Consider the following 57,509-nt stretch of genomic DNA (forward strand, 5'->3'; position numbering starts at 1 on the left):
CGGTTCACTGAGTTTCGAGACGCCGATGCTCTGGGCCTTCGGATTCCTGGTCACGTTCGTGTTCGGCGGCCTCACCGGCGTCATGCTCGCCTCGCCGCCGCTGGACTTCCCGACCTCCGACACCTATTTCGTCGTGGCGCACTTCCACTACGTCATCTTCGGCACCGTCGTCTTCGCGATGTTCGCCGGCTTCCACTTCTGGTGGCCGAAGTTCACGGGCAGGATGCTCGACGAGCGGCTCGGCAAGATGACCTTCTGGACACTGTTCGTCGGCTTCCACGGCACCTTCCTGGTCCAGCACTGGCTGGGCGTGAACGGAATGCAGCGCCGGATTCCGGACTATCTGGCGGTGGAAGGGCTCACGACGCTGAACTCGCTGTCGTCCGTGTTCTCGTTCGTGCTCGGCGCGTCGCTGCTGCCGTTCTTCTACAACATCTGGAAGACCGCCAAGTACGGCAGGAAGGTCGAAGCCGACGACCCGTGGGGCTACGGCCGCTCGCTGGAGTGGGCGACGTCCTGCCCACCGCCGCGGCACAACTTCCGCGCTCTGCCGAGGATCCGGTCCGAATCCCCGGCGTTCGACCTGCATCACCCTCCGGAGCGGCAGAAGGAGCTGACCACTCTGTGAGCCTCACCGACAAATACCTCACCGACAAGTTCCTCAATGACATCGAGGGGCATCTGCTGCTCGCCGCGACACACGAGGAGGGCCGCACGGCAGCCGCCCGGTTCAGCGCTCCGCTGCACTGGATGACGGACGCCCAGCGGGGCGAGGTGGAGCGGCGGTTCGAGGCGGAGTACCTCGCACTCGCCCGCGTCTCCTGGCAGCACACCGCGGAGCGTGCCGGGAGACTGCGGGACGAGTACGAGACGACCTACCGTGACCTGCGGCGCCGGCTGCTGGCCGGCTGGCTGCTGACATGCGCCGTGGCCCTCGGCGTCCTGGTCGTGTGCCTCGCCTAGGCCGGCGCTAGCTCACCGTCCACTTCTGGTTGGCCTGGCCGTTGCAGGTCCACAGCACCAGTTTGGTGCCGTTGGCCGTGCCCGCTCCGTACGCGTCGAGACAGAGCCCGGCATTGACGTTGGTGAGGGTGCCGTCGCTGTTCAGGTTCCACTTCTGGTTGTTCTGGCCGTTGCAGTCCCAGATGACGACACGGGTGCCGTTGGTGGTGCCGAGGTTGTAGGCGTCGAGGCACTTGTTGCCGTACACCACGAGTTCCTTGCGAGTGCTGTGGTACTGCCACACCTGGTTCTGGCCGCCGTTGCAGTCCCACAGCTGGGCGTCGGTGCCGTTGGCGATGGTGTTGTCGTCGATGTCCACGCAGCGGCCGGACCCGGTGCCGGTGATCAGGGTGCCGTTCCTGCCCGGCAGCGGCCGGACGACGATGCCTTCGAGGGTGGGGGCGCCGGCGAAGGCGATCGTGTTGGCGTTCCCCTTGGCGAGGGAGACGTTGACGGAGATGTTGCCCGCGGTGGCTCCGGTCGGCGGGAAGGAGACCTTGGTCGGGGTCTGGCCGTTGACCGTGAGTGTGGCTGTGCGGGCCATGGAGGTGTTGTTGGTGTAGGAGACCTCGACCGTCTTCAGTCCGGCGCTCCCGGCGACCACGCCGGAGAAGCTCGACGCGCCGCTGTAGGTGCTCGCGGACTGTTCGGTGCCGCCGGTGACGGTGAGCAGCGCGGATCCGCCCGCGGGCACGCCGGTGGTGAAGCTCGTGCCGGTGGTGGCGACGTTCTGCCGGGCCCACAGGTCACGCACGGTGGCGGAGGCATCGGTCAGACCGAGGTCGGACCAGCGCACGGTCATGTCCTGGGTGACCGAGGTGCGGTTGAGCAGGACGACGGCACGGTTGCCGCTGCCGGCGAGGACCTTGCCGTACACCTGGAGACCGGTGGTGTCCTCGGCGACCTCGACGCCCTGGAGGCCGCGCGGGTCCTGGTCGACGGCGATGACCTCGGGGTTGGTCAGGATGCCCGTCGTCTCGGCGGTGAGGGTGGTGAGGTCGACTCCGGCGAGCAGCGGGGCGCCGGAGATCGCCCACAGGTTCATGTGGCTGCGGTTCTGGGCGGCGGTCAGGCCGGTCATACCGACGACCATCATGTCGGGGTCGTTGTAGTAGCCGGTGTGCTGGGCCGTGGGGTGGATGTTGCGGTCGAAGGCGGTCAGGACGTTGCCGTACGACGGTGTGCCGCCGTGGAAGAAGATGTCCGTGTTCGTCCGCCACATCGGACCCATGCCGGGGGCCCAGTTCCACGGGTTGTCGTAGCCCCAGTTGCACAGGGAGAGCGCGAGCGGGCGGCCGGTGGCGGCGGTCGCGCCGGCCACGGCGTCGCTGATCGCCCGGTAGGTCGTCCTCGGGTCGAGGCCCTCGGCGTCGCCGCCGCACCAGTCGACCTTCACGAAGTCGAAGCCCCAGCGCGAGAACTGGAGCATGTCCTGCTCGTAGTGGCCCTCGCTGCCCGAGCCGGGGGCGGCCGGACGGCCGGTGGGGAAGTAGTAGCCGCAGCCGTCCTTGCCGGCGTCGGTGTAGATGCCGGCCTTCAGGCCCTTGCTGTGGATGTAGTCGGCGATGGCCTTCATCCCGCCCGGCCACTCCGTCTCGTCGACGGTGATGTTGCCGGCGCCGTCACGGGTGCCCTGCCACCAGCCCTCGTCGATGTTGATGTACTCGTAGCCCGCCTCGGGCAGCCCCGCCGCCACGAACGCGTCGACCTGTCGCTTGATCACGCCGTGGTCGACCTTCGCGGCGAAAGCGTTCCAGGAGGCCCAGCCCATGGGGGCGGCGGGCACCGGAATCTGCCGGGCCGTCGTCGCCGCGCGGGCCGGTGCGGGTGCGGCGAAGAGCAGCGCGGCCGTCGCGGCGAGCGCGAGCACCAGGAGGCGGATAGCGGCGGATCTGAAGTGACGGGCGAGGTCGGTGGGGGGTGGGGGGTACATGCGGCTCCTTCAGGCAGGAAAGCAAGGGACGGCAAGGAAAGATGGGTTCGTAATATCGAACAGAATTCGGAACACCGAACGCGTGGCGCTGAAATTAGGGCCGCACGAGGGGGCAAGTCAACGGATCAGACGGACTTGAAGTCGCCCGTTCGCGCGTCCAGTTGGCGCTCGCGAGGGCCCGCGCCGCCATACTGGCCGGGTGAGGGTGGCGATCATGACGGCGGGCTCCCGGGGCGATGTGGCTCCCTACACCGGACTCGGGCACGCCCTGTACCGGGCCGGGCACGAGGTGACCCTGGTGACGCACGGCTGCTTCGAGCGGCTGGTCGCGGACTCGGGCGTACGGTTCCATCCACTGCCCTTGGACCCCCGCGCGGAGCTGGAGTCCGAGCGCGGGCGGAGCCTGCACCGCAGCGGCACCGGCCTGGGCAAGCTCGTGCGCGTGGTGGGTCTGGCACGGAGCCTGGCCGGATCCCTGACGCACGACATGCTGGCCGCCGCGCGGTCGAGCGACGCCCTGCTCCTGGCCCCGTCCACCGCACCGCTCGGACGCGTCATCGCCGAGGGCCTGTCCCTGCCGAGCATCGAGCTGCCACTCCAACCGCTCGCGCCGACCCGGGAGTTCGCACCGGCCATGCTCGGTGGTGGCTCCTGGGGGAGCCTGCCGAACCGGGTCGGCGGACATGCCGTGAACCTGGCCATCGAGCGCGTCTTCTCCGCGGCCGTCCCCGACGCACGGGCACGGCTCGGCCTGCCCCGCGACAAGGTCCGCGGCGCTCGACGAGGCCGGCCCACCGGCGCCGTGCTCCACGGCTTCAGCCCCCTGGTGGTGCCCAAACCGCACGACTGGGGCCCGCACCTGCGCGTGACGGGGTACTGGTGGCCCTACGACGGTCCGTCTCAACTGCCGTCCGGGCTGCGGGACTTCCTCGACGCGGGCCCACCGCCGGTCTTCGTGGGCCTGGGCAGCGCGACCGTCCCCGATCCGGCGGGCCTGAGCGAGAGGGTGGTGCGTGCGGTGCGTGCGGCCGGGTTGCGGGCGGTGATCCAGCGGGGCTGGGGCGGTCTGGGCGCCGCCGGGGACGACGTCCTGACCATCGACGAGGTGCCGCACTCCGCGCTGTTCCCGCGGATGGCGGCCGTGGTCCACCACTGCGGCGCGGGCACGACCGCCGCCGGGCTGCGCGCCGGGGTGCCGGCGGTGCCCGTGCCGATCCAGTTCGACGAGGCTTTCTGGGGCGCCCGCCTGGTCTCGCTGGGTGTCGCGCCGCGCGTTCTGGGGCTGCGGAGGTTCACGGCCGACGCGCTGGCAGCGACCCTACGGCAGGCGACCGGAGACCCGTCCTACGGCCACCGCGCCCGCGCCCTGGCCGACGGCCTGCGTGCCGAGGACGGCACGGCTCCCGTGCTGGCGGCGGTGCACCGGCTCGGCGGCTGAAGCCCGCCGGGCGAGCGAACGTTCCGCGGCCCGACCGTCGGCCGTCAGGGCCCGGTGAACCGGGGTTCCACCGGCTGGAGGATGCCGAGCAGGATGCGGACGAGTTCGTCGACGACCTCGTCCAGGGTCGCGTCCACCCACCCCGCGCTCCAGTCGTGCAGCAGGCCGTTGACGCTGCCGATGAACGCCGTCACGGCCACCCGGTAGTCGCGCGGCGCCGCCTCCCCACGGGCCACCGCGCCCGCCACCTCCGCACAGACGAGGTCGATCCAGCGGGCGCGGCGCGCGAGGCGCTGTTCCTCCAGTCGGGGGCTGACGCCGATGATCTCGACGAAGGTGATGCGGATGCGGCGCCGGTCGGAGGTGACGTTCGCGGCATAGGCGCGGAAGATCACGGTGGCGCGTTCGGCGAGCGGCAGGTCCTCCGCCTCGGCGGCCGCGCCCAGGACGGCCTCCTCCGCCCACCCGTTGACCTGGAGGTGGAGGGCGGCCAGCACATCCTCCAGGGTGCGGAACTCCTCGTAGAACTGACGCGTCGACAGTCCGGCGGCCTCGCTGAGCGCGGCTACGGTCGTCCCCCGGAAGCCGGGGCCGCCGCCGAAGAGTTGCAGTGCCGCGTCGAGGAAGCGCCGTCGCCGCTCGGCCTGTCGCTCCTCGGCCGACTTGCCGCCGTAGCGGCCGGTGGGCGCCTTGGTCCTGCCCGCCACACTGTCCTCCCGCCGCTTCGCCGTCCCGACGATCAATTTTGTCGTGTACGCAGTCTTGTGGAGAAGGGCACCCCCTCCTTACTTTTCAGTAAGTTGACTCTGAAAGCACTTGTGTTCAGATTCGACGCTCTGCTTCGGCATGCCCCACTCATGACGCCCGCCCCCTTTCAGAGGAAGAGAGAGCAGTCATGCCTGCCATCAGAACCAGGCACCTGTGCTCCGTAGCCGCCGCCCTCGCCCTGACCGTCTCCGCCTCCGCGACCGTCGCCACGGCCGCCGACTCCTCCGCCGCCGCCCTGCGCGAGGTGTTGTTCGTCGGCAACAACTGGGACGGCACCGCCGACGTCATCAAGTCGTCCGGCGACTTCGCGAAGATCGGCCGTATCAACGTCATCCCCGACAAGGACCAGCGGATGGCGGAGATCAACGCGAACCCGATCAAGTGGATCTACTTCATGGCGATCCGCAACAGCGTCGGCGAGGGCCACGACCAGTTCGTCGACGACATGTACTCGACGCCGGACGGAACGTCGGTCGTCGTCTCGCGTCCCAGCTTCGCCGACGTGGTGTCCCTCGATCTGGCCACGGGTCAGGTCAACTGGCGCTTCCCGGTGTCCGGTTACCGCGCCGACCACATGGCGGTCTCCCCCGACGGCAAGCGGGTGGCCGTGTCGGCCTCGACCTCCAACACCGTGCACGTCCTGGACATCGACAGCGGCCGGGAGCTGGGCAGGTTCGGCACCGGCGACAAGCCGCACGAGAACGTCTTCACCCAGGACGGCAAGTACATCTACAACATGGCGATCGGCGACGTGAACACGCAGACCGACGCCCCCTGGCTGGACTGGACGAAGGGCGACCGGCGCATCACGGTCGTCGACGCGAACACGTACCAGCAGGTCAAGGTCATCGACATGCGTCCGAAGCTGGACGCGATCGGCCTGAGGGACTACTCCGACGCGGTGCGGCCCGCCGTGTTCTCGCCGGACGAGTCGAAGCTGTACTTCCAGGTGTCGTTCTTCAACGGATTCTTCGAGTACGACCTGGCCACCGACCGGATCACCCGGACCAAGACCCTGCCGAAGAACCCGGCGACCAGCGACGACCGCACCACGTTCGTCAACGACTCGCGCCACCACGGCATTTCGATGAGCCCGGACGGCAGCAAGCTGTGCGTCGCGGGAACGATGGACGACTACGCCACCGTCGTCAACCGCACGACGCTCCAGGAGGGCCCGCTCGTCACCGCCTCCAAGCCCTACTGGGCCACGGTCAGCGGTGACGGCAAGTCCTGTGTGGTCTCCGAGAGCGGCACCGACCAGGTCACGGCCATCGACTTCGCCACCGGGCAGAAGCAGGTGTCGGTCCCGGTCGGCGACCATCCGCAGCGGGTCCGGCTGGGCCATGTGCAGAGCGGCTGGACGAGTCCTTCGGCGGGCTGATCGGCCCAGGGCCTTCAGCACCGCGCCCACCCCGTCCTCGGTCGCCATGTGCCGCGCGGCGACCGAGGCGGCACATGGCGTACGCCTGCTGCCGTACGGCCCGGCCGAGCGCGTCCGAGAGCCGGTGCGGGGTGCGCGAGGCGCAGGGGACCGGTTCGGTGCCGGCGCCGGCGCCGGCGCCGATCGAGGCGAGCCGTCAGTCCCGCCCAGAACGGCCGGTCGGCCGTCACGGGCACCGGCACCGAGGGCGTCCCGGCGCGGGGCGCTGCCGCCGTGTGCCCGCCCCGGCGTGGTGCACCACCGCGGCCGCCCTGGGGAACAGCAGGGCGTGCGGCAGGTCGCCGACGGTCAGGACGTCGTCGGCGTCGACGGCGAGTCCGGCACGGCCGGCTGGAGGCGCCCGATCTCCTCGGTCAACCGCCCCGCCCGGGACCGGAGCTGCGTCAAGCGGCGTTCTTCATCCGGCCTTCTGCGCGGCCCAGGCGGAGAGTTCGGACCGTGCGGCGTTCAGCAGTGCGGCCGAGGGAGCGGTCGCTCCGTTCGTCACCAGCGCGTAGTGCAGGACCCCGGAGTCGGTGTCGGTGAGCAGCAACCGGCGGCTGCCCGTGCCGCCCGGTTCCGCGGCCACGCCGACCGGGGTGGCCGAGTGGTAGGACGGGGGCGCGTGTGCCGTGCCCAGGTCGGAGACCACGGTGGTGGACGCGGTCGGGAAGGACGCCGGCAGGTGCAGTTCGGTCGGTGCCGTGCCGCTGTTCGAGCGCCAGAGCAGCAGCCCGTACTGGCCCGATCCCACCAACTGCGCCACGTTCGGCAGTGAGCTGGGCACCGGATTCCAGGTCAGGGTCGTCGAGCCGTCCCGGGAGCGGTCCTCGTAGGTGAAGGCGACCGTCGTGCCGGAGGTGGCGCTCGGGTAGATCCGGTCGAGCAGCCGGGAGTCCTGCCGCAGCACCGGCGTACCCTCGTCGTCGAGGCGTACGGCCGAGAGGTCCTCGCCGTTCCAGGCGTCGCCGGCGGTCTGCACCTTGTCCGGGTTGTCGTTCATCAGCTCGTGGTGGCGGCCGTTGTAGATGTCCCACTGCCACTGGGAGCCGGAGAGGACGGGACCGGAACCCGCCGGGTTCGACCACCAACTCGCGCCCTTCACACGGGAGTCGAGGGCCTGGTACATCGCCTTGTGGACCGTCGGCGCCTTGTCGGAGACGGATCCGGTCAGCGGGTGTCCGAACTCGCTGATGATCGCGGTCGTCCCGGTGGCGGAGGCGCGGTCGCGGACGGTCGCGAAGTCACCCGCGTACTGGCCGTCCGCTGCCTTGCCCCACATGAAGATGCCGGAGATGGCCTTCTGGTCGTAGAAGTGGGTGTTGAAGACATAGCGCGGGCCGAGAGTGCCCGCGTCGAGCAGTCCGCCCTCCTGCTTCTGGAAGTCGAGGTTGGCGTTCCAGAAGAGGTTCGGCTCGGCGAAGAGCGGCTTGTCCTGCCAGCCGGCCGCGTCCATACGGGCACGGAACTTCTCGTAGAACGGCCAGAGCACGTCGCGCTCCCAGGTACGGCTGGTCTGACCGGAGTCGTAGCCCCCGGCGTGCGGCTCGTTCCACGGGTCGAACCCGACGACGCCCGCGAACCGGTCGGCGGTGAGGTTCTGCCTGATGTGCGCCATCGTCTTCTGAGCGGTGTCGAGGAAGGCGTCCTGGAGGCCGTACTCGTTGTGCCAGAAGTCGTACGTCGACTGCTTCACGGCTTCGTTCGAGGTGATGTTCTGGCCCCAGAACGGGCAGATCCCGCAGTACTCGTCGGGGTAGTCACCGAGGTCGACGGCCCATCTGGGGGCGCCGTCGCCCGTGTACCAGCTGTCCGTGTCGAACAGCCAGCGGGAGTAGAGGTCCTGGTGGAAGTCGGGGTACACGCGGATCCCGGCGTCCAGGAAGGCACGCATCTGGTCGGTGGCCTTCGCGAGGTAGGCGGTGTCGACCTGGCCGCGCACGGGCTCCGCATAGGCCCAGGAGAGCAGGAAGCGCACCGAGTTGCCGCCGCCGAGGGCGCGCAGCGCGGTCGCGGACTTCTTCGCGTCGGCGGTCGACGCGAAGGGCAGACCGTTGTTCTCCTTCAGTTTCGTCTCGCCGGAGACGTTGTAGCCGCGCAGCACGACCTCGCGGCCGTTGCCGTCGACGAAGCGGCCGCCGCGCACGGTGAGGGGCGTTTCGTCGAACCAGAGGGAGTCGGGGAGGGGGACGGCGGTGGCGGGGGTGGGGCCCGCCACCGACAGGGATCCGAAGAGGACGACCAGGACAACCAGCAGACGCGTCCGAATGTTCGGCATGTCCACTACAGTCCGGTGATATCAGGACACCGTCAATACTTCTGACTCACGAGTAAGTTGGTGCCCTGTCAGCTCAGTTGCCCACTCTGCGCGTCAGGTTCAACAGGTACTCCTTCCGGTTCAGCGGGTTGAGGTCGGTGCGGCGGCGCTCCGGGAGGGTGCCGCGCGGGGCGGGTGCGTAGTGGTCGAAGGCGCTCTCCAGCTCGCCCTCCCCCCGGGTCAGCCCCGGCAACTGCTGCTCCAGTTCGTGCACGTGGGCCGCGGGTACCGTCCCCTCCAGTCGGCAGTCGGCACCCCGGGTCTCGGTGGTCTGCGGTGTGGCGCGCAGCCTGGCCAGCACCGGCAGCAGCGCGGCCAGGGTGTCGCTCGGGGCCTCCAGACGGAAGTGGTGCAAAGGCTCGTGCACCCGGGTGCCGGCCCGGCGCAGCGCCTCCATCAGGACCAGCGGGGTCACGCCCCGGAAGTCGTAACCGGTGCTGGACATGCTCTTGTCGAAGCCCTGGTGGGCATGGCTCTGCCGGGGCGAGTAGCCGGAGTGGGTCATGGTGACCGTGCAGTCGGGGACCTGCCAGCCGTGCAGGCCCTGGCCGAGGGCCTCGCGGACGGTGTCCTCGACGGCCTTGAAGAAGGCGTACGGCATGGAGCCCAGCTCCACTTCCAGCCGGAACTCCACGCCGGACCCGGCCTGCGCCGGGTCGACGCGCAGGCCGACCGTGGCGAGGAAGGGGTTGCCGTCCTTCTTGTTGAACTCCACCGCCGCGCCCGAGCCGACAGGCCGTTCGATGCACAGCGGTGTCGTCTCGCGGAAGGTGACGTCGAGGCCGAAGTCGTCGGCCAGGGTGGCCTGGATGACCTCCTTCTGCACCTCCCCGTAGAGGGACACGAAGGTCTCCTGGCGGACCTCGTCGTGGCGCAGGTCGATCAGCGGGTCCTGCTCGGCCAGTCGGGTGAGCGCCCGGTGCAGGGCCCGCCGGTCCACGCCGTCGGCCGGCGCGACGATCGTCTCCAGGGTGGGCGGGGAGAAGAAGTGCCCGTACGCCTTGCGGGGTTCGCCGATGGCGTCGCCGATCCTGATGTCGGCCAGGCCCCACAGCTTGGCGATCCGGCCCGCCGGGACCTGGTCGTCCCTGACGTCCGTGCCCCGGTCGAAGACGCTGATGGCGGTGATGCGGCCGTCAGCGCGGGTGTCGCCGAGGTCGGACGTGGCGCGGCTGGGCACCGGCTCCACGCCGTCGCCCGGCTCGGCCGACATGCCTGGCTCGGCCGACATGCCTGGCTCGCCGAAGCGGATCCGGTCCCGGGTGCGCAGCGTCCCCGAGAACATCCGCGCGTACGCGACCTTCTCCCCCGCCGGGCCGCGGTCCACCTTGAAGACGGTGCCGGAGACCGGGCCGTCCCGGTCGCCGCCCGCGGCGGGCAGCAGTTCCCTGATGCCGTCGGTCAGCGCGTCCACGCCGGCGCCTGTGACGGCGGAGCCGAAGTGCACCGGGTGGACGAGTGCCTGCCGGGTCCGGACGGCGAGGGCGGTACGGAGCCGGTCGTCGGTGACCTCGTCCTCGACGTACGCGGTCAGCAGAGCGTCGTCGAGGCCGGCCAGGACGTCGAGCGCGGCCGTGCCGAGGCCGGGCAGGAAGCGTGCGCCGCGCGTGCCGAGGGCCGTGGCCGTGCCCATCGGGACGACGGCAGCGGTGAGCCGTTCGGAGACGGACCGCAGGACGGCGTCGTACCGGGCACCGCGTCGGTCGATCTTGTTGACGAACACGAGCGTGGGGATGCGCAGGCGTTGCAGCGTGCGCATCAGGACGCGGGTCTGCGGCTGGACGCCCTCGACGGCCGACACGACCAGCACGGCACCGTCGAGGACCCCGAGCACCCGCTCCACCTCGGCGATGAAGTCCGGGTGGCCGGGGGTGTCGATGAGGTTGACGGTCACGTCGTCCAGCGCGAACGACACCACCGCGGACTTGATGGTGATGCCGCGCTGCCGCTCCAGCGCGAGGGAGTCGGTCCGGGTGCTCCCGGCGTCGACGCTGCCGATCTCGTCGATCACGCCGGCCGAGTGCAGCAGGCGCTCGGTCAGGCTGGTCTTACCGGCGTCGACATGGGCGAGAATTCCGAGGTTGAGCAAGTGCACGAAGCGTCATGTCCTTTGACGAGGGGGTGATTCCTGCCTGGGGGGACATGCACGCAGTTCGCATGTGTGCTCCTGGTCTTCCGACGACGGGTCCGTGCAGTGCAGCAGACCCGGCGGCGCGGCGGCAACGGATTTAACGCGGCACCGCGAGCCCGACGACCGCGTGCCCCTCCCCCGTGACCTGCGTTTCCTCGCGAGCCCGGCGGGCACCCGGCGGGCACAGCTGCCGATCGCGGCCCGCTCGCGACCACCCCATCGGCCCCGCGGCGAAGGGACACGCCATGAACCACCGAACGCGCTCCGACGCACACCACCGCGCGCAGACCCACCACACGGGTGCGACCCTGCTGGGCGTCTATCTCAACGACCACCTGGCGGGTGCCACCGGCGGGACCCAGCGGGCCCGCCACATGACACGGTCGCACCGGGGTACGGACCTCGCGGCGGCGATGGAGCCGATCTCCGCCGGGATCACCGAGGACCGGGCCGTCCTGATCGAGATCATGGAGCGGCTCGACATCCCGGTGCGGCACTACAAGATCTACGCCGGGCGGGTGGCCGAACGCGCGGGACGGCTGAAGAGCAACGGCCGGCTCGTACGGCGTTCCCCGCTGAGCCCGCTGCTGGAGCTGGAGGCGCTGCGGGTGGGCGTCGAGGGCAAGGCGGCCCTCTGGCAGACGCTGCGCGACCTCGCCGACGACGAGGAGCGCCTCGACCCGGACCTCCTCGACGGGCTCCTCGAACGGGCCCGCCACCAGCAGGCCACGCTGGAGGAACTGCGCCGCCGCCAGATCGGACCGGCGCTCCGGACGACGTGAGCGGCGCTCCGGACGGCATGAGCGGCGCCCTGCCTCGGTACGACCGGCCCCGGACCCTGAGGCGGTGCGGGGCCGGTCGTACGGCGGGTTCCGCGGGTGACAGTCAGTGGACCCTGAGGCGGTGCGGGGCCGGTCGTACGGCAGGTTCCGCGGGTGACAGTCGGTGTCAGTCCGAACCCCCGCCGCCGAACGAACCGCTCCTGCCCTCGTTCCAGCGGCGCCGCCCCTTCAACGAGCTGCGCCGGGAGGGCATGTTGCCGTGGCCGGGCAGCTCGTGCGGGGTCAGCCGGTGATCGCTCCTGGGCACCGCGTCGGGCTCCCGGCGCTCGCGGACCTCCCGGACCGGCCCGCCGTCGGGCAGCCGCGGCTGCTCCTCGGCCCGCGGCGGAGCGGATTCCCGGCGCCTGACCCGGATGCCCAGCACGAATGCGCCGAGAAGCAGACCCACGACGACCAGACCGGCGACGACCAGACCGATGCCCAGCGCGCCCTCGGCGGCGATGTCCGTCCATGCGATGTCCATGGCGCCCGAGTACCCCTGGCGCCACACGTGAACCTGGGCGTCCGCGCGACCCGCCGGGACGACCGGCCCTCGGATCCCCCTTCGGCGCACATGAACTTCGCCGCCGCAAGGTCGATACTGCTGGGAGCAGCGCGCCGCGCCCGGACGAGCGCCTGGGCCCCGCGTGTGACTTCGCGGGCAGCTGACCACTCGTCATCGAGGCCATGGCGCCGAGACCGTCCGTCGAGCTCACGAGGAGTACCCGCGACCATGCGTGAGATTCTCCCGGTGATCGGTGGCTGGTACGCGGCCCGGGTGCCGTTCGGGCTCGCCACCGTGGTTGCCACGAGCCGCAGCGCGCCGCGCGATCCGGGTGCCGCGATGGCGGTGGGTCCGGACGACGAGGTCGTGGGCAGTGTGTCGGGCGGGTGCGTGGAAGGCGCCGTGTTCGAGCTCGCGCGCGAGGTGGTGGCGAGCGGCGAGGCCCGGCTGGAAACGTTCGGGTACAGCGACGAGGACGCGTTCGCGGTCGGACTGACCTGTGGCGGCGAGATCACCCTGCTGGTGCGCCCCGTGACGCCGGAGAGCGACCCGGCGTTCGGCGAGGTCGCCGCCTCGGTCGCGGCGGGCCGTCCGGTGACCGTGGTGACGGTGACGGACGGGCCGGCGCCGCGCGGTGCGACGCTCGCCGTGTGGCCCGACCGGGCGGCGGGCACCCTGGGCGCGCCCGGCCTGGACGTGGCGGTGAGCGCCGACGCGCGCGGCGAGCTGGCCCTCGGAGCCACGGGCCTGAGGCACTACGGCCCGCACGGCGAGCGACGCGAGGACGCGGTCACCGTCTTCCTTCACTCGTTCGCGCCGCCGCCCCGCATGCTGGTCTTCGGCGCGATCGACTACGCGGCCGCGGTCGCCAGGATCGGCGACTTCCTGGGCTACCGGGTCACGGTGTGCGACGCGCGCGCCGTCTTCGCCACGCCGCAGCGCTTCCCGCAAGGCGTGGAGGTGGTCGTGGACTGGCCGCACCGCTACCTCGGCGGCACCGACACCGACGACCGCACGGTGATCTGCGTGCTCACCCACGACCCGAAGTTCGACGTGCCCCTGCTCCAGGAGGCGCTGCGGCGCCCGGCGGCGTACATCGGGGCGATGGGCAGCCGCCGTACCCACGACGACCGGATGCAGCGGCTGGCCGAAGCCGGCCTCGGTGAGCGGGAGTTGGCGCGGCTGCGTTCACCGGTCGGGCTCGACCTCGGGGCCCGTACGCCCGAGGAGGTCGCGGTGTCCGTCGCCGCCGAGATCGTCGCGCTGCGCTGGGGCGGCAGCGGTACCCCGCTGACGGCGACCGTGGGGGCCATCCACCCGCGCGCGGCGGACGGCGCCGCACCCGGTGGGCGCGGCGGCGATCGACGGGAGAACAGGCCGGATCGAAATGTGTAAGGCGGGTCCGAAAGGGTAGTCGCGGCACAACGGAGGCATCTCGTGCCCCCGAACACAGCCTCTGAGCGGGAAGGAGGTCCATGACAGCGCACTTGCAGCGCCCGGGCCGCTTCCCCGCACAAGGAGCGGCCCGGATCTTGTGCGGGCCCCTCCTCCGTTGATGCCGGCCGTCAGCGCGGCGGCAGCCGGTGCAGCTCCACATCCGTGAGGCCGTTCTCGGCCACGGTCGCGGTCATGTACGTGCAGTGCGGCTGCCGGCGGCGGTCCGTCGGGGAGCCGGGATTCAGCAGACGCAGGCCCGTGGCGGTGGTGGTGTCCCAGGGGATGTGACTGTGCCCGAAGACCAGGACGTCGAGGTCGGGGAAGCGGGCCGCGCAGCGTGCCTCCCTGCCCTGGGCGGAACCCGTCTCGTGGACGACACCGAACCGCAGGCCGCCCAGCTCGACGTACGCCGTCTCGGGGAGCCTCGCCCGCAGGTCGGGCCCGTCGTTGTTGCCGTAGACCCCGACGAGCCGGGCGCTGCGGCTCTCCAGCAGATCGAGCGTGGCCGCATCCACCCAGTCCCCGGCGTGGAACACCACGTCGGCGCCCGGCAGTTCGGCGAGCAGCGGCTCGGGCAGGGCCTTGGCGCGCTTGGGGAGATGGGTGTCGGACATCAGCAGCAGACGCACTGCGCCAGGCTACTCGCGGGGCGAGACGGGTCAGGACAGCGATCTGGCGTGCGGGGCGGAACGGGCCGTGACAGAGTTGGCATCTGGCCACGAGCGCCGAAATCGGACGCAAACGCCCAGCGACCCGACTGCATCGACTCCCTGCTCCGCCAGTAACTGCCGCCGGCCGAATACGAAGTGATCTTCGTCGACGACGGCTCCATCGACGACACACCCGCCCGGCTCGACGCCCTCGCCGCCGCGGAACCCCGGGTCACCGTCCTTCACCAGGAGAATTCCGGCTGTTCGGGCAAGCCCCGCAACGTCGGCATCGACTCCGCCCGGGGCGAGTACGTTCTTCCAGTAGCCCTCGATGACCGTGCAGCGCACGTCGGCGCGGGCGGGTTTGTTTGGCACGGGCGGTCATTCTGACGGGGTCGGTTCGCTTGTGCGTTACCTCGGAGCCGTCCCGTATTCACCGGAATTCGGGGTTCGGTCGCTTGCCGCGATCTCGCTCCACACCTGTTTTCCGCCACTGACGGGCACTGTCCCCCACGCCGCCGACATGGCCTCGACCAGCAGGATTCCGCGCCCGCCGGTGGCCTCCCAGCTCAGGCTGGTCGGCTTGACGGGAGTGCGGGGCGAGGCGTCGGCGACCGCGACGCGCACGCGGTGGTTGACGAGCGTCAGGTCGAGGCGGACGCGGCCGTCCGTGTGCACGAGGGCGTTGGTGACGAGTTCGGACACGACGAGCAGCACGGTGTCCATCGTCCGCTGCGGCACTCCCCAGGCCCGCAGGGTACGGCGGGTGAAGCGACGGGCGTGGCCGACGGCCTCCGGGACGCGCCAGACGGTCCAGCTCTCGCGCAGGGGCCGTACGGCCATGCCGTCGTAGCGCAGCAGGAGCAGCGCGATGTCGTCGTTGCGGCGGGCGCCGACCAGCAGGGCGTCGGCGACCAGGCCGAGGTGGGCGGGGTCGGAGCGGGCGAGTTCACGGGCGAGCCGGTCCATGCCGGTGTCGATGTCGTCCTCGGCGGACTCGACGAGGCCGTCGGTGGTCAGGGCGACGATGGTGCCGGGGGTCAGCCCCAGCGGGCTCATCGGGAAGTCGGCCTGCCGCATGACGCCGAGCGGCGGGCCGCCCTCCGCCTCGGCGATCTCCGTCCCGCCGTCCGGCCGGCGCAGGACCGGCGGGAGGTGTCCGGCGCGCACGCACCAGCCGGTGCCCTCCTCCAGGTCGACGTCGACGTAGCAGCAGGTGGCGAAGAGGTCGGTCTCCATGTCCATCAGGAGGCGGTTGGCGTGGTGGACGACGACGTCCGGCGGGTGTCCTTCGGCGGCGTAGGCGCGCAGTGCGGTGCGCATCTGGCCCATGAGGGTGGCGGCGGCCGCGCTGTGGCCCTGGACGTCGCCGATGACGAGGGCGACGTGGTTGTCGGGCAGCGGGATCACGTCGTACCAGTCGCCGCCGACTTCCAGTCCGGCCGTGGTGGGCAGATAGCGGGCGACGGCCTCCGCGCCGGGCAGCCGGGGCAGGCGGCGCGGCAGCAGCTGGCGCTGGAGCATGCCGACGAGCTCGTGCTCGGCGTCGAAGGCGTGGGCGCGCATCAGTGCCTGGCCTGCGAGGCCGGCCGAGGCCGTGAGCAGGGCGCGTTCGTCGGGGCCGAACTCGTGCGGGGTGTCCCAGCCGATGAGGCAGGCGCCGGCCATCCGGCCCCCGGCGGGCAGCGGCAGGACGGCCAGCCCGCCGGGGCCGACGTCGGCGAGGGCGGGTTCCAGCGGGGTTCCGGCCGGCCAGATCCGGGCGCGGCCCTCACGCAGCGCGGCGGCGAGGGTGGGCATGGCGCGCACGGGCGCGTCCGGCCATTCGGTACGCCACTCCAGCCGCCACAACTCCGGCCAGGACTCGGGTTCGGGCGGGTCCAGGACGGTCACGACGAGTCGGTCGTGCTCCAGCTCGGCGAGGGCGATGCGGTCGGCGCGCAGCGGCTTGCGCAGGGCGGTGACGACGGCGTGGCTGACGTCACGGACGGTGCCGGCGGTGGCCAGGGCGGCGGCGAGGCGCTGGACGCGGGCCACGTCGGTGACCTCGGGGCGCAGGGTGGAGGCGTCGGCGACGGTGCCGACGAGGCGGGCGGGCCGGCCCTCGCCGCCGGGCAGGAGACGGCCGCGGAGCCTGAGCCATCTGGGCGGGCCGGCGGGCTGGAGGACCCGGAACTCCAGCTCGCGGTCGCCGATGGACATGTGGTCCGCTTCGACGACCGACATCAGTGACGGCAGGTCCTCGGGGACGGTCAGGCCCAGCAGGGTCTCGACCCTGCCGTCGAACTGCCGCGGTCCGATGCCGAACAGCCCGAGGAGGCCGTCGCCGACCTCGACCCGGCCGGTGTCCATGGCCAGACTGAACGCGTTGACCGGCAGCTCGCCCCCTTCGGCGGCCGCGGCCGGGGCGGGGTAGGCGACGGCCTCGGCGACCAGCTCCAGGCACACGCGGTCCTCGGCGTCGAAGCCGCCGGGCCGCTCGCTCACGGCGAGCAGGCAGCCGCCGTCGCCCTCGGCGGGCAGGACGGCCAGGGAGAAGTCCCGTGACGGCGCCCGCCGGGATTCCGCGCGTTCGGCGAGCTGCTCCGGGCCGAGCCACACGGCACGGTCGGTGCGCCGGGCCTCGGCGAGCGGGGAGCGGCCGGTCGGGGTGTAGCCGTCGCGAAGGCCGTACACGGTGCGGGGTACACCGGCGCTCTCGACGAGGCAGAGCAGCTCGCCGTCCTCACTCGGTGTGTACACCGCGGCCAGGGTCGCTCCGGCGAAGACGAGCGCCTGCTCCAGCACCCGCCGGAGCCGCTCGGGGGAGTCCGGCTCGACGGAAAGCGCCTTCAGGGCCTCCTCGGCGCGCAGACTTCTCGTCCTGCGCCCCGCGGTGCCCTCAGTGACCACGTCCGCCATTACAGCGCTTATGAGCCACCTGCGCAGCCCCTGTGTGCGTTCCGTGCAGCCAGGATGCGTGCGGCGCTCGAAAGGAGCCGAACATGACTTCACGCATGCGTTCCGCACGGTGATGTCGTGACAGCCGTGACTGTCCGTGGCCGCCGGCCCGCTGGAAGGCTCGGTGCCGGGCCTGCGGAGGGGGGCGTATGGACAAGCGCTACGAGGTGTACGCGCTGGCGGACCGGCACTTCTACGAGACGCCGGACCGGCTGTCCGCACAGGGCCAGGGGGCCGCGCCGCTGTACGGGGCGGCACGGCTTGCGGCACCCGCGGGCTGGAAGTCCGCGCGGATCGGCGACTGGCTGACCCTGGCGCCGCTCGGCCCGGACGGGACTCCCCTGCCGGACCGCGCCCAGGGCTGGAAGATCCATGTCTCGGCGACCCTCGCGAACGCCGAGCGGATCGCGGGAATCGTCTGGGACTACTGCGTGCCGCGGGGCATCGCCTTCAAGTTCGTGCCGGGCCCTCACCTGGTGCATCTGCGCAACGCCAAGTACGCGGGCCGGGACTCCAGCGGCAAGTTCGCCACCCTCTACCCGGCCGACGACGAGCAGCTCCACACGGTGCTGGGTGAGCTGGGCCGGCTGCTGGAGGGTTTCGAGGGACCGTACGTCCTGACCGACCTGCGCTGGGGCGAGGGTCCGCTGTACGTGCGGTACGGCGCCTTCGCGCGGCTGTTCGTCGTCGACGAGCGCGGTTCGCTGGTACCGGCGGTGCGGGACGGCGAGGGGCGGCTGGTGCCGGACCGGCGGGAGCCGTCGTTCCAGGTGCCCGAGTGGGTGACACTGCCGTCGTTCCTCGCCCCGCATCTGGCGGCCCGCAACACCACGACGGTCGGCGAGCTGCCGTACCGCATCGAGAAGGCGCTGCACTTCTCCAACGGCGGCGGGGTGTACGCGGGCACCGACACGCGGGACGGGCGCAGGGTGGTGCTGAAGGAGGGCCGGCCGCACGCGGGGCTCGCCGCGGACGGGGCGGACGCCGTGACCCGGCTGGAGCGGGAGAAGTACGCGCTGGAGCAGCTGGCGGGCACCGGGGTGGTGCCCGAGGTACGGGACTGGTTCCTGCTCGGCGAACACCGCTTCCTGGTCATGGACTTCGTGCCGGGGCGCACCCTGAACTCGTTCTTCGCCGAACGCCACCCGCTGATCGGTCCGGACCCCGACCCGCGCGCGGTGGCCGACTACACGGCCTGGGCGCTGCGCGTCCACGGGGCGGTCGAGCGTGCCGTGGCGGCGGTGCACGCGCGCGGGATCGTCTTCAACGACCTGCATGTCTTCAACATCATGGTCGCCCCCGACGAGGAGTCGGTGTCCCTGCTCGACTTCGAGGCGGCGGTGCCGGTCGGGGAGAACGGCCGGCAGGTCGTCGCCCACCCCGGCTTCATGGCCCCGCCGGACCGCAGGGGCGCGGACGTCGACCGCTACGCCCTGGCCTGTCTGCGGCTGGCGATGTTCCTGCCCGTCACCACGCTGTTCGTCGTGGACCGCGGCAAGGCGGCACATCTGGCGCAGGTGATCGCGGGCCGGTTCCCGGACGTGCCACGGCAGTTCCTCGACGAGGCGGTCGCCGAGATCACCCGGGACGTGCCCGGCGCGGAGCGGGCGGCCCGGTCCACCTCCCGCTCGGCACACGCGTCGTTCGTGGAGCCCGGCGACTGGCCCTACAGCCGCGACTCGATGGTGAAGGCGCTGCTGGCCTCCGCGACCCCGGAGCGCGAGGACCGGCTCTTCCCCGGCGACATCGCCCAGTTCTCCGACGGCGGCGGGCTGGGCCTGGCCCATGGCGCGGCCGGCGTGCTGTACGCCCTGGCCGCGAGCGGCGCCGAACGCTACGACGAGGGCGAGCGCTGGCTGCTGGACCGCACGGACCGGCCCGCGGCCGGCACCCCGCTGGGCCTGTACGACGGTCTCGCGGGCGTGGCCCATGTCCTCGGCCTGCTCGGTCACCGGCAGCGGGCCCTCGACCTGATCGACACGATCCTGCGCGAACGGTGGCAGCGACTCTCCTCCGACCTGCGCGGCGGACTGGCCGGGCTGGGCCTGGTCCTCGACGACCTGGCGCACACCACCGGCGAGCCTGAGCTGCGCGAGCGGGCCGCGGAGACCGCGGACATCCTCGTAAGGCGCCTCTGCGAACCGGCCCCGGAGGGGCAACGCCCGCGCGCCGGACTGCTGCGGGGTGCGAGCGGGCCCGCGCTGTTCCTGCTGCGACGGTACGAGCGCACCGGCGAGGGCCGGCTGCTGGACGCGGCCGGCGAGGCACTGCGCCGGGATCTCGCGTGCTGCGTCGAGCAGAAGAGCGGCTCGCTGGAGGTCGACGAGGGCCGGCGGACCATGCCGTACCTGGGAGACGGCAGCGTGGGCCTGGGAATGGTCCTCGACGACCACCTCGCCCACGCCGCCGACGACACCGGCGTGTTCGAGCGGGCCCGCGCCGGGATCCTGACCGCCGCCACCTCCCGCTTCTACGCACAGCCCGGCCTGTTCCAGGGACGTGCGGGGATGATCCTGCACCTCAGCCGTACGACCACGCCGGGCGCGGACGCGCGACGGCTCGCCGACCAGATCTCCGGGCTCGGCTGGTACGCGATGTCCTACCAGGGCCAACTGGCCTTCCCCGGGCATCAGATGATGCGGCTCTCCATGGACCTCGGCACCGGAACGGCCGGCTGTCTGCTGGCTCTCCGTGCGGCCCTGGGCACCGACGAGGCGGGTGCGGCACCGGCCCACCTGCCCTTCCTCCCGCCGCCCGCGCGGCCCACAGAACGCGGCTCCGCGCACTGACGGAGTCGTGACTCAACCCCGTCCCCATGAGAAGGAGAGGACACGAGATGGCACTTCTCGACCTGCAGACGATGGAGACCGAACAGCACACCGGCGGCGGCAGCACGCTCAGCCTGCTGCTCTGCGCCAGCCAGGCCAGCATCAGTCTCTGTCTCTGACACCTCGTGCAGTGACGGCTCCGGGCGGTTCCCCTCCTGTGCGGAGGGGCCGTCCGGGCCCCTTTTCCGGACCGAGGAGCGAGCCCGGAATGACGAACCCCGCCGATGTCCCGTCCCGGACGCTGACGCGCTCGGCCACCCGGCACAGCGGGACCCGTACCGTCGCGCTGTGCCTGGTGAGCACCGTCGCGACCGGCGCCGGGCTGCTGCTGCCCGCGGCGCTCGGCCGCACCCTGGACCTCCTGCTGGCGGGAGCCCCGGCGACGGCCTGGGTACTGTGCTGCGCCGCGCTCGTGCTCTCGCTCGCCCTGCTCGACGCGTGCCAGAGCGTTCTCGTCGGCACCGTCGACGCCCGCGCCACGGCCTGGCTGCGGCACCGGTTGACCGGGCACGTCCTGGCCATGGGCCCACGGGCCACCGGCCGCTTCGGGTCCGGCGACCTCGTGGCGCGGCTCGTCGGCAACGCCGCGCAGGCCGGCACCGCACCGGCCGCCCGTGCCGTACTGGCCGCCGCGCTCGCCGGGCCGGCCGGGGGCGTCGTCGCCCTCGCCCTGATCAATCCCTGGCTCGCCGCCGCGTTCCTCGCCGGGGCCCCGGTACTGGCCCTGCTGCTGCGGGCCTTCGCCCGTGACACCTCCCGATGCGTGAGCGACTACCAACGGGAGCAGGGCCGGATCGCGGGCGCGCTCGCCGAGGCCGTCGACGGTCACCGCACCGTCGCCGCGGCGGGCACGGCGGACCGGGAGACGGCACGGATCCTGCGGCCGCTCCCCGAACTCTCCCGTGCCGGGCACCGCATGTGGCAGGTGCAGGGCCGGGCCGCGGCCCAGGCCGTCACCGTGGCCCCGCTGCTGCAACTCGGCGTCATCGCCGTCGCCGGCGTGCTGCTCGCCCGCCACCGGCTGTCTGTCGGGGAGGTGCTCGCCGCCTCCCGTTACGCGGTCCTGGCGACCGGCGTCGGCATGCTGGTCGCGCAGCTCGCGGGCGTGGCCCGGGCCAGGGCGGCGGCCGGACGCCTCGGCGAGGTCGTCGTCGAGCCCGCCCCCGCCCACGGCACGCGCCGGCTGCCTCCCGGGCCCGGGCGGCTGGAGCTGCGCGGGGTGACCGCCCGGCGCGGCGGACGCGCCGTCCTTGAAGGCGTCGACCTCGTCGTGCCCGGCGGGACCACCCTCGCCGTGGTGGGCCGCTCCGGCACGGGCAAGTCGGTGCTCGCGGCCCTCGCGGGACGGCTCGCCGACCCGGACGCGGGCGAGGTCCTGCTCGACGGGGTGCCCCTGAGCGAGCTGACCCACGACGACCTGCGCCGCGCCGTCGCCTACGCCTTCGACCGCCCCGTCCTGCTGGGCGACACCGTCGAGGACGCGATCGGCCTCTCCCTGACCGCCCCCTCCCCCGCTCGTGTCCGGCAGGCCGCCCGCACCGCCCGCGCCGACGACTTCGTCGGTCGCCTGCCACAGGGATACGCCACCGCCTTGACCGACGCCCCGCGCTCGGGCGGCGAGTCCCAACGCCTCGGTCTCGCGCGGGCGTTCGCGCACGGCGGCCGCCTGCTGATCCTCGACGACGCGCTGTCCAGCCTGGACACGGTGACGGAGGCCCGCATCACCGAGGCCCTGGCCGACGACGGCTCGTCCACGACCCGCGTCCTGATCGCCCACCGGGCGGCCACGGCGGCACGGGCCGACTCGGTGGCGTGGCTGGACGGCGGGCGGGTGCGGGCGGTGGGGCGGCACGAGGAACTGTGGCGGATCCCGGCGTACCGGGAGACGTTCACGGGAGCGCCGGCTCACCCTGCCGCACCGACCGGGAAGACGCGCCCATGACGGGCCCCCTCCGCTCACTGGGACTGCGGGACCGGTGGCGACGAGCCACGCGAGCCCCGACGATCCGAAGCTCACCCACGAAAGCGACCGACCCACCCGACACCACCGACCAGACGCACGAGCCCACGGCTGACCGGCTCCCCGCACGAGGACTGCGGTTCCTGCGCGACCGGTGGCGGGTCGTCGTACGGCTCGGCCTGTGGTCGGTGCTGGAGGCGGGGCACAGCTTCCTCATCGGGTACGCACCGGCCCGTGCGCTGGACGACGGGTTCCTGGCGGGCCGGACGGCGACCGGGCTCGCGTGGCTCGGGGTCGCCGGGCTCGGGGTCGTGGTGGGCGCGTACGGCACGGCTCGGGTGTACGCGGCCGTCGCGGCGCTGGTCGAACCGCTCAGGGACCGGCTCGTGCGGCGGGTCGTGGAACGCGGGGTGCGCGAGGCGGACCGCGGGGCGCTGTCCGGGCTCACCCAGCAGGTCGAGATCGCACGGGACACCTTCGCTGGGCTGGTGATGGTGTCGCGGTCGTTCGTGTTCACCGCCGTCGGCGCGCTCGCGGGCCTGTTCTCGCTCGCCCCGCTGCTGCTGCTCGTCGTCCTGCCTCCGCTGGCCGCGGGCATCGGTCTGTTCGCGGCGACGCTGCGGCCGCTGGCCCGCCGGCAGGAGGCGTTCCTCGCGGCCGACGAGGCCCTGGCCGACCGGCTCGGCGCCGTCTGCCCGGGGCTGCGGGACATCACGGCGACCGGTGCGCAGGAGCGGACGGCCGCCGGCGTGGGGTCTCTGGTGGACGCCGAGGAGCGGGCCGCCCGTTCCCTGGCCCGCTTCGGTGTCGTACGCGTGGCCGCCCTCGCGCTCGGTGGACAGCTCCCGATCCTGCTGCTGCTCGCCACGGCCCCCTGGCTCCTCCGGCACGGCGTCACCACCGGCGCCCTGGTCGGCGCCCTCTCCTACGTCACCCAGTCCCTCCTCCCGGCCCTGCACAACCTCCTCCACGGCCTGGGCACCAGCGGCTCACGCCTGGCGGTGGTACTGCGGCGACTGGCGCCGGACGGAGGACGCGGCGCGGGGCTCGGCCCGGGCGACGGGACCGGGGCGGCCGAGTCCCCGGCTTCAACCGCACGTCGGGCTCCCGCCCTGGCCCTCACCTCCGTCACCTTCGCCTACGGCCCCGCCTCGGTCCCCGTCGTCGAAGACCTCGACCTGACGCTCCCCGCCGGGTCCCACCTGGCCGTGGTCGGGCCGAGCGGGACCGGGAAGTCGACGCTGACGGCTCTGGTGGCCGGGCTGCTGGAGCCTCGGTGCGGCTCGGTGCGGGTGGGCGGGGAGGCCGCGCGCGGGGCGGGCGCCCTCGCGCGGCGGGTGCTCATCCCGCAGGAGGCGTACGTGTTCACCGGCACCCTCGCCGAGAACCTCGCCCATCTGCGGCCGGACCCCGTCCCCGAGGCGGAGCTCTTCGCGGCCGCCGCGGCGGTCGGGCTCTGGCCGCTGCTCGAAGCGCTGGGCGGGCCGGAGGGCCGGGTGGATCCCGCGGCGCTGTCCGCGGGCGAGCGGCAGCTGATCGCGCTGACCCGGGCCCATCTGTCGCACGCGCCGCTCGCGCTGCTCGACGAGGCGACCTGCCACCTGGATCCGCGGGCGGAGGAACGCGCGGAACGCGCCTTCGCGGCCCGCCCCGGCGGCACCCTGGTCGTCGTCGCCCACCGCATCACCTCGGCCCGGCGCGCCGACCGGGTCCTGATGATGGACGGCCGCGACACGGCATACGGAACGCACGACGAGCTCGTCCGGTGCTCGGCGCGCTACCGCGAACTCGTGGGCGCCTGGACCCCCGTGCCGCACTGACGTTCAGACCCATCCCTCGCCCTGCGAGATCCGGATGGCGTCGATGCGGTTGCGGGCCCCGGTCTTGCGGGTGATGGCCGCCATGTAGTTGCGCACGGTCCCGTGGGACAGGTGCAGGCTCCCCGCGATCTCGGCGACGGACGCCCCTTCCGCGGCGAGGGACAACACGCTGAGCTCGCGGCGGGTCAGCGGCATCTCGGCGGCCTTGAGGAACCCGAAGCCCAACGAGTCGTCGATGAAACGTTCCCCCTGGGCCACGCGGCGTATCGCGCGTACGAGATTGTCCGGTGAGCCCTCCTTGTCGACATAGCCGAGCGTCCCCGCCTCCAGGGCCCGCCGGAGCAGCCCCGGCCGCTTGGCACTCGCCAGTACGAGAAGGTGCGGCGGCGTGCGGCCGGCCTCCCGGACCCGCAGCTCGCCGAGCGGCGGGAGGCCGTACGCCTCCGAGTACTCCAGGTCCGCCGCGCACACGTCCGGGCGGACCGATCGCACCCGCGCTGGTGCGCTGCGCCAGGGAGTGTCGTAGACCCCCAGGTCAGGTTCTCTGCGTAACCACTCCGCCAGTACCGATCGCACGAGACACGCGTCGTGCACCACAAGGACACGGATCACTGCTGCCCCTCCAGCTCGCCGTTCGCCGTTTCCATCGCTTTCATGGTGTTGAGCGCGTGCCCCATTCTTGGCGTTCGTGACCTTCAACAGGCGCGAAGATCCGGCCATCAGGTTGCGCGGGGGCGCACGGGTGGCGCCCGCACGCCGCTTCGCGCATCGGCTGTGGGGGCATGGGAACCCGGCCATGGGGTAAGGACGGGCCCGCTTCGGCCTGTGTGGCGCCGCTCGCCGTGCGCGGCGCGACTTCTGGAGGCAGATTTGAGCCCTGGGACTCGTCGCGCGGCTCCGCGGAGGAGGTGGTCGGGGTGTCCGACGGGCAGACGTCCGCCCAGGCGCCGGCGGCCGCGAGGACGCGGGTCGGCCGGCCGCTGCTGTCGCTGGCGCTCGCCTCGATGATGGACGAGGTGCACGCGCACGCCGGTGGCGTGTACCTGCTGGCGGCCGACGAGCCGGTGCTGGAGATGGCGGTGATGGCGGGGCTGCCCAGGGCGTTCGCGGCGCCCTGGGAGCGGGTCGGCCTGAGCGCGCCGATCCCGGTCGCCGAGGCGGTGCGCGAGCGGCAGCTCGTCTGGGTCGGCGGCGAGGAGGACATGGCGGTCCGCTTTCCGCGGATCGCGGTCGTGCTGCCGTATCCGTTCGCGCTGGCCGCGCTGCCCGTGGCCACCGAGACCACCGCGTACGGCGCGATCTTCGTGACCTGGCCGGGTTCGCACCCGCCGGAGCTGTCGGTGCGGGACCGGGAGCATCTGATCGCCGCCTGCCGGCGGCTCGCGGTGCGGCTGGAGCGGGCCTTCGAGGCGAGCCGCCCGCCCTTGCCCGAGCCCGATCTGCTCGCCGGTCCGGCGTTCGCCGGCTCGGCCGGCATGTTCGGCTCGGTGGAGGCGGCGCGAATGGTGTCGCGGCTGCCGTACGGGCTGTGCTCGCTCGACCTGAACGGGCGGGTCAGCTACGCCAACCCGGCGGCGGCCGAGCTGATCGGCGTCCCCTCCAACCGGCTGCTCGGCAACCAGCTGTGGGCGGCGGTGCCCTGGCTGAACGACCCCGTCTACGAGGACCGCTACCGGGCCGCGCTGTTCAGCCAGCAGACCACGTCGTTCGTGGCGCTGCGCCCGCCCGGCGACTGGCTGTCCTTCCGGATGTATCCGAGCACGACGGGTCTGAGCGTGCGGATCAGCAGGGCGCGGGCGGTGGCCGAGATGGCCCGCCGCGGACCCCAGCCCGGTGACACGCCGTCCCGGCTGGTGACCATCTCCCAGGTGCTGAGCCTGGCGGGCGCGCTGACCGAGGCGGCCAGCGTGCAGGACGTGGTGCAGCTCGTCTCGGACGAGATCGCCCCGGCCGTCGGCAGCCAGGGGCTGATCGTGCTCGGCTCGCGGTCCGGGCGGCTGCACGTCCTCGGTCATCGCGGCTGTCCCGACCCGCGTGCCGTGGAGCGGTTCGACGGGCTGCCGCTCGCCGAGCGAACCCCGGGCGCGCAGGTCCTGAGCACCGGTGTGCCCGCCTTCTTCGACTCCCGGCAGGAGCTGGAGCGGCTGTATCCGTCGCGGTACGCGGCTCCCGACGGGTTCGCCGCGTGGGCGTATCTGCCGCTCATCGCCTCGGGCCGGCCGGTCGGCACCTGTGTGCTCGCCTACGCCGAACCGCACACCTTCCCGGCGGACGAACGCGCGGTGCTGACCAGTCTGGGCGGGCTCATCGCGCAGGCGCTGGAGCGGGCCCAGCTCTACGACGCCAAGCACCAGCTGGCGCACGGACTCCAGGCCGCTCTGCTCCCCCACTCGCTGCCGGAGCTGCCCGGCATCGAGGCGGCCGCGCGCTATCTGCCCGCGACCCAGGGCATGGAGATCGGCGGCGACTTCTACGACCTGGTGCCGATGGAGCCGGGTCTGACGGCGGCGGTGATCGGGGACGTGCAGGGCCACAACGTCACCGCGGCCGGGCTGATGGGCCAGATCCGCACGGCGGTACGGGCGTACACGACGGAGGGGCACTCTCCCGAGGAGGTCATGCGCAGCACCAACCGGCTGCTGATCGACCTCGGTTCCGATCTGTTCGCCAGCTGCCTGTATCTGAGTCTCGATCCCGAGCGGGGGCGGGCGGTGATGGCCCGTGCCGGGCATCCGCCGCCGTTGCTCAGGCGGCCGGACGGGCGGGTGCGGGTGCTCGACCTCGCGGGCGGTCCGCTGCTGGGCATCGACGGTTCGCCCGCCTATCCGACGGCGGAGGTGGACCTGACTCCGGGGTGTGTGCTCGTGCTGTACACGGACGGGCTGATCGAGTCCCCGGGTGTCGACATCGAGGAGTCGCTCGCCGACCTCGGCCGGGTGCTCACGGAGGCCGGGGACCGTCCGCTGGACGAGCTCGCCGATCTGCTGGTGCGGCACAGCTCGTCGGTGCGCGACCGGGTCGACGATGTCGCGCTGCTGCTGTTGCGCGCGCGGGGCTGAGCGGCGCCTGCGGAGAGCAGAGCGGTCCGGCCCTCCCGCCGGAGGGCCGGACCGCGTGCGTCCGCGTCACTCGGAATGTCTCCGGATCACCTGGATCCGTGTACCGGTGTCAGGGCGTCAGTTGTTGCCGACGCCGTTGCCGACGATCTCGCCGAGGCCGTTGCCCGTGCCGTCGGCGTTGCCGTTGCCGACCTCTTCACCGGCTCCGGCTTCCTCACCGGCGCCGGCCTCTTCGCCCGCACCGGCTTCCTCACCGGCGCCGGCACCCGCGTCGTCACCGGCGCCCGCTTCGTCGCCCGCACCGGCCTCGTCACCGGCGCCCGCGCCGCCCGCGGCGTCGCCGAGGGTCGCGCCGACCGCCGCCAAGGCGGTGGTCACCGGCTGGAAGAAGGTCTCGCCGCCCACCGTGCAGTCACCGCTGCCGCCGGAGGTCAGGCCGATGGCCAGCCCGTCCTGGGTGAACAGGGAGCCGCCGCTGTCGCCGGGCTCGGCGCAGACGTCGGTCTGGATGAGCCCGGTGACCGTGCCCTCCGGGTAGTTCACGGTGGCGTCGAGACCGAGGACCTGACCGTCGCTCAGCCCGGTGGTGCTGCCCATCCGGAAGACCTGGAGACCGACCTCCGCGTCCGCGGCCTGGCTGATCGCCAGGGTCTGGTCGCCGAGGTTGACCTCGCTCGGGGCCTGCGTCGCCGGGTCGTCGTACTTGACGAGGGCGAAGTCGCCGTCACCGGGGAAGGTGGCCTGGTCGACGGTGGCGATCGGCTGGCCGCCCTCGGCGTCCGACCACTGCTCGGCCGCGACTCCGCAGTGACCGGCGGTCAGGAAGGCGGGGGTGCCGTCGCCCGCGGTGACGTTGAAGCCCGCGGAGCAACGTGCGCCGCCGGCGAAGATGGCGTCGCCGCCGGAGAGGAACGTCTTGAAGGTGCCGGCCGACTTCTTGATGGTCGCCATGCCCGAGCCGAGGCTGTCGACGGTCGACTCCAGCGTGTCCCACTTGTCGCCGGTGACCGTGCTGTCGGCGGTGACGAGGATCTTGTTCGTTCTGGGGTCCACCGCCCAGGCCGTGCCGGGGATGGTCGCCTCGGACTTCAGGGTCTGCGCGCCGGACGCCAGCTCGGACAGGCTGTTCTCGACCTCGCGGACCTTCGCGCCGGCCTTCTTCGCCTGGACGATCACGTTGTTGTTGTCGCCGGAAATCACGTTGACGACGAGCTGCTGGCTCTCGGCGTCGTAGTAGGAACCGGCGAAGGCGTCGCCGAGCAGGCCCGCGAGCTGCGAGGCGAGATCCGAGGCGTCCGCGGACTTCAGGGTCTTGGGAGCGGCGGCGTCGTCCGACGCACCGTCCTGCGAGGCGTTGGCGTTCGGCAGCAGGATCGCGGCCGCTCCGAGCGCCACCACGCTGCCCGCGGCTATCGCGGCCTTGCGCTTCGGGATTCGCTTGTGACTCAAACTTCTCGACCTCCTGGGGGACGGGGTCTGTGCCGCCGTCTCTGCGGCAGCTGTTCGGGGCGCCTGGTTGGCAGTTGGTACGCACGGGCCGGGTGGGGCGTTCAATTCCGTTGACGCGCAACCGACTCGGCACACCGAATCGGCCAGGAACCTCGTCCGGCGGGCCGGCGCCGGGAACAATCCCCCATATGACGATGACCAGCGCCGAAGCCGACAAGATCCTCTCCGCCAACTTCGCCCCCTGGGTGTGCCGACTCGGGCTGACCGTCGAGGCGGTGGCACACGACCGCGTGATCCTGCGAATGCCCTGGTCGGACGCGTTGGCCCGGGAGGGCGGAGCGCTGTCGGGGCAGGCGTTGATGGCCGCCGCCGACACCGCGACCGTGATCGCCGTATCGGCGGCGCGCGGGGCGTACGGACCGATGACGACGGTGCAGCAGTCGACGTCGTTCCAGCGCGCGGTGACCGGCTCGGATGTCCTGATCGAGGCGGTCGTGACGAAACTGGGCCGCCGTATGGCATTCGCCGATATCGCGATGACGGACGAGAGTTCGGGGGAGATCGCGGCCCGCGCGAGCACCGTGTACGCCCTTCTGGGCTGACACGATCCGCCACCGATCAGTAACGGTCGGTGGAGAACCCCGAGCGGAATCTCGGCTTCAGGGAATCTGCACATTCAATGCTCAACCAAGTCACCGGGTGCCGAGGTTCTGCACAAGGGGGCTACCGCCGGTCACCCTCTTGGGGCCGGAGTGTCGGATTCGCCACCGCGACGACGACAGGGACCCCGGGCGGACGCAACAGCTCGTCCGAGCCGATGCTGTGACGCATGTGAAGAAGTCGCCGACAAGACGTGCCCGCGTCTGCACGGAACGAGGCTCCTGAGGCTCAAGTTCCCTGGTGGGGCCTACGTTTGATTGGAAGGCCGCACCCGCAGCGTGCTTTGATCCATCGCACCGCGGGGGCCACGAACGGTTCCCGGAAACGGGCGCCGGACGCCCGCGGTTGCGGCCGTCATCTGTCCCCCAGAGGGGGCCGCTCCCCCTTGTGAAATACCCATTAGGAAGGGAAGTTCCATCATGAACTCCACCCCCCAGGTTGCGACCGTCGAGATCTCCGACGCCGAGCTCGACAACGTCTCCGGCGGCCTGCAGGTCAACGCCGTGAACGGTGCTCTCGACGCTGTCAACGGCATCGCCCCGGTTTCCGGCCTGGTCGACACGGTCGTCGGCACCGTGGAGGGTGTCACCGGCCTGAACACCGCCCCGGTCTCGGGCCTGGTCGCCGGTCTCTGATCGCACCTTTTCGTAACCGCTGAGTCCCGGAGCCGTTCCCCGGCTCCGGGGCTCTTCGGGTGTCGTGGGAAAGCCAGGCACCGCTCCGCAGCACGACCGGCCCCGTGCGCCGGTCTCCACTCATCCTCAGGTGAGGGAAAGTTCCGTGCAGTTCCGCCAACAGGCCCTCGCCAAGCTCCAGTCACCGGAGGAGCTCGACCTCCCGGTGCGCTTCGCCCGCCCGCAGGGCTGGCTGGTGCTCTCCGTGACGGTGGTCGTCATGGCCGCCGCGTCCGTGTGGGCGGTGACCGGCTCGGTCTCCTCCACCGTCGGCGCGCCCGCCGTCCTCACCCACGGCCAGGGCAGCTACATCCTGCAGAGCCCGGTCGCCGGCCAGGTCACCGCGGTCCTCGCCGAGCAGGGCCAGCGGCTGAAGGCCGACGCGCCCGTGCTGAAGGTCCGTACCGCCGAGGGCGAGACGGTCGTGCGCACGGTCGCCGCGGGCCGGGTCACCGGGCTCGCCGCGACCATCGGGCAGATCATCTCCACCGGCGCGAACGTGGCCGCCGTCGAGAAGGTCGCCCACACCGGGGACCCGCTGTACGCGACGGTGTACGTCCCCGCCGAGAACGCGGCGTCCATCCCCGCCAAGGCGGCCGTCGACCTCACCGTCTCCTCCGTGCCCACGCAGGAGTACGGCGTGCTGCGCGGCCATGTGAAGTCGGTGGACCGCTCCGCTCAGTCGGCGCAACAGATCGCCGCGTTCCTCGGGGACAGCCAACTGGGCGAGCAGTTCACCAAGGACGGCCGGCCGGTCGCCGTGCTCGTGAAGCTGGACCGCAGGTCGAGCACCGAAAGCGGCTACGAGTGGTCGTCCGCGGACGGACCGCCGTTCCCCCTCACCTCCATGACCATGGCCGAGGCCTCGATCCGGCTGGCCGACGAGCGTCCCGTCGATTGGCTGCTGCCGTGAGCCCCGCACTTCAGACACGGAGCAGGCGCCGCGCCGCCCCGCCGAAGCGCCCCGTCCCGAAGGGGAGGGCGAAGACCGTCCGCACCCCCACCGTCCTGCAGATGGAGGCCGTGGAGTGCGGCGCCGCCTCCCTGGCGATGGTGCTCGGGCACTACGGCCGCCATGTCCCGCTGGAGGAACTGCGCATCGCCTGCGGTGTCTCCCGCGACGGCTCGCGCGCCAGCAATCTGCTGAAGGCTGCCCGGAGTTACGGCCTCACGGCCAAGGGCATGCAGATGGACACGGCCGCCCTCGCCGAGGTGAAGACGCCGGCCGTCCTGTTCTGGGAGTTCAACCACTACGTCGTCTACGACGGCATGGGCCGCCGCTTCGGCCGCCGGGGTGTCTACATCAACGACCCCGCCAAGGGCCGCCGTTTCGTGCCCATGGAGGACTTCGACGGCAGCTTCACCGGCGTCGTTCTGGTGATGGAGCCCGGCGCGGACTTCACCAAGGGCGGCCGCAAGCCCGGAGTGCTCGGCGCGATGCCGGCCCGGCTGCGCGGCACCGCCGGCACGATGCCCGCCGCCGTACTCGCGAGCCTGCTCCTGGTGGTGGTCGGCGCGGCGGTGCCCGCGCTGAGCCGCACCTACATCGACATGTTCCTCATCGGCGGCCAGACGTCCCTGCTGGGCGTGCTGTTCGCGTCGATGGGGACCTGCGTCGCGCTCTCGGTGGTGCTGACCTGGCTGCAACAGGCGAATCTGCTGCGCGGCCGCATCATCTCCTCCACCCTGTCCAGTGCCAGGTTCCTGCGCCATCTGCTGCGGCTGCCGGTGACGTTCTTCTCCCAGCGCAGCCCTGCCGACCTGGTGCAGCGCCTCCAGTCGAACGACGCCGTCGCCGAGACCCTGGCCCGCGACCTCGCGGCGGCGGGCGTGGACGCGGTGGTCGTCGTCCTCTACGCGATCCTCCTCTACACCTACGACCCGCAGCTCACGTTCGTCGGCATAGGCGTGGCGCTGCTGAACGTCGTCGCCATGCGTGTCGTCATCCGGCTGCGCGCCACCCGCACCGCGAAGCTGCGCGCGGACAACGCCCGGCTCACCAACACCGCCTACACCGGCCTTCAGCTGATCGAGACGATGAAGGCGACCGGCGGCGAGGACGGCTACTTCCGCAAGTGGGCCGGACAGCACGCCACCACGCTGGAGGAACAGCAGCGGCTCGGCGTGCCCAGCGCCTGGCTCGGCGTCGTCGCCCCGACGCTCGCCACTCTGAACAGCGCGCTCATCCTCTGGATAGGCGGCATGCGCGCGATCGAGGGCGGCATATCCGTCGGTCTGCTGGTCGCCTTCCAGGCCCTGGTCACCCGCTTCACCGCCCCGATCACCCGGCTCAACGGCGTCGCGGGCCGCATCCAGGACTTCGCCGCCGACGTGGCACGCCTGAAGGACGTCGAGAACTTCGAGGCGGACCCGCTCTACGGCCGTCCCGGCACCGGCGACTCCACCCGCCGGCTGCACGGCCACGTCGAGCTGCAGAACATCACCTTCGGCTACAGCCCCCTCGACAAGCCCCTGCTCACCGGCTTCGACCTGACGGTCGGACCGGGCCGGCAGGTGGCCCTGGTCGGCGGCTCGGGCAGCGGCAAGTCGACGGTGTCGCGGCTGATCTCGGGCCTGTACGCCCCCTGGGAGGGCGTCATCCGCATCGACGACCAGCGCATCGACGACATCCCGCGCGGCGCGCTGGCCGCCTCGGTCTCCTTCGTGGACCAGGAGGTGTTCCTCTTCGAGGGCACGGTCCGCGACAACGTGGCGCTGTGGGACCCCTCGATCCCCGACGACGCGGTGGTGGACGCGCTGCGCGACGCGGCGCTGTACGACGTGGTGACGCGTCGCCCCGGCGGCATCCACAGCAGCGTCGAGCAGGACGGCCGCAACTTCTCCGGCGGGCAGCGCCAGCGGCTGGAGATCGCGCGGGCGCTGGTGCGCCGCCCCAGCATCCTGGTCCTCGACGAGGTGACGAGCGCGCTGGACGCGGAGACCGAACTGGTCGTGATGGACAACCTGCGCAAGCGCGGCTGTGCCTGTGTGGTGATCGCGCACCGGCTCAGCACCGTGCGCGACAGCGACGAGATCGTCGTACTGGACCACGGCACGATCGTCGAACGCGGGCGGCACGAGGAGCTGGTGGCGCGCGGTGGCGCATACGCGGCTCTGGTCAGGGAGCGGTGAGATGACCTCCGTCCACGAGGGTGACCTCGTCCTCGACGCGCTCGGTCAGATGGGTACACGCATCGACTGCGCCGGTCTCAACCGGATCGACCTCGAAGGCCCGCAGGTGCTGTGGCTGGTCGCGTCCGGTGCCGTGGACCTGTTCGCGGTGGACGCCGGGCAGCAGGGCCACTGGCATCACCTGGGCCGGCTGGAGGCGGGCTCGCTGCTGCTCGGCCCGGTCCCCGGACCGCAGCACACGCTGGTCGCCCGCCCGCTCAGGGACTGCGTGGTGCACCGCATCGGACTGCGTGAGCTGTACCAGCCCGCGCACACCCAGACCTGGTCCTACGACGAGTACGGCAACCCGCAGTACGTCCCGCCGCAGACGAGCCCTCTGGAGTACGCCCTCGCGCTGGGCGTCGGCCGCAGCCTCACCATCCTCTTCCAGGCGCCGATGGCCACCGAGCGGGCGGCGGAGGTCACGGACGACGACGTCTTCTGGATGCAGGTGCCGCCCGGCAGCGTGCAGTACGGCTCGCTGTACGGCGCGGAGGCGGCCGCCGATCTGCTGGTGGACCCGACGGTCTGGCAGTCCATGGTCGACCAGCAGTACCGCCTGCTGACCACACTGGACCGCTGGATCGAGCAGTTGGAACGCACCCACGAGACACGCACCGCCGAGGGCATCAAGGCCGGTGAGGCGGTGCGCGCGCAGGCCGACCGGACGCTGCTGGCGTCCATCGGCAAGCGCGGCGACAAGCGGACGACGGCGGCCGACGCGGACGCCAGTCACGCCGCCTGCAAGCTGGTCGCCGAGGCGGCCGGGATCACCCTGTCCGAGCCCGCGCAGAGCGGCACCGAGAGCGAGAGGCTCGACCCGGTGGAGCGTGTGGCCATCGCCTCGCGGGTGCGCACCAGGGCCGTACGCCTGGACGGACGGTGGTGGCGGGACAACGTCGGACCGCTCGTCGGCCACCGGGCGCTGTCCGGTGCGCCGGTCGCGCTGCTGTGGCGGCGCGGCGGCTATGTCGCCGTGCATCCGGCGACGGGCCGGGAGACGCCGATCGAGAAGGCGAACGCGGAGGAGTTCGAGCCGCGTGCGGTGATGTTCTACCGTCCGCTGCCGGACCGCGCGTTGAGTCCGCTGAGGCTGCTGCGGTTCAGCATGCAGGGCACGGGCGGCGACCTCACCCATCTGATCGCCAGTGGACTGGTGACCGTCGGGATCGGTGCGCTGGTGCCGATCGCGACCGGGAAGGTGCTCGGCGAGTTCGTGCCGAAGGCGCAGACCGGGCTGATCGTGCAGTTCTGTCTGGCCGTGATGATCAGCAGTGTCGTGGCGGCGGCGTTCATGCTGCTGCAGAACCTGACGATCCTGCGGCTGGAGGGCCGTATCGAGGCGACGCTGCAACCGGCCCTGTGGGACCGGCTGCTGCGGCTGCCCACGAAGTTCTTCACCGAGCGCTCGACCGGTGAGCTGGCCAGCCAGGCCATGGGCATCAGCGCGATCCGCCGGCTGATGGCGGGAGTCGGGCCGGTCGTGGCCTCGTCGGTGACGGTGGGCGCGATGAACCTGGCGCTGCTGTTCTGGTACAGCGTGCCGATGGCGCTGGCGGCGATCGGCATGCTCGTCGTCATCGCCGCCGTGTTCCTGGGGCTGGGCCTGTGGCAGGTGCGCTGGCAGCGGCGGCTGGTGGTGCTCAACAACAAGCTCAACAACCAGGCGTTCCAGACGCTGCGCGGACTCCCGAAACTGCGGGTCGCGGCAGCGGAGAACTACGCGTATGCGGCGTGGGCGTCGCAGTTCGCGCACAGCCGTGAGCTCCAGCAGAAGGCGGGGCGGATCAAGAACCTCACCACGGTGATGGGCGCGGTGTATCTGCCGCTGTGCACCCTGCTGATGTTCATGCTGCTGGCGGGACCGGCCCGCGGGACGATGCCGGCGGCGGCCTTCCTCACCTTCAACACCTCGGTGACGATGCTGCTGACCTCCGTCACCCAGCTGACGGGCTCGTTCGTCTCGGCGGTGGCCGCGCTGCCGCTGTTCGAGGAGATCAAGCCGGTGCTTGAGGCCACGCCGGAGGTGCGCACGGCGAGCACCCGGCCCGGCCCGCTGACGGGCTCGATCGAGGCGCGCCGCCTGTCCTTCCGGTACTCCGACGACGGTCCCCTCGTCCTGGACGACGTCTCCTTCGACATCCGGCCGGGTGAGTTCGTGGCGATCGTCGGGCCCAGCGGCTGCGGCAAGTCGACGCTGCTGAGGCTGCTGATCGGCTTCGACAAGCCGGTTTCGGGCAGTGTGCTGTACGACGGGCAGGACCTGGCGGCGCTCGACCAGTCGGCCGTGCGCCGCCAGTGCGGGGTCGTGCTCCAGCACGCCCAGCCGTTCACCGGGTCGATCCTTGACGTCATCTGCGGCACCGAGCCGTACACGCCGGAGGAGGCGATGGCGGCGGCCGAGATGGCGGGGCTGGCCGAGGACATCAAGCGGATGCCGATGGGGCTGCACACCATTGTGTCGGGCAGCGGCGCGATCTCCGGTGGGCAGCGCCAGCGTCTGATGATCGCCCAGGCACTGATCCGCCGGCCGCGCATCCTCTTCTTCGACGAGGCGACCAGCGCCCTCGACAACGAGACGCAGCGCACGGTCATCGAGTCCACGCGGGCCCTCAACGCCACCCGCATCGTCATCGCCCACCGCCTGTCGACGGTGCTGGACGCCGACCGCGTCATCGTGATGGAGGACGGCAAGGTGGCCCAGCAGGGGCCGCCCGCTCAGCTCCTCGCGGACACGGGCGGGCGGCTGCACGAGCTGGTGCGGCGTCAGATGGCCTGAGCCGTCACGCATCGACGCCGGGGACGGTGGCGCCGGAGGGGAATCCGGCGGCCACATAGCTGTCGTAGACCCCCTTCCAGGGGGCCTCGGCCCCGGCGTGCGGCTCCTCGACGCGCTCCCCGCGGGCGTGCGCGTCGAGTGCGGCGAGACAGACCTCCCAGCCGGCGCCGTTGCGGGCGGCGGTGTTCTCGGCGTCGAGGACGTTGGTGAGGGTGAAGCGGGTGCGGCCCTCGTCCAGCGCCTCCAGGTCGAAGTGCAGTTCGTCGCCGCCCCACTCGAAGGACAGGTGGCGCGGCTCCTCGACCGCGATGACGCGACCCGTGGAGTCCTCCATGTTCGGGTCGCCGCCGAATTTGATCGTGCCGCCGGGACGCAGCTCGATCTCGGCGCGGGACGGGAACCAGTGGGCCAGTTCGTCGACGTCGGTCACGAACCGCCAGACGCGCTCGACGGGATGGTCGTAGGTGCGGCTGAAGCGGACGGCGGGGCGGCCGTCGTCGAGGGTGAGATAAGTGCCGGTGAGGTCGGCGGTCATGTGGATCAGTCCTTCGTGGTGGGTCCCTCGGGGTCGTACGAGGTGTCCTCCGGCGCTGTTCGCGCCGTCTCGTCGAGACGGCGGCCCAGGGCGTCCAGGCTGCTGTTCCACAGCTTCCGGTACGGGGCGAGCCAGGCGTCGAGCGCCGCGATCGGCGCGGGGTCGAGGGCGTAGACACGGCGTTGCGCGTCCTGTCGCACCCGCACCAGGCCGGCCTCCCGCAGCACCTTCAGATGCTTGGAGGTGCTCGGCTGGCTGAGACCGCGTTCCTCCACGATCTCCCCGACGGACCGCGGCCGCTCCAGGAGCAGCGCGACGATGGCCCGCCGATGGGGATCGGCGAGGGCGCTCCAGAGGGAGGCGTCATCGGACATGAGTCCAATATGCCTCGCCGGTTATATTCCCGTCAAGGAATGCGCAGACGGGATGGACGCGCGCCCCGATGGACTCCCCCAAGAAGTCAATGCTTCGCGAATGAAGTTCACCTGGTCGAGTGAACTAGATCTTGCGCACGGCGCCGCAGGGATGCTCAACCCCGCCCACGGGTAACAACCCGGATCAAATGCGCCCCTGCCGAGGTGGAGCGGACATGACGCCGGACGCCGACGACCGCGCCCGCTATCCGACCGAGGATCCGGCCATGGACCCCACCGGTTCCACGCCGCCCCCGGCGAATCCGTATGCCCGCACCCGCAGATGCGGTCCGTTCACGGTCGTCGAGGTGACGGGCGAGATCGACCTGGCCTCGGAGGCACTGCTCGCCGAACACCTGAACGCCGCGGCCGGCGAACCGGAGGCGGACGTACTGGTCGATCTGCGGCGAGTGGCCTTCTTCGACTGCTCGGGGCTGCGTGCGCTGTGCCGGGCGGAGCGGCGGGCCAGGGACCACGGCGGTCGTCTGCGCGTCGTCTCGGAGGCGCCGCGGATACGGCGGCTGTTGCTCGGCGCGGGTTTGCTGGGCCGCTTCCCCCTCCTCCCCGGCATCCCCGGGGAGGGCGTGTGACCATGCGGTGTCACGAGGTGCCGACCGGGCGGCCCCACTCCGCCCGGCCGACCCCCGATGCGAGATCGCAGGGGCCCCTCGGCGCAGCTCGCACTCCCCATCCGCGAGCCTGCGCCGAACTGCACGGGGACCGTGCGATCCCGGTCCCTAGAACGCGAAGAGGCTCGCCCCGTAGGAGCTCTTCACGCACTCGTTCGCGAAGGTGCGCTCATAGGAGACGCGCTGGCCCTGCCAGACCCCGACGACCGTGACCACCACGGGGTCGTACTGCTTGGTGCACAGTGCACCCTCCCTGGCTCTCAACGCCTCGAAGTCCCCGTTCACTCCGCGCAGTTCGGCACAGGCCGAGCCGGCCGCGGGGTGCGTGCCCGTGGCCGTCGGGGCGCAGCTCAGGGTGACCGCACGTGCCGGGGAGGACAGGGCGGCGCTGTCGCCGTAGCCCATGGTGAGCACCAGGGCCGAGGGGGCGTAGAGAGAGGCGGGGGCGGCGTCGGGGGCGGCCAGGGCGGATCCGGTGAGGGGTCCGCAGACGGCGGTGGCCGTGAGAGCGAGGGTCGCTGCCCAGCGCGCGGTGTTCCGCATTGTGTGCATCCTTCCGCTTGAGTCGAGGGTGTGTCGGATCCGGCGCGATCGGTGCCGGACGACGAGCGGGAGTCTGCCGAGTCCGGCTCCGAAACTCACATCGACACCACCGGTTTCGGTAACCTTGCGTATTGAATCAGTGGCGTGAAGTAACGGAGTTCGAACGTTCCAACGCCGAAACTTGGCGCTTCTTGATCGTTCCAAGTGGCCGAGTGGCCGGATCTCGCACGCTGATTAATAGGCCTGAAACATTCCGGTTGAGCCCTCGGCGGACACGCCCGCCATGCCCTTGTGTGGGTCCGATGGCGGAGTAATGCTGATTACATGATTACCAACGAACAGAAGGAGAAGCTGCGCGGCTGGTTCGCCGGCCGTCTGCCCGACGACCTCTTCGAGGAACTGACCGAGGTGACGGTCGACCGCGAGGAGATCACGGTGATCGGCCGCATTCCCGCACCCCAGCTGACCGAGGGCGTCTCGGCCACCGAGCGGGCGGCGGCCGTGGAGGGCCGGATCCAGGAGTTCCGGGAGCGCACCCGGGAGTCCCGGATCGAGGTGGCCCGCGAGGCCGAGCACAAGTTCCGCAGGAAGGTCTCCTGGGGCGTGGAGTGCGGCCCGGAGCGCGCCCTGTTCACCCATGTCGCCGCGCCCGTGATGACCCGGCTGCGGCAGCCGGAGCGGCAGGTCCTGGACACGCTGATCGCCGGCGGGGTCGCCCGCAGCCGCAGCGAGGCCCTCGCCTGGTGCGTACGGCTGGTCCAGCGGCACACCGACGACTGGCTGAGCGAACTGCGCGAGTCCCTGGAGAACGTCCAGCGGGTGCGGGCGCAGGGGCCGGACACCGAACCGGAGGACACACCCACGGACACCGAGTGATGGAGGAAACGTCCAGTCCCGGCGACGAAGACGGACGGGACCGGCCTCGACTTCTCCTCGGTCTTCCCGCGCCTCACACACATGCAGGCCACGCTGCTGGTCGGCGCGCTGTCGATCGCCTTCATCTTCGTCGGACGGTTCGCGCTCGACCTGGTGCAGTCGATCCCGACGTTCGCCACCATGATCATCACCTGCACCACGCCGTGGATGGTCGTGATGATGCTCGGCTCCTGGACCCGGCGCGGCCGGTACGACCCCGAGGCGCTCCAGGTCTTCAACCGGCGTCAGCGCGGCGGCCGCTACTGGTTCGCGCACGGCTGGAACTGGCGGGGCATGACGGCCTGGTGGGTGGCCGCGGTGACCGGCGTGCTGTTCACCGACATCCCCGGGCAGTTCGTCGGCCCGCTCGGCGATCCGGCGGGCGGGGTGGACATCAGCCTGCCGTTCGCCGGCGGTGGCCGGCGTGCTGTTCCTGGCCCTGCTGCGGCTGTTTCCCGAACCCCGGGCGGTCTACGGGCCCGACGGCCCGCGGCTGGCGCGGACCGCCGAGGTGCCGGTGCCGCCGATCGGCAGGCCGGGGGCGGTGTCAGTGCCGTCGGCTACGTTGCGGGCATGACCAATTTCGTACTGGTGGCGGGGGCGTGGCTCGGGGCGTGGGCGTGGGAAGAGGTGGCCGCCGAACTGCGCACGGGCGGCCATGGCGTCCACCCGCTGACGCTCGCCGGCCTCGCCGAGAGACAGGGCGAGCCGGCGCCCGGGCAGCAGACCCATGTCGAGGACATCGTCGCCGAGGTCGAGCACCTCGGTCTGCGCGACGTCGTCCTCGTCGGGCACAGCTACTCGGGAGTGCCGGTCGGGCAGGCGGCCGTGCGGATCGGTGACCGGCTGAGCCGTGTGGTGCTGGTGGACGCGAACGTCCCCGTGGACGGGGAGTCGTTCCTGTCGGGCTGGCCCAGCGACGAGGTTCGGGCGGCGATCGTGAAGAACGACGGCTTCTGGCCGCCGCTCACGGCCGACGAGTTCGCGGGCCAGGGCCTGACGGACGAGCAGACCGCCCGCATCGTCGGCGGCTCGACCCCGCACCCGGGCGCCACGCTCACCGGACCGGCGGTCATGCCCCGCCCCTTGAGCGAGGTCCCCGGCACCTACGTCAAGTGCCTGCTCGACGGCGAGGAGCCGTGGGGCGCCGCGGCGGACCTCCTCAAGAGCGACCACTGGAACCTGGTCTCCATGGACACCGGCCACTGGCCGATGTTCTCCCGGCCGTACGACCTGGCCCGCATCCTGCACGAGTCGGTGACCGCCCCCTGATCCACTCGCACGCCTACCGGTCGGTATGGTCTGCGTACAGCGCGTTCTCAGTGACGAGAGGCGGGGCGTACGCATGGGCAAGCACTGGGCGGACTTCCAGTACGAGATCTATCTGAACGGGATGTCGGGAGCCGTACCCCGGCTGCCCACCGATCTGACGCGGCTGGAGGAACTCACCGAGCAGCGGCTCGGTCCTGGCCCCGTCGGCTATGTCGCGGGCAGCGCGGGGGACGGCAGCACCGCCCGCGCCAACCGGGCGGCGCTGCGGCGGCACCGGATCGTGCCCCGCATGCTGCTGGACGTGCACGAACGCGACCTCTCCGTCGAGGTGCTGGGCCGCGCCCTGCCCGCCCCGCTGGCCCTGGCACCGATCGGCGTGCTGTCGATCATGCATCCGGACGCGGAGTGCGCGGCCGCCCGGGCCGCCGCCGCGCAAGGGGTGCCGTTCACCCTGTCCTCCGCGTCCAGCACCCCCATGGAGCAGGTCGCGGAGGCCATGGGCGACGCCGAGCGCTGGTTCCAGCTGTACTGGCCGAAGGACCCGGAGGTGGCCCGGAGTTTCCTGAGCCGGGCGAAGGCGGCCGGGTTCAGCACGCTCGTCGTCACGCTGGACACCCCCATGCTGGCCTGGCGGCCCCGCGATCTCGACCAGGCGTATCTGCCGTTCCTGCACGGCGTGGGCACCGCCAACTACTTCTCCGACCCGGCCTTCCGGGCGGGGCTCGCCAAGCCGGTGCACGAGGATCCGAACGCGGCCGTCATGCACTTCGTCGGCATGTTCTCCGACCCCGCGAAGACCTGGCCGGACCTGGCGTTCCTGCGCGAGCACTGGGACGGCCCGATCGTCCTGAAGGGCATCCTGCACCCGGACGACGCCCGCGCCGCCGCCGACGCCGGGATGGACGGGGTCGTCGTCTCCAACCACGGCGGCCGCCAGGTCGCCGGCTCCATCGGGGCGGCCGCCGCCCTGCCCCGCGTGGTGGAGGCGGTCGGCGACCGGCTGACGGTGCTGTTCGACAGCGGCATCCGCACCGGCGACGACATCTTCAAGGCGCTCGCCCTCGGCGCGAAGGCGGTCCTCGTCGGACGGCCGTACGCCTACGGACTCGGCCTCGACGGGCAGGCGGGCGTCGAGCACGTCATCCGCTGTCTGCTCGCCGAACTCGACCTCACCCTCGCCCTGTCCGGGCACGCCGGCCCCGCCACACCCGGCCCCGCCGACCTCATCGAGGAAACCGCATGACCGCCCAGCAGAACGTCCTGGCCGTCATCTCGCCCCACGTGGGAGGCCGCGGCATCGGCGCCGGCCTCGCCACGCTGTTCCCAGCGGACACGAACGTCACCGTCGTGGAGGCGGCCGACGAGGACCCGGCCGCCCTGCGCTCGGCGCACGTCGTCATCACCGCGCTCTCACCGGTGACCGCCGGACACCTCGCCGCCGCACCGGAGTTGCGGCTCGTGCAGTGCGCGAGCCACGGCTTCGACTACGTCGACGTGGACGCGGCACGCGAGCGTTCGGTACGGGTGTGCAACATCGGCTCCAGCGGCGCCGAGGCGCAGAACGTCGCCGAGCAGACCTTCGCCCTGATGCTCGCGCTCGCCAAGCAGCTGATCCCCGCGCACACCGCGCTGGTCGAGGCCGACTGGGCACTCCCCCGCCTGCAGAACTCGCTGACGGAGCTGTGCGGCAAGACGCTCGGCATCGTCGGGCTGGGCCAGATCGGGCGGGAAGTCGCCCGGCGGGCGGTCGCGTTCGACATGAACGTCGTCTACGCGGGACGCCGCCGGCTGCCGCCGGAGACGGAGGCCGAATCCGGCCCGGCCCGCCACGTCCCGCTCGACGAACTCCTGAGCACCGCCGACTACGTCTCCCTGCACACCCCGCTCACCGAGGAGACCCGGCATCTGCTCGACGCCGAGCGGCTGGCGCTGCTGAAGCCGACGGCGTTCGTGATCAACACCGCGCGCGGCGCCCTGATCGACCAGGACGCCCTCGCCGACGCGCTGGAGAAGGGCGCCCTGGCCGGGGCGGGCATCGACGTCTTCGACCCCGAACCGCCCACCCCGGCCCTGCGGCTGCTCCGCGCCCCGAACGTGGTGCTGTCCCCGCACGCCGGCGGCGTCACCCGTGAGACGTTGGTCCGCATCGCCCTGGCCGCCGTGCAGAACGTGACGGACTTCCTGGCGGGCGGGACACCTCGGGACGTCGTGAACTGAGCGCTCCGCCAGAGGTGCCACATCGCGTCGTCGCTCGGCCGCGGCGCCGTCGTGGCTGGTCGCGCAGTTCCCCGCGCCCCTGGACGGCACTGCCGAAGCGACACCCTGCCGTGCCCGCCCGTCGGGCTGGACTACGCGTCCTCCTCCCCCAGCCGCACCGCCCGCGCCCCCGGCGTCTCCACCTCCGCGCCGGACAGCGACCCCGGGCTCGCCGACGTCGCTTGACCCGTCAGCCAGCGCTGGCCCTCGGAGCCGTCGCGGACCTTGACCACGATGTCGGCGCCCGCGTCGGCCGTCGTGGCCGTCAGGGCGAGCTGTTCGTCCCAGCGGGGCAGCAACTCGCCCTGGACGGTGAGGTCGTAGCGCACGTCGTCGGCGCGTTCCGAGTCCTTGTCGACGCACTTGCCGAGGATGACCACACCGGCGTCCGCGTGCGAGTCCAGGCACAGATCGGGCTCCGCCACGCTGCGCAGCAGGCCGTCCTTCTCGTACGACCACTGCTGGGTGTCGTCGTCCGAGCACTTGGCCAGTTCCGTCCCGGCCCCGGCCTCGGCCGCGCCCCGGATGTCGAGGCACAAGGCGGCCTCGGCGTTGCGCAGCCTGGTCTGCCGGGGCGCGTTGGGGAGTTGGGCGGTGCCGGGGGGCGAGGTGGACACGGCCGGGGGAAGCCCGGTCGCCCTGCCGCCTCCGGTGGCCGAGGCGGCCGGGTCGACGCCGTCGTCGTCCGAGAGAAGGCCGGCGGCGAGCACGATCGCGATCAGGCCCGCCGAGGCCAGGCCCACCCCGGTCAGCAGCGTCCGTGAGGAGCGCGGTCCGCCGGGCGGCCGGCGCATCTGCGCGGGGATCCGCGACAGCAGCCGACGACGGCCGGCGCCGTGCCGGGCCGAGCCCCGGGCCCGGGCGGCGGCGTCCTTGTCGCGGCCAGGCCGGGTGTCCAGATAGCGGCGAGCGCCCCAGCCGAGTACCGACTCGGCGATGAGCCCGCCCAACGCGCCCTCGAAATGACTCAGTTGTTCGGCGGCGTTGCGGCAGTAACGGCACTGGGCCAGATGCTGCTGGACATCCGGCAGCAGGGCTCCGCCGCGGCGAATCGGGACGTCGAGGAGACGGTTGTAGAACCGGCAATCCTTCGTGGGCGCGAGTTCCCGATGGGCATGTACACAACCTTCACGGAATTTATCACGCGCCTGTTCGAGCGCCGCCGCGGCGGTAACGGTGTCCATGCCCAGCAGCCCGGCGGGGACGCTTAGCGGCTCGGCTTCGACCTCGATGTGCCAGAGGAGACATCGGGCAAGTCCCGGAAGCGCCTGGAATGACCGATCGGCAAGCTTCCGATTTTCGGGCGTCATGGACTTCGCGGCCCGCATACCGCGCCCGCCCGCGGGTTTCCCCAACTCCGGCAGAACGCCCGCTATTCGCTCGTCGGACGACCAGTGCCGGACGGTCTCCCGGACGGCGACGAGGAGCCTGGGCCGCAGCGCGACGGCCGGTTCGCCGAGCGCCAGACGGTCGAGAACCTGATGGAATGCGGCCGCGGTGACCAGATCCACGGCATCGGCCGGGGAGGCGAGACAGATCACCGCGTATGCGCGGACCGGCTGCCAGTGGCGTGCCATGAGCAGCGCGACGGACGGGCCGGCCTCGCCGTCCGGCCGGCCCCGGAGTCTGGCGGCGAGGCCTTCGTCGGATTCCTCGGGAACCCCGCCTGGCGGGGGGTAAGGAGGGCGAGGGGGGTGGGGGGTGGGCACTGAACGGATTCCTTCCCACGCGCAAGACACAGAAGTTCTGATCGCCGAAAAGGAGCGGTGACTTGGTGTGTACCTCTTCGACGCGTGCGCGGGGAGCACGAATTCACCGACACCCATCCGCACCGGTTCTCCCGCGGAACGAATGAGCTACGGCCTTTTCCACCCCCCACGGGTACTTCACCCTGGCACAGCGCACTGATGACCAACAAGGCACTTGGGCAACATCAGCCCCATTGAAAGAAGGTCAGATACGGCGGCAACTCGCCGCACCGGTGCCACCTTTAGGCATTCCATGCACCCCGTGTGAAACCGACGCCCACACCGGAGCACCACGCACGCTCCCCGGCGCACGTGCCGGCGTAGTCCACTGGGATCGGCCCTCTCGGAAGGCCCGGCGCAGACTCAGGAGGCTCTCCCCGCGCGCCATGGGCCACCGACCCCGTTCCTTCCGCCCTCGGACGGCGGCCCCGGAGCGGAAGGAACGGGGATCGCCGGGCCGCCCGAACCGGTCCCGGCGGAAGCCGTGGTACCGGCGGAAGCCGTGGTACCGGCGGAAGCCGTGGTACCGGCGGAAGCCGTGGTACCGGCGGAAGCCGTGGTACCGGCGGAAGCCGTGGTACCGGCGGGCGAACCCCTGGTTCTAGATCTGCCAGGAGCGCAGCCGGTCGGCCGCGCCGTACACGTCGACCTTGCCGGAGATCAGGTCACGGGCGAGGTCGACGAGGGCGCCGTAGGGCGGGTCGATGCCGACACCGCTGACGAACATGTAGGCCACCGCGGCCGAGCAGGCGAAGCGGGCGTTGGCCGAGGGCAGCGGTTTGAGCAGGGCGAGGGTGTGCAGGAGCGCCGCGGCCCGCCAGGCCGGGTCGGAGTCGACGCCCAGTCGGGGCGGATCGACACGATGGCGGGCGACGGCGGCGACCAACGCCGAGAAGTCGTTGATCGTGGGCTGGTCGGGCAGGACCTCTTCGTGCCGCTGGAGCAGCCAGGGCACGTCGATGTGGATGACGGGTGCCATCGGTCAGGCGGCTCGTCCCTCGCCCTTGGCGGGCGGCTCGTCGTCGGGGAAGGCTGCCGCGAACTCGTCGGCGTGCGACGAGAAGAACCGGCGGAACGCCTCGGCGCCCTCCTGCAGCGCCCGGTGCCGGGCTATGTCCGCCGCGGCGGCCTCCCGCACGAGCGCCTTCATCGACGTACCGCGTTCCTTGGCGATCTGCCGCAGGTCCTCTAGCTCGCGGTCGCTGAACTCCACGTTGAGAGCTGGCATGCTCCTCACGGTACCGCTCGGGTACTTACGCGTAAATACCAGCAGGTCAAGTGTGATGTATGCCGGTACCGGGGCGGCCGATCAGGCCGGCCGGGCGCAGACCTGCGGGCCGATCCCCCGAGACGTGGGTCACATTCGGCCGTGTGGTGTCACATTCCGGCCCCCGCCACCACTCGCAGTAGTGAGCGCGCACCGGGAGGCCCCACGCATGTCCGACAACCCCGCAACCGTCACCGACGACGCGACCGCCGTCTTCGTCCGGCATCGTGAGCTGATGTTCGGCGTCGTCTACAACATGCTCGGCAGTGTCGCCGACACCGAGGACGTCCTTCAGGAGACCTGGCTGTCGTGGACGGCGCGGGGCGGCGGCGCACCGCTCGACGGGGTCGAGAACCCGCGGGCGTATCTGGTGCGGATCGCCGTCAACCACGCCCTGACGCGGCGGGCCGCGATCAGCCGCCGGCGCGAGACGTACGTCGGCCCGTGGCTGCCGGAGCCGCTGGTCGCGCAGGGCGAGGAGGCCGACGCCGAGGACCCTGCGCTGCGCGCCGAGTCGGTGTCGCTCGCGATGCTGGTGGTCCTGGAGTCGCTGACCCCGCTGGAGCGCGCGGTGTTCGTGCTGCACGAGGTGTTCGGCTACCCGCACACGGAGATCGCGGAGATCATCGAGCGCAGCCCGGCGGCCGTACGGCAGCTGGCGCATCGCGCACGTGAGCATGTGCACGCCCGGCGGCCGTTGTACGAGGCACATCCGCGGGTGCGGCGGGAGGCCACCGAGCGGTTCGTGCGCGCCGCGGTGGGCGGGGACATCGCCGAGCTGATGGAGATCCTCGCGCCGGACGTGACGGTCTGGACGGACGGCGGCGGCAAGCGGAAGCGGGCGGGACTGCGTCCCGTGCACGGCCGGGACAAGGTGGTCCGGCTCCTGGACTCGTTCGCGCGCCGGGGCGGCGCGGGAAGTGCCCACCTGGACCTGCGCCACCGGAGGGTCAACGGCGACGACGCGGCCGTGCTGTTCCAGGGCGAGGAGCCGTACGCCGTCCTGGTCCTGGACCTCACGCCGGACGGCGAGCGGGTGTCGGGCGTCTACGTGGTGAGCAACCCCGAGAAGCTCACACATGTGAAGCGGGGGGAGGCATGAGTACAAGAGAGCTGCCCGGGCGGGGCGAGCGGGTCGCGGACTGGTTCGACGGCCGGCTCGGCATCCGCACGCTCGGCCGGAAGTATCTGCGCAAGGTCTTCCCGGACCACTGGTCCTTCATGCTCGGCGAGATATGCCTGTACAGCTTCGTCGTGCTGATCCTGACCGGCGTGTATCTGACCCTGTTCTTCCATCCGTCGATGAACGAGGTCACGTACCACGGCAGTTACGTGCCGCTGAACGGCGTCCGGATGTCCGAGGCGTACGCCTCCACACTGGACATCAGCTTCGACGTGCGCGGCGGGCTGCTGATGCGGCAGGTGCACCACTGGGCGGCGCTGGTCTTCGTCGCCGGGATGCTCACGCACATGATGCGGCACTTCTTCACGGGCTCGTTCCGCAAGCCGCGGGAGGTCAACTGGCTGTTCGGCTGGAGCCTGCTGCTGCTCGCCCTGTTCGAGGGCCTGTTCGGCTACTCGCTGCCGGACGACCTGCTGTCGGGGACGGGTATGCGGTTCGTGAACGGGGCGCTGCTGTCCGTCCCGGTGGTCGGGACGTATCTGTCGATGTTCCTGTTCGGCGGCGAGTACCCGGGGCATGACATCGTGGCCCGCTTCTACTCGCTGCACATCCTGGTGATCCCCGGCATCATGGCGGCGCTGGTCGTCGCGCACCTGCTGCTGGTCGTGTACCACAAGCACACGCAGTTCGCGGGCCCCGGGCGCACCGAACGCAACGTCGTGGGCTCGCCGTTCATGCCGGTGTACCTGGCGAAGGCGGGCGGCTTCTTCTTCCTCGTCTTCGGCGCCCTCGCCCTGATGGCGGCCGTGGCGTCCATCAACCCGGTCTGGTCCTACGGCCCCTACCGTGCCGACCAGGTCTCCACCGGCGCCCAGCCGGACTGGTACCTGGGCTTCGCCGAGGGTCTGGTCCGGATCATGCCGGGCTGGGAGATCACCCTGTGGGGTCACACACTCGTCCTGGGGGTGCTGATCCCGATCGTGGTCTTCCCGCTCCTGCTGGTCCTCATCGGCGTCTATCCGTTCGTGGAAGCCCGGGTGACGGGTGACAAGGGCGAGCACCACCTCCTGGACCGCCCCCGCAACCGCCCGGTCCGCACCGGGTTCGGCGCGGCGTGGGTCAGTCTCTATCTGGTGCTGCTGGCGGGCGGCGGCAACGACATCGTGGCGACCCGGCTCCATCTGTCGATCAACACGGTGACCTGGGCCATCCGCATCGCCGTCTTCGTCGTCCCGGTGGCCGTGTTCGTCATCACCCGCCGGATCTGCCTGGGCCTGCAACTCCAGGACTGGGAAAGGGTGTTGCACGGCCGGGAGACCGGTGTCATCAAGCGCCTCCCGCACGGCGAGTACGTCGAGGTGCACGAGCCGCTCAGCCAGGCGAAGCTCCACACGCTCACCGCGCACCGGCGGCCCGGCGAACTCGTGGAGCACGAACCGCGGGGCGACCCACGGTAAAGGGCGTTCGAACGGCGGGTACCGGGGCCGTACCGGCGATGCGGCCCCTGCAACGCGCCAGGATCCGGGACTACGACGACGAGTTCGTGGTCTTCCCGGCCCCGGGGGACCACCGCCTGGCGGGCGCGAGCAAGGACCTGCCGGTCAAGCACGTCACTCCGTGACCGGGGCGCCCGGCACAGGGAGGCCCGCCGCCGCACCGGCCGGCGGCGGGCCTCCCGTCCGTCACGGCCCCTTCCTCACCCCTGGTCGGCGACGAAGGAGGCCATGCGGGTCAGGGCGGAGTTCCAGTTGATCGTGTGCTCGTTCGTCGACCAGGACTGGATGTCGTCGATGTAGCAGAACTGGCCCACACAGCCCTGGAGTCTGCTCTGTGCGTAGGGGTCCTGGATGCTCGAGTTCGGCCCTCCCGCCAGCGTGCCGGCCGGCGGGTTCGGCTGGCTCGGGTCGAGCTGGTGGGCGTACCAACGGGCGTGCTGGTTGTGGGAGCTGACCTCGCCGTAGCCGGTCACGTACGAGATGTTCAGCGCGTTGCGCCCGAAGAGGTAGTCCATGCTCTGCACCGCGCCGTCCCGGTGCTTCGAGGCGCCGGTGATGTCGTACGCGGTGGCGATGACGACGGCGTTGTGCAGGATCTGGTGGTTGGAGCCCCAGTCGTAGAGGCCCCCGTCGGGGGCGTACGGCATCCCGTACGGCTGTGCCTTGAGCGTGGCGAGGTAGCGGTCGGCGCCCCTGACCACGGACTGGCGGACCTTGTCCCTGCCGGGCAGCTTGCTCGGCACGGTCGCCAGGTCCAGTCTGGCCGCGGCGGCCGTCCTGGCCCAGTCGTAGCCCAGGGCGCCGAAGATGTCGGCCGTGTGGACGGGCGAGTGCAGCACGTGGTCCGCGAACTCCCGCTCCCCCGTGCTGAGATACAGCTCGGCCGCGGCCCAGTAGAACTCGTCGGTGACGTTGCTGTCGGCGTAGGTGCCGCCGCCGATGCCGTCGCTCTCCGAGGCGTACCGGTCCGGGTGCGCGAGCGCCGCCGACCAGGCCGTGCGGGCGGCGGCCAGCGCCTTCGCCGCGAACTGCCGGTCGTACGGCTTGTACAGGCGCGCCGCCTGCGCGGCCGTCGCGGCGAGGTTCAGGGTCGCGGCGGTGGACGGCGGGTGCAGTTCACGCTTCTGCGGGTCGTCGCTCGGCAGCAGCGGCAGGCCGGTCCACTGCTCGTCGTGGATCTTGTGGTGCGCCATGCCGGCCAGCGGCTGTCCCGCCGGTACTTGCATCTTGAGCAGGAACTCCAGCTCCCAGCGGACCTCGTCCAGGATGTCGGGGACCTTGTTGCCGCTCTCCGGGATGGCGAGCGTGCCGTCGCCCAGCCGCTCCGGCTCGCCCGTGCGGGCGAGCAGTTCGCGCTCGTAGGTGCTCAGCAGTTCCCACACGGAGATGCCGCCGTTGACGACGTACTTGCCGTGGTCGCCGGCGTCGTACCAGCCGCCGGTCACATCGAGCTCGTAGTCGCACACGCCCGGCCGGCAGGGCACCGCGCCGTCGCCCCGGTTGGGTGCGACGTCCACGTGCCCGGCGGGACGGGCGTAGCCGGGGCGCAGGTCGTCGCGGATCGCGATGCCGCTGCGCTGGGTGTAGTAGTACTTCAGGGCGTCCAGGCGCAGTCGCTCGTAGGCGGCCGTCCCGATGTCGAACGGGCGGCTCGCCTCCCCGTCGGCGACCAGCGTGAAGTCCTTGCCCTGCTTGCGGTAGGCGCCGAAGTCGATGGAGTGGACGCTCTGCGCGGAGGAGGCGTCGGTGCCGCGCGGGACGGTCCAGCCGTGGGCGACGACGGTCCCGGCGGCGTTCTTCAGCTGCCAGGGCAGCTTGCCGCCGGCGTCGGTGACCAGCGTGGCGTTCTTCGGCCCGGCGGGCAGATAGGCGACCTGGTTCACCCGGACCCGCGGCCCGGTGTCGGGCTCGTACACCTCGGGCGGGACGCCGCCCAGCAGCGAGACGTCGTCCATGCAGAACCGCCACGCGTCCGAGCCGCCGCCGACCTGGAAGGCGACCTGGCCCTGCGGGGTGTCGACGGGTGAGGTGAAGGTGTACGAGTAGGAGTTGCCGGAGACGCTCAGCTCCGGGGTGACCTCGAAGTAGGTGTCGTACGGCGCCGCCGACAGTCCGACGACCGCGCGCACGGCATGTCCCTCGGGCGAGCCGTTCGCGGTGAAGGAGAAGCGGTAGGACTCGCCCTTCACCAGCGTGATGTCGTTCTGGCCGACGGCGGCGTCCCAGGGGTTGGCGGTGCCGCCGGGCACGTCGGCGCAGAGCTGCCCCTCGGACAGCCCCGCGGTGACGTTGCCGGTCGTCCACCACGGTTCGGTGGTGCTGTCGAACTTCCCGTTCTTGAGCTGCTCGACCTCTTCGGCGCCGGCTGGGGCGGCCGGGAGGGCGGTCAGGCCTGCGGCCAGCAGGGCCGACAGGGTCAGCAGGGTGGTTCTGCGGCGTTTCACAGCTGGGCTCCTCGGGGGAGGTGCGGGTGGCGCTCGACGGTGGGAGCGCTCCCAGATGCGGACGCGGTTCATGCTTGTTGGCAACATGACAGTACGTCAACGGTCCGGACAGGCGGCTTTCGGCTGCGGCGCCGTTGGCGCTGGTCGCGCCCGCGGCGGAGCCGCTGACCGCCACAGCCCCGCGTACGGACACGCCGGAGAAGGAGGGCACCGTATGAGCAGGCTGCTGGAAGCGGTGTGCGTGCTGACCGTGGGCGTCCTCGTTGCGCTCCTTGTATGGGGTGCTGACCCTGGCGCCGTGCGAGTGGCGTGGCGGGAGGGCGAGCTCGGCGGTGTGACGGTCGTGTTCGTGGCGGCCTGTGCGCTGTGGCTGGCGCTGTGGCGCAGGCGTACCGGGCGCGGCCGGCCGGCACGGCCGCTTGTGGTGCTGCTGTGCGTTGCGGCTCTTGCGCTGGTCGTGGCGGCCATGACCGGTTGACCGGCGCAGGCGGGCAAGTGGGGCTTCCCGTGCTCTGGGCGGGGAGCCCCGCCGGCGGTTTCGGGCCGGGGCTGATGTCAAGGGTCTGGGCGGGAGGGACACGGCCGTCCGGGCACCGGTCGAGCACCGCTTCGCCCCCGTCAGGAACTGACCCGTCCTCGGCGTGCGCACCGACCCCACCTGGCTGACCGCCCCGGTCAGGGCCTTGCTGGTACTCACGAACCGCGAAGTCGGCCGATGACCGACGATCTTCACCGACGTCACCTGCCGGCGACCGGCACGAGCATCCCGATGCCCACGCGCACCAACCCTGTGACCAGCAACTTCAGCTTGCACACCTCCCAATGACGCCGAAGCACTAGGCTGGAACCCGAGTGAGCACGCCTGTTCACCGTGTGTGTGCGCGTTGGAGTGGCGACATGAGCCCGGATTATCCGTTCGACGAGGCCGCGACGGCCCGGGCGGTCATCGACGACAGCGGTGTACTCGTCGAGTGGAACGCAGGCGCGGAGCGGCTGCTCGGCCACCCGGCGGACGAGGTCGTGGGGCGCCCGGCCGCGAGTCTGTTGGTCGGTGAGGCCGACCGCAGGTCCCTCACCCCGGCGGGCGACCGCTGGGACGGCGTCGTCACACTGCGCCATCGCGACGGCGGCACGGTCCCCGTGTGGCTGCTCGCCCACCGCGTACGGCCCCAGGAGGGCGGCCCCGAACACTGGCTCGTGGTCACGCCGATCGAGGGCGACGACCCCCGTCCGCCCGGCGATCCGCTGGAGGACGTGGGGCTGCTGGCGTCCCCGTGCGCCATCGCGATCTACGACGACCGGCTCCGGCTGCGCAGGATCAACCCCGTCATGGCCGAGGTGCTCAGCCTGTCCGAGGAGAACGTGCGCGGGCTGCGGGCGCCCGAGCTGACCGGCCGCCGGCAGAGCTACGACATCGAGCGGCAGCTCCTTCGCGTGCTCACCACGGGCCGGGGCACCGACGTACGGACGTACATCCCGGTCGGCGGTGACAGCACCCATGCGTGGCTGGCCCGGATGGCCCCGATCACCGACGCCAAGGGGCGGGTGCGCGGCGTGTCCGTCGCAGCGCACGACTTCACCGACCAGTACCTGGCCCAGGAGCGGCTCCAGCTGGTCAACGAGGCCAGCGTACGTATCGGCACCACCCTCGACGTGACCCGCACGGCGCAGGAGCTGGCGGACGTCTGTGTCCCGGCCCTGGCCGACTTCGTCAGCGTCGATCTGCTGGACCCTCCCGAGCACGGCGGCGAGGCGCCCACGGGCCGGCTGTCGGCGCCGATCGGGCTGCGCCGGGCCGCGCACAGCTCCGTCAATCCGGGCAGCCCCGAGGCGGTGGTCAAGCCCGGCCGTCTGGATGTGTACCCCACCCCGTCGCCCCAGGCCGACGCGCTGCTGGCCGGCCACACCATCGTGGCCGCCATGTCGACCGGGGACCTGGAGGAGTGGCTCGCCTGGGACCCGATCCGCTCGGAGCGGATCGGCGCGTACGGCATCCACACGTCGATGTCCGTTCCGATCCAGGCCCGTGGCACCACGCTCGGCGTCGCCGTGCTCACCCGGTTCAGGAACCGCCAGCCGTTCACCCCCGACGACGCGCTGCTGGCCGAGGAGGTCACGGCCCGCGCGGCCGTCTGCATCGACAACGCCCGCCGCTACTCGCGCGAACGCGAGACCGCCCTCGCCCTCCAGCGCAGCCTGCTCCCCCGGACCCTGCCGCGCACCGCCGCGGTGGAAGCGGCATCCCGCTACCTGCCGGCGGCCCGCTCCGGGGTGGGCGGCGACTGGTTCGACGTGATCCCGCTGTCCGGGATGCGGGTGGCGATGGTCGTCGGGGACGTCGTCGGGCACGGCATCCAGGCGTCGGCCACCATGGGCCGACTGCGTACGGCCGTGCGCACCCTGGCCGACATCGACCTCGCACCCGACGAGCTGCTCACCCACCTCGACGACCTGGTGGTGCGGTTGTCCGAGGAGGCGGGCACCGAGGCCGGGCCCGGCGAGGTCGGCGCCACCTGTCTGTACGCCGTGTACGACCCGGTCTCCCGGCGCTGCACGCTGGCCAGGGCCGGGCACCCCTCGCCCGTCATGGTCCCGCCCGGCGGCGAGCCGCACGAGATCGAACTGCCGGCCGGGCCGCCGCTGGGCCTGGGCGGCCTGCCGTTCGAGTCCGCCGAGATCGAGCTGCGCGAGGGCACGGTGCTCGCCCTCTACACCGACGGCCTGATCGAGACCCGCGAGCGCGACGTCGACGCCAGTCACGCGCTGCTGTGCGACGCGCTGTCCTCCTCGTCCCGCTCGCTGGACGAGACCTGCGACCACGTCCTGCACGCCCTTCTCCCGCCCGGCGGCGTCGCGGACGACGTGGCCCTGCTGCTGGCCCGCACCCAGGGCCTGCCCACCTCCCGGGTGGCGACCTGGCACATCCCGGCGGACCCGGCGCTCGTCGCGCCCATCCGCAAGCAGGTCGTCGAGCAGCTGGAGGTCTGGGACCTGAGCGTGGCGTCGTTCACCGCGGAGCTGGTGGTGAGCGAGCTGGTCACGAACGCCATCCGCTACGGCACCCACCCCATCCGGCTGCGTCTGATCCACGACGCGGCGACGCTGATCTGCGAGGTGTCCGACACCAGCCACACCGCACCGCATCTGCGCCGCGCCAAGACCTTCGACGAGGGCGGCCGCGGACTGCTGCTGGTCGCCCAGCTGACCCAGCGCTGGGGCAGCCGGCACACCACGGACGGCAAGACCATCTGGGCGGAGATCGGACTGCTCGCCGAGGAGTGAGTAGCCGCCCTCAAAACGGGGAGTCGTGAATCATGGGACCTGCACGGGTTTTCCCCTCATTACACCGAGCAACTCCCCTCGTCGGCGCCGTAGCGCTCCTGGGACTGCTCACGGCGTGCGGCGGGGGCGGTGACTCCACGGGCGCAGTACAGACCCCGGCCGGCACCGGCGGCACGGCGACTTCACCCGCCGCGACCGACGCCGGAAGCCCGCCCACCGGACCGCCGTCCGGCGAGCCGGGGACGACCGGGCCGCCGTCCGTCGACACCACCAGCCCCGCGACGCAGTCGGGCGGACCCGGCACCCGCTGCCACACCTCGCAGCTGCGCGCGTCCATCGGCCGTCCCAGTCCCGGCGCGGGACAGCGCAACTTCCCGATCGTGCTGACCAACACCGGCGACCACACCTGCACCGTGCGCGGCTATCCCGGTGCCGCGTTCGTGGACGCCGCCGGCAAGCAGCTCGGCCCGGACCCGAAGCGCTCCCCCGACACACCCACGACCGTGACGCTGACGCCGGGCGGCAGCGCCTGGGCGGGGCTGACCTTCGCCAGTCCCGAGATCAGCGGGGCCCGTACGGCGCTGCCCCGGTCGCTGCTCGTGACGCCGCCCGACGAGCGGGATTCGCTGAAGGTGGCGTGGACGGCCGGTGAGGTGCCCGTGGCCGGGAACGAGTCGTCGGTGTTCCTGACGGTGGTGCAGCCGGGCACCGGGGGCTGATCCGTCCGCTCAGTGGTGGCCGCCGCGCCCGTGACCGCCGCCGTAGCCGCCCCCGTACCCACCGCCGGACCAGCCGTCGCCGTCGTCGTCCCACGAGCAGGAGTAGGGGTTGTCGTAGCAGGAGTCCTCGGACGGCGACGCGCTCACGGACCCCGGCTGCGACGTCGACGGCGTCGCGGAGGGGGTCGGCGTGGCCTTGGGGGTCTTGGACGCCTGGGGAGTGGGAGTCGGGGCAGGCGTGGCCGTCTTCGGTGTCTCGGCGGCCGAGTCCCAGTTCACGACCGCGAGTTGGAGCTCCGTCTGCGACGTGTCGATGACCCAGTGCTGGGCGTCGCCCTCGTCCTCGCGGGTCTTGACGACCAGGGCGCCGGAGCCGTCGGTGGCGGCCGGGCTGAGGGCCAGGTCCTGGTCGAAGCGCGGCACCAGGGTGCCCTGGAGGGTGAAGTCGTAGCGGATGTTGTCCGCCTCCGAGTCGGGGATGCCCGTGCAGCGGGCGAGCCGGACCGAGTAGCCGAGGCGGGAGTCGAGACAGAGGCCGGGGTCGGCGCCGCTGCGCAGCAGTCCGTCGGTCTCGTACGACCACTGCTGGCCCGGTGCCGAGGAGCACTTGGCGAGTTCGGTCTCGGCGCCCTCGACGGCCTTCCCGTCGGCGATGCCGACGCACAGTCCCGAACCGATGTTGTGCAGCCGGCCCCGCAGATCGCCCTTCGCCGCCTCGGCGGCGCCCGCCCAGGAGGGGTTCTTGGTGGCGGTGCCCGCACCGGAGTCGGGCGCCTCGGAGGGCCGCCCGCCGCCCGCCGGCGGAGAGTCGTCGCCGGATCCGCCGACGGACCAGATGACCAACGGCAGGACCACCAGGGCGCTCACGGTCGCGACCGCGGCGGTGAGATTGCGGCGCCGGGCGGCCCGGCGGGCGGCCTTGAGGGCCGCGCGACCGGTACAGGTGCGGGCGGTACCGGGGGCCGGACCGGCGGGCGTACCGGCCTCGGTTCGACGGGCCCGGCGGGACCTGCGCGGGCCTGGCTCGGCGGGCGGGGCGAGGCGGTCGGCAGCGGCGGCGAAGGGCCGTTTCGCGGGGCCCGGGTCGACGGGAGCGGACAAGGCCTGGTCCGCGGAGGCGGCGAAGGACCGGCTCGTGGCGGCGGACGCCTCTCCCGCGGGCGCGAACGCCTCGGCGGCGAAAGCGTCCGCCGTGGAAGCGAAGGACTCCCCGGCGGGGCTGAAGTTCTCCGCCGCGGGAGCGAAAGGCTCGGCTGTGGGGGCGAAGGCATCGCCCGCAGGAGCGAAGTCCGTGGCCGCAGACGCAAAGGACTCGGCCGCCGGAGCGGGCGCGTGGCGCGGCCGTGCGGGGGCGTCGGCGAAGAAGGACTCGCCCGCGATCATCGTCGTCGCAGCCGCTGCCGACGACGGAGCCGGCGGCGCCACCGACTCGGCGTCGGCGGTCCCGTCCGCGAGACTGGATCTCTTCACGAGGTAGTCCCTCGCACCCCAGCCGAGCACCGCTTCTGCCAGCGCGACGCCGAGCCCCTCGTTGAAGAAGGTGAGCTGGCGGGCGGTGTCACTGCAGTGCGCGCAGCGGTTGAGGTGCCCGCGCAGATCGGGGTCGATGTCGATGCCGCCGCGCCGGTAGGTCACGTCCAGCATCCGCAGGTACTGGCGGCACTCCTGCTCGGGGGCGAGCTCGCGGTGGAGCTGGAGGCACTCCTCGCGCAACCGGTCGCAGGCGCGGGCGAGTTCGAGACGCGCGGACTCCTCGTCGAGGCCGAGCAGGCCGGCCGGCACCGACAGCGGTTCGGCTTCGACCTCGGTGTGCCAGAGCAGGCAGCGGGCCGCCTGGGGAAGCCGCTGGAAGGCACCCGACAGCAGCCTGCGGTCCGCCGGCGGCAGCAGTCGGGCGGCGACGCGCTCCGCGCCCTCTCCCTCGGATCGCAGCGCGGGGTGGAGCAGCTCCCGTCTGCGGTCGTTGTCCCACTCCGCCGCGATACGGCGCACGGTGACGAGCAGTCGGGGGCGCCAGGCGGCCGTCGGGCCGGTCTGCCGCAGGGTCTCTCCGAAGAGCCTGGTGAATGCCGCGGTGGTGAGCATGCCCGCCGACCGGGCGTCCGCCGTGCACAGCCGCGCGTAGGCGAAGCCCGCTTCCCAGTGCCGGTCGAGAAGTTCACCGACCGGGTGCAGCGCCGGCGACACCCCCGTCCACTTCTTGAGTTCGGCGCTCAGTTGAGCGTCCGTGACTTCAAAGATGCGGGCGTCGTTCGGGGAATTCGACAGGCCTGCGTCATGCACGGCGGCATTCCTCCGGAGGGCATGCGGCATTAAAGGTCCGTACCAAGGGGTATGCTCCGGACACAGCTTGCGTGAAGCTTGGGGCTTAAGGGAGCGAGGCACACCTTTGCACAGGTCAGGGGCAGAGAACAAGCGGCTCCGGTTTTTGCGCATTGCGTGCGCGCCGATCGCTATTTGACGACTGGTCAATAGTGCGCCTCGATCATTACGAAATACCGCCGCAGCAATTGGAAACGGTATTCACTCATCACGCCTCGAACCCCGGCACAAACCATTGGACAGCCGCGTTTCCGCTTTCACGCCTGGTCATGCGGGCCCGCCCGCCTTCACCAGACCTTCACAAGTCACCCGCCAACCATTGGCCCGCCCGACCGGTACGCCCCCGGCGGCCTTCCGTACCGTTCCCGGAACACCCGGTTGAAGTGATAGGGGCTGGCGAATCCGGAAGCGGCGGCGACGCGGTCCACGGAGAGTCCGGTGGTCTCCAGCAGGCGGGCGGCGTGCCGCAGTCGTGCCTCGCGCAGCGCGCGCATCGGCGACCGGCCGACCTGCCCGGTGAAGAGGTGGGCGAACCGCGAGGGCGAGAGCGTCACGTGTTCCGCGAGCGAGCGGACGGTGTGCGGGGCGGCCGGGTCGGCGTCGATCAGCGCCTGCGCCCGGCGCACTCGGGCGTCGACTCCGGGGTGGACCGGCGCGGTCCGCGCGGTGCCGGCGGTGAGCAGGACGACCTCCTCCAGTGAGCACAGGGCGAGTTCGCGGGCCGCGCTGCCATGGGCCACGGCGACCGGCTCCTCCCCCGGCGCCGGGGCGGGCGGCGCGTCC

Annotated in this window: 45 protein-coding genes and 2 pseudogenes (1 of these 47 running past the window's edge); 29 read left to right on the forward strand and 18 right to left on the reverse strand. The window is 71.9% G+C overall.

The window, feature by feature from the left end:
- Together AC3ETA_RS37405 and AC3ETA_RS37410 are read left to right on the forward strand one after the other, a co-directional pair.
- Positions 1-628, forward strand: a 628-nt coding sequence (locus AC3ETA_RS37405; protein WP_432197347.1) for a cytochrome c oxidase subunit I, incomplete at its 5' end; no start/stop codon positions are given.
- A complete protein-coding gene (locus tag AC3ETA_RS37410; RefSeq protein WP_432197348.1) occupies positions 625-963 on the forward strand; it encodes a hypothetical protein in 339 nt (112 codons plus the stop codon). The genes AC3ETA_RS37405 and AC3ETA_RS37410, both read left to right, overlap by 4 nt.
- A 7-nt stretch (positions 964-970) precedes the next feature.
- On the opposite strand, the gene AC3ETA_RS37415 is transcribed toward AC3ETA_RS37410, so the two are convergent.
- Positions 971-2,935, reverse strand: a complete 1,965-nt coding sequence (locus tag AC3ETA_RS37415; RefSeq protein WP_432197349.1) for an RICIN domain-containing protein — start codon at positions 2,933-2,935, stop codon at positions 971-973.
- Positions 2,936-3,149: 214 nt separating this feature from the next.
- Between AC3ETA_RS37415 and AC3ETA_RS37420 the strand changes: the two genes are divergently transcribed.
- Complete coding sequence (locus tag AC3ETA_RS37420) at positions 3,150-4,373, forward strand: glycosyltransferase (RefSeq protein ID WP_432197400.1); 1,224 nt, start codon at positions 3,150-3,152, stop codon at positions 4,371-4,373.
- Between the two features lie 44 nt (positions 4,374-4,417).
- On the opposite strand, the gene AC3ETA_RS37425 is transcribed toward AC3ETA_RS37420, so the two are convergent.
- A complete protein-coding gene (locus tag AC3ETA_RS37425) occupies positions 4,418-5,080 on the reverse strand; it encodes a TetR/AcrR family transcriptional regulator (RefSeq protein ID WP_432197401.1) in 663 nt (220 codons plus the stop codon).
- A 188-nt stretch (positions 5,081-5,268) separates the two neighbouring features.
- Here AC3ETA_RS37425 and AC3ETA_RS37430 point away from each other — a divergent pair, with 188 nt between their 5' ends.
- Positions 5,269-6,522, forward strand: a complete 1,254-nt coding sequence (locus AC3ETA_RS37430) for a YncE family protein (RefSeq protein ID WP_432197350.1) — start codon at positions 5,269-5,271, stop codon at positions 6,520-6,522.
- A 457-nt stretch (positions 6,523-6,979) separates the two neighbouring features.
- Here the strand turns inward: AC3ETA_RS37430 and AC3ETA_RS37435 are convergent, their stop codons facing one another.
- Together AC3ETA_RS37435 and AC3ETA_RS37440 are read right to left on the reverse strand one after the other, a co-directional pair.
- Positions 6,980-8,839 carry a cellulase family glycosylhydrolase gene (locus tag AC3ETA_RS37435; RefSeq protein ID WP_432197351.1) on the reverse strand — a complete coding sequence of 620 codons (1,860 nt, stop codon included), beginning with the start codon at positions 8,837-8,839 and terminating at the stop codon, positions 6,980-6,982.
- Positions 8,840-8,912: 73 nt separating this feature from the next.
- On the reverse strand, positions 8,913-10,973 hold the full coding sequence (locus AC3ETA_RS37440) for a GTP-binding protein (RefSeq protein ID WP_432197352.1): 2,061 nt from the start codon (positions 10,971-10,973) through the stop codon (positions 8,913-8,915).
- A gap of 281 nt (positions 10,974-11,254) precedes the next feature.
- Between AC3ETA_RS37440 and AC3ETA_RS37445 the strand changes: the two genes are divergently transcribed.
- Positions 11,255-11,791, forward strand: a complete 537-nt coding sequence (locus AC3ETA_RS37445; RefSeq protein WP_432197353.1) for a hypothetical protein — start codon at positions 11,255-11,257, stop codon at positions 11,789-11,791.
- Between the two features lie 166 nt (positions 11,792-11,957).
- Here AC3ETA_RS37445 and AC3ETA_RS37450 read toward each other — a convergent pair whose 3' ends face one another.
- Positions 11,958-12,314 (reverse strand): DUF6479 family protein, encoded by a 357-nt coding sequence (locus tag AC3ETA_RS37450; RefSeq protein WP_432197354.1) that lies wholly within the window; start codon positions 12,312-12,314, stop codon positions 11,958-11,960.
- A 249-nt stretch (positions 12,315-12,563) separates the two neighbouring features.
- Here AC3ETA_RS37450 and AC3ETA_RS37455 point away from each other — a divergent pair, with 249 nt between their 5' ends.
- Positions 12,564-13,730 (forward strand): XdhC family protein, encoded by a 1,167-nt coding sequence (locus AC3ETA_RS37455; RefSeq protein WP_432197355.1) that lies wholly within the window; start codon positions 12,564-12,566, stop codon positions 13,728-13,730.
- A 170-nt stretch (positions 13,731-13,900) separates the two neighbouring features.
- Here AC3ETA_RS37455 and AC3ETA_RS37460 read toward each other — a convergent pair whose 3' ends face one another.
- The gene (locus AC3ETA_RS37460; protein ID WP_432197356.1) at positions 13,901-14,401 is read right to left on the reverse strand and encodes a metallophosphoesterase family protein; all 501 of its coding nucleotides are present in this window, start codon (positions 14,399-14,401) and stop codon (positions 13,901-13,903) included.
- An 81-nt stretch (positions 14,402-14,482) separates the two neighbouring features.
- On the opposite strand from AC3ETA_RS37460, the pseudogene AC3ETA_RS37465 reads away from it, so the two are divergent.
- Positions 14,483-14,758: pseudogene (locus AC3ETA_RS37465) on the forward strand (glycosyltransferase family 2 protein); the annotation flags it as partial.
- 75 nt (positions 14,759-14,833) lie between these two features.
- On the opposite strand, the gene AC3ETA_RS37470 reads toward AC3ETA_RS37465, so the two are convergent.
- Positions 14,834-17,323, reverse strand: coding sequence for a SpoIIE family protein phosphatase (locus AC3ETA_RS37470; protein ID WP_432197357.1), 2,490 nt, complete (start codon positions 17,321-17,323; stop codon positions 14,834-14,836).
- A gap of 188 nt (positions 17,324-17,511) precedes the next feature.
- Here AC3ETA_RS37470 and lanKC point away from each other — a divergent pair, with 188 nt between their 5' ends.
- The 4 genes from lanKC (at position 17,512) to AC3ETA_RS37490 (ending at position 23,970) form a co-directional block, all read left to right on the forward strand.
- Positions 17,512-20,151 (forward strand): class III lanthionine synthetase LanKC, encoded by a 2,640-nt coding sequence (gene lanKC / locus AC3ETA_RS37475; protein WP_432197358.1) that lies wholly within the window; start codon positions 17,512-17,514, stop codon positions 20,149-20,151.
- A gap of 47 nt (positions 20,152-20,198) precedes the next feature.
- The gene (locus AC3ETA_RS37480; protein ID WP_030956464.1) at positions 20,199-20,309 is read left to right on the forward strand and encodes a SapB/AmfS family lanthipeptide; all 111 of its coding nucleotides are present in this window, start codon (positions 20,199-20,201) and stop codon (positions 20,307-20,309) included.
- 89 nt (positions 20,310-20,398) lie between these two features.
- Entirely contained in the window at positions 20,399-22,132 is a 1,734-nt protein-coding gene (locus AC3ETA_RS37485) for an ABC transporter ATP-binding protein (protein ID WP_432197359.1), read from the forward strand.
- On the forward strand, positions 22,129-23,970 hold the full coding sequence (locus tag AC3ETA_RS37490; RefSeq protein WP_432197360.1) for an ATP-binding cassette domain-containing protein: 1,842 nt from the start codon (positions 22,129-22,131) through the stop codon (positions 23,968-23,970). Before AC3ETA_RS37485 ends, AC3ETA_RS37490 begins: the two co-directional genes overlap by 4 nt.
- 3 nt (positions 23,971-23,973) lie before the next feature.
- Here the strand turns inward: AC3ETA_RS37490 and AC3ETA_RS37495 are convergent, their stop codons facing one another.
- Complete coding sequence (locus AC3ETA_RS37495; protein ID WP_432197361.1) at positions 23,974-24,582, reverse strand: LuxR C-terminal-related transcriptional regulator; 609 nt, start codon at positions 24,580-24,582, stop codon at positions 23,974-23,976.
- Positions 24,583-24,878: 296 nt separating this feature from the next.
- On the opposite strand from AC3ETA_RS37495, the gene AC3ETA_RS37500 reads away from it, so the two are divergent.
- Entirely contained in the window at positions 24,879-27,029 is a 2,151-nt protein-coding gene (locus AC3ETA_RS37500) for a PP2C family protein-serine/threonine phosphatase (RefSeq protein WP_432197362.1), read from the forward strand.
- A gap of 117 nt (positions 27,030-27,146) precedes the next feature.
- Here AC3ETA_RS37500 and AC3ETA_RS37505 read toward each other — a convergent pair whose 3' ends face one another.
- Positions 27,147-28,478 (reverse strand): S1 family peptidase, encoded by a 1,332-nt coding sequence (locus AC3ETA_RS37505; RefSeq protein WP_432197363.1) that lies wholly within the window; start codon positions 28,476-28,478, stop codon positions 27,147-27,149.
- Positions 28,479-28,666: 188 nt separating this feature from the next.
- On the opposite strand from AC3ETA_RS37505, the gene AC3ETA_RS37510 reads away from it, so the two are divergent.
- The 5 genes from AC3ETA_RS37510 (at position 28,667) to AC3ETA_RS37530 (ending at position 35,762) form a co-directional block, all read left to right on the forward strand.
- Positions 28,667-29,080, forward strand: a complete 414-nt coding sequence (locus tag AC3ETA_RS37510; RefSeq protein ID WP_432197364.1) for a PaaI family thioesterase — start codon at positions 28,667-28,669, stop codon at positions 29,078-29,080.
- Positions 29,081-29,557: 477 nt separating this feature from the next.
- Positions 29,558-29,773, forward strand: coding sequence for a hypothetical protein (locus tag AC3ETA_RS37515; protein ID WP_030052098.1), 216 nt, complete (start codon positions 29,558-29,560; stop codon positions 29,771-29,773).
- Positions 29,774-29,918: 145 nt separating this feature from the next.
- On the forward strand, positions 29,919-30,725 hold the full coding sequence (locus tag AC3ETA_RS37520; RefSeq protein ID WP_432197365.1) for an HlyD family efflux transporter periplasmic adaptor subunit: 807 nt from the start codon (positions 29,919-29,921) through the stop codon (positions 30,723-30,725).
- On the forward strand, positions 30,722-32,944 hold the full coding sequence (locus tag AC3ETA_RS37525) for an NHLP family bacteriocin export ABC transporter peptidase/permease/ATPase subunit (RefSeq protein ID WP_432197366.1): 2,223 nt from the start codon (positions 30,722-30,724) through the stop codon (positions 32,942-32,944). The genes AC3ETA_RS37520 and AC3ETA_RS37525 overlap by 4 nt, the downstream gene beginning before the upstream one ends.
- A gap of 1 nt (position 32,945) precedes the next feature.
- The gene (locus AC3ETA_RS37530) at positions 32,946-35,762 is read left to right on the forward strand and encodes an NHLP bacteriocin export ABC transporter permease/ATPase subunit (RefSeq protein ID WP_432197367.1); all 2,817 of its coding nucleotides are present in this window, start codon (positions 32,946-32,948) and stop codon (positions 35,760-35,762) included.
- Between the two features lie 4 nt (positions 35,763-35,766).
- On the opposite strand, the gene AC3ETA_RS37535 is transcribed toward AC3ETA_RS37530, so the two are convergent.
- Positions 35,767-36,297 carry an SRPBCC family protein gene (locus tag AC3ETA_RS37535; RefSeq protein ID WP_432197368.1) on the reverse strand — a complete coding sequence of 177 codons (531 nt, stop codon included), beginning with the start codon at positions 36,295-36,297 and terminating at the stop codon, positions 35,767-35,769.
- A gap of 5 nt (positions 36,298-36,302) precedes the next feature.
- Positions 36,303-36,671 carry an ArsR/SmtB family transcription factor gene (locus AC3ETA_RS37540; RefSeq protein ID WP_432197369.1) on the reverse strand — a complete coding sequence of 123 codons (369 nt, stop codon included), beginning with the start codon at positions 36,669-36,671 and terminating at the stop codon, positions 36,303-36,305.
- A 215-nt stretch (positions 36,672-36,886) separates the two neighbouring features.
- On the opposite strand from AC3ETA_RS37540, the gene AC3ETA_RS37545 reads away from it, so the two are divergent.
- Positions 36,887-37,300, forward strand: coding sequence for an STAS domain-containing protein (locus AC3ETA_RS37545; RefSeq protein ID WP_432197370.1), 414 nt, complete (start codon positions 36,887-36,889; stop codon positions 37,298-37,300).
- A gap of 147 nt (positions 37,301-37,447) precedes the next feature.
- Here the strand turns inward: AC3ETA_RS37545 and AC3ETA_RS37550 are convergent, their stop codons facing one another.
- The gene (locus AC3ETA_RS37550) at positions 37,448-37,882 is read right to left on the reverse strand and encodes a protease inhibitor (protein WP_393504256.1); all 435 of its coding nucleotides are present in this window, start codon (positions 37,880-37,882) and stop codon (positions 37,448-37,450) included.
- A gap of 324 nt (positions 37,883-38,206) precedes the next feature.
- On the opposite strand from AC3ETA_RS37550, the gene AC3ETA_RS37555 reads away from it, so the two are divergent.
- The 5 genes and pseudogenes from AC3ETA_RS37555 (at position 38,207) to AC3ETA_RS37575 (ending at position 42,286) form a co-directional block, all read left to right on the forward strand.
- Positions 38,207-38,758, forward strand: a complete 552-nt coding sequence (locus AC3ETA_RS37555) for a hypothetical protein (protein WP_432197371.1) — start codon at positions 38,207-38,209, stop codon at positions 38,756-38,758.
- Positions 38,759-38,782: 24 nt separating this feature from the next.
- Positions 38,783-39,374 (forward strand): annotated as a pseudogene (locus AC3ETA_RS37560) (cytosine permease); the annotation flags it as partial.
- Positions 39,371-40,069 (forward strand): alpha/beta fold hydrolase, encoded by a 699-nt coding sequence (locus tag AC3ETA_RS37565; RefSeq protein WP_432197372.1) that lies wholly within the window; start codon positions 39,371-39,373, stop codon positions 40,067-40,069. The pseudogene AC3ETA_RS37560 and the gene AC3ETA_RS37565, both read left to right, overlap by 4 nt.
- 73 nt (positions 40,070-40,142) lie before the next feature.
- Positions 40,143-41,312: an alpha-hydroxy-acid oxidizing protein gene (locus AC3ETA_RS37570; protein WP_432197373.1), complete on the forward strand. Its 1,170-nt coding sequence runs from the start codon at positions 40,143-40,145 to the stop codon at positions 41,310-41,312.
- Positions 41,309-42,286: a 2-hydroxyacid dehydrogenase gene (locus tag AC3ETA_RS37575; protein ID WP_432197374.1), complete on the forward strand. Its 978-nt coding sequence runs from the start codon at positions 41,309-41,311 to the stop codon at positions 42,284-42,286. Before AC3ETA_RS37570 ends, AC3ETA_RS37575 begins: the two co-directional genes overlap by 4 nt.
- 131 nt (positions 42,287-42,417) lie before the next feature.
- Here the strand turns inward: AC3ETA_RS37575 and AC3ETA_RS37580 are convergent, their stop codons facing one another.
- The 3 genes from AC3ETA_RS37580 to AC3ETA_RS37590 form a co-directional block, all read right to left on the reverse strand.
- On the reverse strand, positions 42,418-44,034 hold the full coding sequence (locus AC3ETA_RS37580; protein ID WP_432197375.1) for a ricin-type beta-trefoil lectin domain protein: 1,617 nt from the start codon (positions 44,032-44,034) through the stop codon (positions 42,418-42,420).
- 640 nt (positions 44,035-44,674) lie between these two features.
- A complete protein-coding gene (locus AC3ETA_RS37585; protein WP_359053111.1) occupies positions 44,675-45,052 on the reverse strand; it encodes a toxin Doc in 378 nt (125 codons plus the stop codon).
- Positions 45,053-45,055: 3 nt separating this feature from the next.
- Positions 45,056-45,301, reverse strand: a complete 246-nt coding sequence (locus tag AC3ETA_RS37590; RefSeq protein WP_015655829.1) for a hypothetical protein — start codon at positions 45,299-45,301, stop codon at positions 45,056-45,058.
- 208 nt (positions 45,302-45,509) lie between these two features.
- Between AC3ETA_RS37590 and sigJ the strand changes: the two genes are divergently transcribed.
- The 3 genes from sigJ to AC3ETA_RS37605 are packed head-to-tail and all read left to right on the forward strand — an operon-like array spanning position 45,510 to position 48,084.
- On the forward strand, positions 45,510-46,442 hold the full coding sequence (sigJ, locus tag AC3ETA_RS37595) for an RNA polymerase sigma factor SigJ (protein ID WP_432197376.1): 933 nt from the start codon (positions 45,510-45,512) through the stop codon (positions 46,440-46,442).
- Positions 46,439-47,920, forward strand: a complete 1,482-nt coding sequence (gene qcrB, locus AC3ETA_RS37600) for a cytochrome bc1 complex cytochrome b subunit (protein WP_432197377.1) — start codon at positions 46,439-46,441, stop codon at positions 47,918-47,920. The genes sigJ and qcrB overlap by 4 nt, the downstream gene beginning before the upstream one ends.
- A gap of 38 nt (positions 47,921-47,958) precedes the next feature.
- Positions 47,959-48,084 carry a hypothetical protein gene (locus AC3ETA_RS37605; protein WP_432197378.1) on the forward strand — a complete coding sequence of 42 codons (126 nt, stop codon included), beginning with the start codon at positions 47,959-47,961 and terminating at the stop codon, positions 48,082-48,084.
- A 75-nt stretch (positions 48,085-48,159) separates the two neighbouring features.
- On the opposite strand, the gene AC3ETA_RS37610 is transcribed toward AC3ETA_RS37605, so the two are convergent.
- A complete protein-coding gene (locus AC3ETA_RS37610; RefSeq protein WP_432197379.1) occupies positions 48,160-50,403 on the reverse strand; it encodes a glycoside hydrolase family 9 protein in 2,244 nt (747 codons plus the stop codon).
- Between the two features lie 214 nt (positions 50,404-50,617).
- On the opposite strand from AC3ETA_RS37610, the gene AC3ETA_RS37615 reads away from it, so the two are divergent.
- From AC3ETA_RS37615 to AC3ETA_RS37625, 3 genes are all read left to right on the forward strand, one after another.
- Positions 50,618-50,881, forward strand: a complete 264-nt coding sequence (locus AC3ETA_RS37615) for a hypothetical protein (protein ID WP_432197380.1) — start codon at positions 50,618-50,620, stop codon at positions 50,879-50,881.
- 419 nt (positions 50,882-51,300) lie between these two features.
- Complete coding sequence (locus AC3ETA_RS37620) at positions 51,301-53,685, forward strand: SpoIIE family protein phosphatase (RefSeq protein ID WP_432197381.1); 2,385 nt, start codon at positions 51,301-51,303, stop codon at positions 53,683-53,685.
- Between the two features lie 32 nt (positions 53,686-53,717).
- Entirely contained in the window at positions 53,718-54,404 is a 687-nt protein-coding gene (locus AC3ETA_RS37625) for a DUF4232 domain-containing protein (protein ID WP_432197382.1), read from the forward strand.
- 9 nt (positions 54,405-54,413) lie between these two features.
- Here AC3ETA_RS37625 and AC3ETA_RS37630 read toward each other — a convergent pair whose 3' ends face one another.
- Complete coding sequence (locus tag AC3ETA_RS37630; RefSeq protein WP_432197383.1) at positions 54,414-56,687, reverse strand: ricin-type beta-trefoil lectin domain protein; 2,274 nt, start codon at positions 56,685-56,687, stop codon at positions 54,414-54,416.
- A gap of 344 nt (positions 56,688-57,031) precedes the next feature.
- Positions 57,032-57,509 carry the 3' portion of a helix-turn-helix domain-containing protein gene (locus tag AC3ETA_RS37635; RefSeq protein WP_432197384.1) on the reverse strand. 446 nt of this gene lie beyond the right edge of the window, so only the last 478 of its 924 coding nucleotides appear in the window; its start codon lies beyond the right edge, outside the window — the gene reads right to left on this strand; it ends in the stop codon at positions 57,032-57,034.

The sequence above is a fragment of the Streptomyces sp. bgisy027 genome, assembly GCF_057710365.1.

Bases quoted from the DNA above. Each gene is read 5' to 3' on its own strand.
- AC3ETA_RS37415 (WP_432197349.1), bottom strand. From the start codon at position 2,935: ATGTACCCCCCACCCCCCACCGACCTCGCCCGTCACTTCAGATCCGCC.
- AC3ETA_RS37420 (WP_432197400.1), top strand. From the start codon at position 3,150: ATGACGGCGGGCTCCCGGGGCGATGTGGCTCCCTACACCGGACTCGGG.
- AC3ETA_RS37430 (WP_432197350.1), top strand. From the start codon at position 5,269: ATGCCTGCCATCAGAACCAGGCACCTGTGCTCCGTAGCCGCCGCCCTC.
- AC3ETA_RS37435 (WP_432197351.1), bottom strand. From the start codon at position 8,839: ATGCCGAACATTCGGACGCGTCTGCTGGTTGTCCTGGTCGTCCTCTTC.
- AC3ETA_RS37445 (WP_432197353.1), top strand. From the start codon at position 11,255: ATGAACCACCGAACGCGCTCCGACGCACACCACCGCGCGCAGACCCAC.
- AC3ETA_RS37450 (WP_432197354.1), bottom strand. From the start codon at position 12,314: ATGGACATCGCATGGACGGACATCGCCGCCGAGGGCGCGCTGGGCATC.
- AC3ETA_RS37455 (WP_432197355.1), top strand. From the start codon at position 12,564: ATGCGTGAGATTCTCCCGGTGATCGGTGGCTGGTACGCGGCCCGGGTG.
- AC3ETA_RS37470 (WP_432197357.1), bottom strand. From the start codon at position 17,323: ATGGCGGACGTGGTCACTGAGGGCACCGCGGGGCGCAGGACGAGAAGT.
- lanKC (WP_432197358.1), top strand. From the start codon at position 17,512: ATGGACAAGCGCTACGAGGTGTACGCGCTGGCGGACCGGCACTTCTAC.
- AC3ETA_RS37480 (WP_030956464.1), top strand. From the start codon at position 20,199: ATGGCACTTCTCGACCTGCAGACGATGGAGACCGAACAGCACACCGGC.
- AC3ETA_RS37485 (WP_432197359.1), top strand. From the start codon at position 20,399: ATGACGAACCCCGCCGATGTCCCGTCCCGGACGCTGACGCGCTCGGCC.
- AC3ETA_RS37490 (WP_432197360.1), top strand. From the start codon at position 22,129: ATGACGGGCCCCCTCCGCTCACTGGGACTGCGGGACCGGTGGCGACGA.
- AC3ETA_RS37510 (WP_432197364.1), top strand. From the start codon at position 28,667: ATGACGATGACCAGCGCCGAAGCCGACAAGATCCTCTCCGCCAACTTC.
- AC3ETA_RS37515 (WP_030052098.1), top strand. From the start codon at position 29,558: ATGAACTCCACCCCCCAGGTTGCGACCGTCGAGATCTCCGACGCCGAG.
- AC3ETA_RS37530 (WP_432197367.1), top strand. From the start codon at position 32,946: ATGACCTCCGTCCACGAGGGTGACCTCGTCCTCGACGCGCTCGGTCAG.
- AC3ETA_RS37535 (WP_432197368.1), bottom strand. From the start codon at position 36,297: ATGACCGCCGACCTCACCGGCACTTATCTCACCCTCGACGACGGCCGC.
- AC3ETA_RS37540 (WP_432197369.1), bottom strand. From the start codon at position 36,671: ATGTCCGATGACGCCTCCCTCTGGAGCGCCCTCGCCGATCCCCATCGG.
- AC3ETA_RS37545 (WP_432197370.1), top strand. From the start codon at position 36,887: ATGACGCCGGACGCCGACGACCGCGCCCGCTATCCGACCGAGGATCCG.
- AC3ETA_RS37550 (WP_393504256.1), bottom strand. From the start codon at position 37,882: ATGCGGAACACCGCGCGCTGGGCAGCGACCCTCGCTCTCACGGCCACC.
- AC3ETA_RS37555 (WP_432197371.1), top strand. From the start codon at position 38,207: ATGATTACCAACGAACAGAAGGAGAAGCTGCGCGGCTGGTTCGCCGGC.
- AC3ETA_RS37565 (WP_432197372.1), top strand. From the start codon at position 39,371: ATGACCAATTTCGTACTGGTGGCGGGGGCGTGGCTCGGGGCGTGGGCG.
- AC3ETA_RS37570 (WP_432197373.1), top strand. From the start codon at position 40,143: ATGGGCAAGCACTGGGCGGACTTCCAGTACGAGATCTATCTGAACGGG.
- AC3ETA_RS37575 (WP_432197374.1), top strand. From the start codon at position 41,309: ATGACCGCCCAGCAGAACGTCCTGGCCGTCATCTCGCCCCACGTGGGA.
- AC3ETA_RS37585 (WP_359053111.1), bottom strand. From the start codon at position 45,052: ATGGCACCCGTCATCCACATCGACGTGCCCTGGCTGCTCCAGCGGCAC.
- AC3ETA_RS37590 (WP_015655829.1), bottom strand. From the start codon at position 45,301: ATGCCAGCTCTCAACGTGGAGTTCAGCGACCGCGAGCTAGAGGACCTG.
- sigJ (WP_432197376.1), top strand. From the start codon at position 45,510: ATGTCCGACAACCCCGCAACCGTCACCGACGACGCGACCGCCGTCTTC.
- qcrB (WP_432197377.1), top strand. From the start codon at position 46,439: ATGAGTACAAGAGAGCTGCCCGGGCGGGGCGAGCGGGTCGCGGACTGG.
- AC3ETA_RS37605 (WP_432197378.1), top strand. From the start codon at position 47,959: ATGCGGCCCCTGCAACGCGCCAGGATCCGGGACTACGACGACGAGTTC.
- AC3ETA_RS37615 (WP_432197380.1), top strand. From the start codon at position 50,618: ATGAGCAGGCTGCTGGAAGCGGTGTGCGTGCTGACCGTGGGCGTCCTC.
- AC3ETA_RS37620 (WP_432197381.1), top strand. From the start codon at position 51,301: ATGAGCCCGGATTATCCGTTCGACGAGGCCGCGACGGCCCGGGCGGTC.
- AC3ETA_RS37625 (WP_432197382.1), top strand. From the start codon at position 53,718: ATGGGACCTGCACGGGTTTTCCCCTCATTACACCGAGCAACTCCCCTC.